This window comes from Streptococcus sp. FSL L8-0526 (assembly GCF_038007145.1).
Lineage (GTDB): Bacteria > Bacillota > Bacilli > Lactobacillales > Streptococcaceae > Streptococcus > Streptococcus thermophilus.
The window spans coordinates 173,014-230,684 of record NZ_JBBOWP010000001.1 but is presented as its reverse complement, the minus strand read 5'-3'; the positions used below and the strand labels follow the sequence as shown (position 1 = coordinate 230,684).

The following is a 57,671-nucleotide window of genomic DNA, read 5'->3' as shown; positions in this document are numbered from 1 at the left end:
TTTTTCATTTTCCAATAAGAAAAGGACCAAACGAGCAGATAGATAAGGCTGAATTCAATGACTAGCTCCAAGTAGAAAGTCAAACGTAGAGGGAACCATCCGCTGAGGGTAGCTAGTGGAATGAAACCAAGACAGGTCAAAGCATAGTGAGTGAGGGTTTCACGAAGTAAACTCCACTCAGCCTTACGGAAAATATAGCTAGCGACTTCAAAGAGGATACCGATAGCAAACCAAGTGATGAGGCAATAGGCTAAGATAATAGATCCATGAATCTGATGAGAGGTCATCCATTGTCCAACCGCTGAGCGGGGATTTAGAGGCATGTAGTTTGGCGCCCAGATAAGAGACATGACCATGGATACGGCAAGTCCGAGAAGGATGCCATTTGTGCCTGATTTAAAGAGTTGTTTTTTCATTGTAGTTTCTCCTTTATTGCTTTGAGGTAACGGCGTGATGAGTAGGTGGTTTCCTTGTTTTTAAGGTGAATTTCAACGAGGCCGTTAGGGGTAATGTTGAAGCGTTCAATTTCTTTGAGGTTGACAATCTCTGATTGTGAGATTTTGATAAAGTAAGATGGCAGTTTTTCTAAAACTTGATAGAGACGTAAGCCTAAGTGGTACTCTCCTAGAATAGTTTCAGCTAAAACTTGGCGATTTTCGATGTAAATTCTGGAAATAGCATTAGGCTCGATGAGATAAGTTTCGCCATCTTTTTTTCCTTTGAGTCGTTGGTTATCATCCAAAGATTCGACAAACTCGACCACTTGCTGAATCTTGGGCGTCCGACTAGGTGCCTGAATCTGCAACGTTTCTTCTTGGAATACCGAGTCAATCTGAACTTTTATTTTCATAACTATCCTTTCTTATTGGTAATTGAGGAGGCCTCCTCCCTTTCACACCTTTATTAAACACTATTTACTAGTCCACAGCAATAGCGTTTGTCTATGTGGTCCTGTATGGTGTCTAAGTGGTTGAAAATATTTTCGAAAACCCCTATACTTAATGAAAACGTACTGACGAGGTAATCACATGAAATCTATAATGAAATGGCTAGCAGGAATTTTTCTTGTCTGCAGTCTGATTTTGAGCTTTTATACACCTTTTGAAAAGGCACTAACACTGAACTTGCTTTTGCTTTATTTCTTTGTGAAGCAGTTTCTGGATTCGACAAGCTCTCCTAGAACCTATCAATGGATTTTTCAAGTTATTTATCTATTGATTTTTTCTGGACTCATTTGGTTCAACCTTCGTCATGGAGATATGATTGTTATTGCTACAGCCTTATCTTGGCTAACAGTTGTGTGTGAGTTGTGGCTTTATAGTCATCATAAGTAATAAGTCAGCGCCAGTGATCTATCAACCTTTTAGAAGGGAGAAAAACTAATTATGCCAAAAATTATCGAATTGCCTGAAGTTCTAGCCAATCAGATTGCTGCTGGTGAGGTCGTAGAGCGACCAGCTAGTGTAGTTAAAGAGCTGGTGGAAAATGCTATTGATGCAGGAAGCACCCAGATTACTATTGAAGTTGAAGAATCAGGCCTCTCAAAAATTCAAATCACAGACAATGGCGAAGGAATGGCTCAAGCTGATGTAGCTATGAGTTTGCGCCGTCATGCAACGAGTAAAATCAAAAATCAAGGAGATCTCTTTCGTATTCGAACACTTGGTTTTCGAGGTGAAGCCCTACCCTCTATAGCTTCTATTAGTCACCTTACCATTGTGACAGCAGCGGATGGAGAAGTCTATGGGACAAAACTTGTTGCTAAAGGTGGAGAAATTGAGAGTCAAGATCCTATTTCAACCCCAGTGGGAACAAAGATTACAGTTGAAAACTTGTTTTATAACACCCCAGCTCGTCTCAAGTATATGAAGAGTTTACAGGCTGAGTTGGCTCATATTGTCGATGTTGTCAACCGTTTGAGTTTAGCCCACCCCGAAGTAGCCTTCACCTTGCTTAATGACGGTCGTCAGTTGACACAGACATCAGGTACTGGAGACCTTCGTCAAGCTATTGCAGGGATTTATGGCTTAACAACAGCAAAAAAAATGGTGGAAATTTCAAATTCCGACCTTGATTTTGAAGTTTCTGGTTATGTCAGTCTCCCTGAATTAACGCGTGCTAACCGTAACTACATCACGATTCTCATTAACGGACGCTATATAAAAAACTTCCTCCTTAACCGTGCTATTTTTGATGGTTATGGTTCTAAACTTATGGTGGGACGCTTCCCAATTGCAGTTATTGATATTCAGATTGATCCTTATTTGGCAGATGTCAATGTTCACCCAACAAAGCAAGAAGTACGTATCTCTAAAGAAAAAGAACTCATGGCCCTTATCAAATCTGCCATTGCTCAAAGCCTTAGAGAGCAGGATTTGATTCCTGATGCCCTTGAAAATCTAGCAAAGTCAAGTACTAGAGGTGCAACTAGGTCAGTTCAGACGAGTCTCCCACTCAAACAAACCAATCTTTACTATGACAGTAGCCGTAATGATTTCTTTGTCACGCCAGAGACAGTTCAAGAGGATATCAAACCTCTTGTATCAAAGTCAGAGTCTTCAGTTTCATCGGTAGCAAACAAACAGCAACCTACTGTTAAACAGGCAAAACGTTCAGCAGATGATAGTGATAGCGAACACGGAAAACTTGACTATAAAAATAAATCGAAATTGAAGCGCATGCTTGAAAATCTGACCAATGAGGAAACATCAACCTTTCCTGAATTGGAGTTCTTTGGTCAAATGCATGGAACCTACCTCTTTGCCCAAGGACAAGGTGGCCTTTACATCATTGACCAGCATGCTGCCCAAGAACGTGTCAAGTATGAGTACTATCGCGAAAAGATAGGTGTGGTTGATAGTAGTTTACAACAACTTTTGGTTCCTTATCTTTTTGAATTTTCAGGTTCAGATTACATTAGTTTACAAGAAAAAATGCCCCTTCTTAACCAAGTTGGCGTCTATTTGGAGCCTTATGGGAATAATACCTTCATTCTTCGAGAGCACCCTATCTGGATGAAGGAAGAAGAGATCGAATCTGCAGTCTATGAGATGTGCGATATGCTTCTTTTGACGAACGAAGTATCCGTCAAGACCTATCGTGCTGAGTTAGCCATCATGATGAGTTGTAAACGTTCAATAAAGGCCAATCATGCTCTTGATGATTACTCTGCGCGTGACCTTCTAGTACAGCTTGCACAATGTAAAAATCCCTATAATTGTCCTCACGGTCGTCCAGTACTTGTCAACTTTACCAAGTCTGATATGGAAAAAATGTTCCGTCGCATTCAAGAAAACCATACCAGCCTACGTGATTTAGGAAAGTATTAAAACTTTTTTCGTCTTGCTTTACGAATAGAGATGTTAGATTTATAATAGTGGTGAAGATAAGGAATTTTCTAATGTTTTAGCATATCATTGTAGGATGATGGTCTGATTTTTAAGTTAGGAGATAGAGTGATGAGACACCTAACAAAAACTTATAAAAACTTATAAAAACTTTTTACTTGTTGGCTTAACATTTTTAGCGATTAGTTTGATTTTCTATATTTTGGATTGGTTAGGTCGACCAAGTTTGGAGAATACCTTAGTAAATGTTTCTAGCATTGCCTTCACCTTAGGTATTTCAACATATGTTCTCTTGGGATTGAAGATGATTACCGATACTTTAAAGATGAGTAGCCATTCTTAAAAAAGGGAGCAAACAGAATCCACTTTCGAGTGGATTTTTTGTTACAATAGTACAGCAGTGATTGAGATTAGTAAAAAACAAGGTAAGTATTTTGTAGGTTTAAAAACTATATAACCATCATGTAACATTTAAAAAGAAAGGAACTCGCAAGCTATGTATGATTACATCAAGGGCACCCTAGTAAAAATCACAGCCAAACACATTGTCATAGAAACAAATGGTCTAGGATATATTGTCACTGTGGCTAATCCCTACAGCTTTTCTGATCAAATGAATCAGACTATCCAAGTGTATCTTCATCAAGTTATTAGAGATGATGCCCACCTACTTTTTGGTTTTCATACTGAAGATGAGAAAGAAGTTTTTCTTAAGTTGATTTCTGTTTCTGGGATAGGTCCGACGACTGCTCTAGCCATAGTGGCTGTGGATGATAATCAAGGACTTGTTGCTGCTATTGATAATAGTGACATCAAATACCTGATGAAATTTCCAAAGATTGGTAAAAAGACTGCTCAACAAATGGTTCTTGATCTGTCAGGAAAATTTGCAGAGTTACCAGCAGAAACGACCAATACTACGGCAAATCAGACTGCAAGAAATCATCAGTTGGATGAAGCTATGGAAGCTTTGCTTGCTCTTGGGTACAAAGCCACAGAGCTTAAGAAAGTGAAAGCCTTCTTTGAGGATACCAATGAAACGGCAGAGCAATATATTAAGTCCGCTCTTAAAATGTTGATGAAGTGAGTAGCAATGGTCAATCGATGTCGTTGGGTACCGGCAGACAATAAACTTTATTGTGATTATCATGATAAGGAGTGGGGAAAGCCTATTGGTGACGATGAAAAACTTTTTGAGCTTCTTTGCTTAGAAAGTTATCAGTCAGGGCTATCCTGGCTAACGGTTTTAAAAAAACGCCAGGCTTTCAATCGTGTTTTTCATAACTATGATATTAGTCAAGTTGCCCAGTTTAGTCTAAGTGAACTGGGAGAAGCGCTTCAAAATCCGGATGTCATCCGTCACAAACTTAAGTTAGAAGCAACCGTAAATAATGCCAAACAAGTGCTTAAACTCCAAGATGAATTTAGCTCCCTGTCTCATTATTTTTGGCATTTTTTTGACGGAAAACCCTTGATAAACAATGTTCCCATATATAAAGATGTTCCATCATCAACTGACCTTTCTAGACAAATTGCAAAAGATCTAAAAAAGAGAGGGTTCAAATTTTTAGGACCGACTACCATGTACTCATTTTTACAAGCAGCTGGATTTGTGAATGATCATGAAAATAACTGCGACTTCAAATAATGAGTAGATTTGATTGACAAGACGAAAGAAACGTGTTAGTTTATAAACGAACATGTTTCTGAGATTATTTTACGAATAGCAATATAGGTGAACCAATGAAAGCTGAATTGATTGCAGTAGGAACTGAAATTCTTACAGGGCAAATCACCAATACCAATGCCCAATTTTTATCTGAAAAACTAGCTGAATTAGGAATTGACGTGTATTTTCACACAGCAGTAGGAGACAATGAAAACCGTCTACTTTCAGTCTTAGACCAGTCTAGTAAACGTAGCGATTTAGTCATACTCTGTGGAGGACTTGGCCCTACTGAGGATGACTTAACCAAACAAACATTAGCTAAGTTTTTAGGCAAAGAACTCATTTTTGATGAGGAGGCAAGTAAAAAACTGGATAGTTTTTTTGCTACTCGTCCTAAATATACACGAACGCCTAATAATGAACGCCAAGCGCAAATTGTTGAGGGGGCTGTCCCCTTGCAAAATCTCACAGGTCTGGCAGTTGGAGGAATTATTACTGTTAAAGGAGTGACCTATGTTGTCTTGCCTGGTCCGCCCAGTGAACTCAAACCTATGGTGAACCAAGAGCTTATTCCAGCTCTTACAGAGAATCATACTACGCTTTATTCTAGAGTCCTAAGGTTTTTTGGTGTTGGAGAAAGTCAATTGGTGACTATTATTAAAGATCTCATTATTAACCAAACGGACCCAACCATTGCGCCCTATGCTAGAGTGGGAGAAGTGACCCTTCGCTTATCAACAAAGGCATCGTCGCAAGAAGAAGCGGATCGAAAACTAGATGTTTTAGAAGAACAAATTCGTTCTACTAAAACTCTAGATGGAAAAAGCTTGTCTGATCTCATCTATGGTTATGGAGAATCAAATAGTTTAGCTTATGAAGTGTTCTATTTGCTTAAGAAATATGGCAAAACTATTACTGCAGCTGAAAGTTTAACAGCTGGCTTATTTCAAGCTAGTGTTGCTGATTTTCCTGGAGCTTCACAAGTATTCAAGGGTGGTTTTGTCACCTATAGCATGGAAGAAAAAGCTAAAATGTTGGATATTCCCTTATCTAAATTAGAAGAGCATGGTGTTGTTAGTCATTTTACAGCAGAAAAAATGGCTGAGGGTGCCCGAGTTAAGACAGATAGTGATTACGGAATTGCGCTTACTGGAGTAGCAGGACCAGATGCTTTGGAAGGGCATCAAGCAGATACAGTCTTTATTGGTATTGCCGATAGAAACCAAGTGCGGTCAATTAAGGTTGTTATAGGTGGAAGAAGTCGATCTGATGTTAGATATATCAGTACACTCTATGCCTTTAACCTAGTTCGCCAAGCTTTATTACAAGAGGACAACTCGATTTAAGTTTGTCATTTAACACAGAAAGAAGAGGAAATTAAGTGGCTAAGAAAACAAAGAAAACAGAAGAAATCACAAAGAAGTTTGGTGATGAGCGTCGCAAAGCACTCGACGATGCATTAAAAAACATTGAAAAAGATTTTGGTAAGGGTGCAGTTATGCGTCTTGGTGAGCGTGCAGAGCAAAAAGTTCAGGTTATGAGCTCAGGCTCGCTAGCTTTGGATATTGCTCTTGGTGCGGGTGGTTACCCTAAAGGTCGTATTATTGAAATTTACGGACCAGAATCATCAGGTAAAACAACTGTTGCCCTTCATGCAGTTGCTCAGACTCAAAAAGAAGGTGGTATCGCAGCTTTTATCGATGCCGAGCATGCTCTTGACCCTGCATATGCAGCAGCTCTAGGTGTTAATATCGATGAGCTTCTTTTGTCGCAACCTGATTCTGGTGAGCAAGGTCTCGAAATTGCAGGTAAGCTGATTGACTCTGGTGCAGTGGATTTAGTTGTTGTTGACTCAGTTGCGGCCTTGGTACCACGTGCAGAAATTGATGGAGATATTGGTGACAGTCATGTAGGACTTCAAGCGCGTATGATGAGTCAAGCCATGCGTAAACTTTCTGCATCTATTAATAAAACAAAAACGATTGCTATCTTTATTAACCAGTTGCGTGAAAAAGTTGGTATCATGTTTGGTAACCCAGAGACTACCCCAGGTGGACGTGCTTTAAAATTCTATGCATCAGTACGTCTTGATGTACGTGGTAATACACAAATTAAAGGAACCGGTGACAAAAAGGACCAAAATGTTGGTAAGGAAACTAAGATTAAGGTTGTTAAAAACAAAGTTGCTCCACCATTTAAAGAAGCTTTTGTTGAAATTATGTATGGCGAAGGAATTTCACAAACCGGTGAACTCGTAAAAATTGCAAGTGATTTAGGCATTATTCAGAAAGCCGGAGCTTGGTTCTCATATAATGGGGAGAAAATTGGTCAAGGATCTGAAAATGCTAAAAAGTATTTAGCAGATCACCCTGAGATTTTTGCAGAAATCGATCATAAAGTACGCGTACACTACGGTCTGATTGAGCTAAATGAGGACGATGTTGTTGAAGATACACAAGTTGAAGGCACGTCTGATGAACTCATTCTAGATCTTGATTCAACCATTGAAATTGAAGAATAAGTATCAAAGAGCCCAAAGGGTTCTTATCTTTTTGCTTTGAATTAAGAAGAAAATATGAGCAATACAAGTAAAAAAAGCGAATACACCCCAGATTCAAAATAGGTCGCTAGACCGATTTAATAAATCAAAGAAGGTGATAAGATAATAGTATCATGTGACAGAAAGAGAGAATTAACATGATTAAGATTTATACAATTTCAAGTTGTACAAGTTGTAAAAAAGCAAAAGCATGGTTGAACAACCATCAACTTCCTTATAAAGAACAAAATCTTGGCAAAGAACCACTTACAAAAGAAGAAATCCTTACTATCCTTTCAAAAACAGAGAATGGTGTTGAGAGCATCGTTTCAAAAAAAAATCGCTATGCCAAAGCTCTAAAATGTGATATTGATGAGCTTAGCGTCAGTGAAGTAATTAATTTGATTCAAGAAAATCCTAGAATTTTGAAGAGTCCAATCTTGATTGATGATAAGAGATTACAAGTGGGTTATAAAGAAGACGATATTCGTGCTTTTTTACCACGTTCAATCCGTAATGTCGAAAATTCACAAGCACGCATGCGTGCAGCACTATAAAATTCTAAAAGAAGGTTTTATTATCTTCTTTTTGTTTTTTAAAAAGAAGAATTTGTTGACTTTATTACACAAACTTGATAAACTAGTAAAGTCCAAAATAACTTGTTCAGCAATAAAAAAGGTTCCAAAACTTTTAAAAAAGCTATTGACAAGTTTAAGAAGGGATGATAATATAAAAAAGCTGTTTCGTGAGAGACGGCCAGCACGAAGAAGAGAAAAAAACTTCAAAAAAAGTGTTGACAAGATGTTCTATCTTTGCTAGAATATAGAAGTTGTCTCAAGAGAGGCAAAGACCTTTGAGAACTGAATAAGAAACCAAGTGCAGGGTTATGATAGAAGAATTATAACCTGTCAATTTACAAGAATAAATCGTCAGACGACGGTAATGAGTTAACGCTCGAACAATTATTAAAGTATTAATGAGAGTTTGATCCTGGCTCAGGACGAACGCTGGCGGCGTGCCTAATACATGCAAGTAGAACGCTGAAGAGAGGAGCTTGCTCTTCTTGGATGAGTTGCGAACGGGTGAGTAACGCGTAGGTAACCTGCCTTGTAGCGGGGGATAACTATTGGAAACGATAGCTAATACCGCATAACAATGGATGACACATGTCATTTATTTGAAAGGGGCAATTGCTCCACTACAAGATGGACCTGCGTTGTATTAGCTAGTAGGTGAGGTAATGGCTCACCTAGGCGACGATACATAGCCGACCTGAGAGGGTGATCGGCCACACTGGGACTGAGACACGGCCCAGACTCCTACGGGAGGCAGCAGTAGGGAATCTTCGGCAATGGGGGCAACCCTGACCGAGCAACGCCGCGTGAGTGAAGAAGGTTTTCGGATCGTAAAGCTCTGTTGTAAGTCAAGAACGGGTGTGAGAGTGGAAAGTTCACACTGTGACGGTAGCTTACCAGAAAGGGACGGCTAACTACGTGCCAGCAGCCGCGGTAATACGTAGGTCCCGAGCGTTGTCCGGATTTATTGGGCGTAAAGCGAGCGCAGGCGGTTTGATAAGTCTGAAGTTAAAGGCTGTGGCTCAACCATAGTTCGCTTTGGAAACTGTCAAACTTGAGTGCAGAAGGGGAGAGTGGAATTCCATGTGTAGCGGTGAAATGCGTAGATATATGGAGGAACACCGGTGGCGAAAGCGGCTCTCTGGTCTGTAACTGACGCTGAGGCTCGAAAGCGTGGGGAGCGAACAGGATTAGATACCCTGGTAGTCCACGCCGTAAACGATGAGTGCTAGGTGTTGGATCCTTTCCGGGATTCAGTGCCGTAGCTAACGCATTAAGCACTCCGCCTGGGGAGTACGACCGCAAGGTTGAAACTCAAAGGAATTGACGGGGGCCCGCACAAGCGGTGGAGCATGTGGTTTAATTCGAAGCAACGCGAAGAACCTTACCAGGTCTTGACATCCCGATGCTATTTCTAGAGATAGAAAGTTACTTCGGTACATCGGTGACAGGTGGTGCATGGTTGTCGTCAGCTCGTGTCGTGAGATGTTGGGTTAAGTCCCGCAACGAGCGCAACCCTTATTGTTAGTTGCCATCATTCAGTTGGGCACTCTAGCGAGACTGCCGGTAATAAACCGGAGGAAGGTGGGGATGACGTCAAATCATCATGCCCCTTATGACCTGGGCTACACACGTGCTACAATGGTTGGTACAACGAGTTGCGAGTCGGTGACGGCGAGCTAATCTCTTAAAGCCAATCTCAGTTCGGATTGTAGGCTGCAACTCGCCTACATGAAGTCGGAATCGCTAGTAATCGCGGATCAGCACGCCGCGGTGAATACGTTCCCGGGCCTTGTACACACCGCCCGTCACACCACGAGAGTTTGTAACACCCGAAGTCGGTGAGGTAACCTTTTGGAGCCAGCCGCCTAAGGTGGGACAGATGATTGGGGTGAAGTCGTAACAAGGTAGCCGTATCGGAAGGTGCGGCTGGATCACCTCCTTTCTAAGGAAAAACGGAATGTACTTGAGTTTCTTATTTAGTTTTGAGAGGTCTTGTGGGGCCTTAGCTCAGCTGGGAGAGCGCCTGCTTTGCACGCAGGAGGTCAGCGGTTCGATCCCGCTAGGCTCCATTGAATCGAAAGATTCAAGTATTGTCCATTGAAAATTGAATATCTATATCAAATTCCATATGTAAGTAATTACATATAGATAGTAACAAGAAAATAAACCGAAACGCTGTGAATATTTAATGAGTTAGGTCGAAAGGCCAAAAATAAGGTTAAGTTAATAAGGGCGCACGGTGGATGCCTTGGCACTAGAAGCCGATGAAGGACGTGACTAACGACGAAATGCTTTGGGGAGCTGTAAGTGAGCAATGATCCAGAGATGTCCGAATGGGGAAACCCGGCAGGTAATGCCTGTCACTCATTACTGTTAAGGTAATGTAGAGGAAGACGCAGTGAACTGAAACATCTAAGTAGCTGTAGGAAGAGAAAGCAAAAGCGATTGCCTTAGTAGCGGCGAGCGAAACGGCAAGAGGGCAAACCGAAGAGTTTACTCTTCGGGGTTGTAGGACTGCAACGTGGACTTAAAGATTATAGAAGAACTACCTGGGAAGGTAGGCCAAAGAGAGTAATAGCCTCGTATTCGAAATAGTCTTTATACCTAGCAGTATCCTGAGTACGGCGAGACACGAGAAATCTCGTTGGAATCTGGGAGGACCATCTCCCAACCCTAAATACTCTCTAGTGACCGATAGTGAACCAGTACCGTGAGGGAAAGGTGAAAAGCACCCCGGGAGGGGAGTGAAATAGAACCTGAAACCGTGTGCCTACAACAAGTTCGAGCCCGTTAATGGGTGAGAGCGTGCCTTTTGTAGAATGAACCGGCGAGTTACGATATGATGCGAGGTTAAGTTGAAGAGACGGAGCCGTAGGGAAACCGAGTCTTAATAGGGCGCATTAGTATCATGTCGTAGACCCGAAACCATGTGACCTACCCATGAGCAGGTTGAAGGTGAGGTAAAACTCACTGGAGGACCGAACCAGTGCACGTTGAAAAGTGCTTGGATGACTTGTGGGTAGCGGAGAAATTCCAAACGAACTTGGAGATAGCTGGTTCTCTCCGAAATAGCTTTAGGGCTAGCGTCGATGTTAAGTCTCTTGGAGGTAGAGCACTGTTTGGGTGAGGGGTCCATCCCGGATTACCAATCTCAGATAAACTCCGAATGCCAATGAGATATAATCGGCAGTCAGACTGCGAGTGCTAAGATCCGTAGTCGAAAGGGAAACAGCCCAGACCACCAGCTAAGGTCCCAAAATATATGTTAAGTGGAAAAGGATGTGGGGTTGCACAGACAACTAGGATGTTAGCTTAGAAGCAGCTATTCATTCAAAGAGTGCGTAATAGCTCACTAGTCGAGTGACCCTGCGCCGAAAATGTACCGGGGCTAAAACATATTACCGAAGCTGTGGATACCTTTATAGGTATGGTAGGAGAGCGTTCTATGTGCGAAGAAGGTGTACCGTGAGGAGTGCTGGAGCGCATAGAAGTGAGAATGCCGGTATGAGTAGCGAAAGACAGGTGAGAATCCTGTCCACCGTAAGACTAAGGTTTCCAGGGGAAGGCTCGTCCGCCCTGGGTTAGTCGGGACCTAAGGAGAGACCGAAAGGTGTATCCGATGGACAACAGGTTGATATTCCTGTACTAGAGTATATAGTGATGGAGGGACGCAGTAGGCTAACTAAACCAGACGATTGGAAGTGTCTGGCCAAGCAGTGAGGTGTGATATGAGTCAAATGCTTATATCTTTAACATTGAGCTGTGATGGGGAGCGAAGTTTAGTAGCGAAGTTAGTGATGTCACACTGCCGAGAAAAGCTTCTAGCGTTAATTATACTCTACCCGTACCGCAAACCGACACAGGTAGTCGAGGCGAGTAGCCTCAGGTGAGCGAGAGAACTCTCGTTAAGGAACTCGGCAAAATGGCCCCGTAACTTCGGGAGAAGGGGCGCTGACTGATGGTCAGCCGCAGTGAAAAGGCCCAAGCAACTGTTTATCAAAAACACAGCTCTCTGCTAAATCGTAAGATGATGTATAGGGGGTGACGCCTGCCCGGTGCTGGAAGGTTAAGAGGAGTGCTTAGCGTAAGCGAAGGCATGAATTGAAGCCCCAGTAAACGGCGGCCGTAACTATAACGGTCCTAAGGTAGCGAAATTCCTTGTCGGGTAAGTTCCGACCCGCACGAAAGGCGTAATGATTTGGGCACTGTCTCAACGAGAGACTCGGTGAAATTTTAGTACCTGTGAAGATGCAGGTTACCCGCGACAGGACGGAAAGACCCCATGGAGCTTTACTGCAGTTTGATATTGAGTATCTGTACCACATGTACAGGATAGGTAGGAGCCTATGACCTCGGGACGCCAGTTTCGAGTGAGGCGTTGTTGGGATACTACCCTTGTGTTATGGCTACTCTAACCCAGATAGGTTATCCCTATCGGGGACAGTGTCTGACGGGCAGTTTGACTGGGGCGGTCGCCTCCTAAAAGGTAACGGAGGCGCCCAAAGGTTCCCTCAGAATGGTTGGAAATCATTCGCAGAGTGTAAAGGTATAAGGGAGCTTGACTGCGAGAGCTACAACTCGAGCAGGGACGAAAGTCGGGCTTAGTGATCCGGTGGTTCCGTATGGAAGGGCCATCGCTCAACGGATAAAAGCTACCCTGGGGATAACAGGCTTATCTCCCCCAAGAGTTCACATCGACGGGGAGGTTTGGCACCTCGATGTCGGCTCGTCGCATCCTGGGGCTGTAGTCGGTCCCAAGGGTTGGGCTGTTCGCCCATTAAAGCGGCACGCGAGCTGGGTTCAGAACGTCGTGAGACAGTTCGGTCCCTATCCGTCGCGGGCGTAGGAAATTTGAGAGGATCTGCTCCTAGTACGAGAGGACCGGAGTGGACTTACCGCTGGTGTACCAGTTGTTCTGCCAAGAGCATCGCTGGGTAGCTATGTAGGGAAGGGATAAACGCTGAAAGCATCTAAGTGTGAAGCCCACCTCAAGATGAGATTTCCCATGATTTTATATCAGTAAGAGCCCTGAGAGATGATCAGGTTGATAGGTTAGAAGTGGAAGTGTGGTGACACATGTAGCGGACTAATACTAATAGCTCGAGGACTTATCCAACGAAAGTAACTGAGATATATTGACAACGATTTGGTTTCTTGATACAGTATAGATATTCAATTTTGAGTTGAGAATACTCAGAGTTAAGTGACGATAGCCTAGGAGATACACCTGTTCCCATGCCGAACACAGAAGTTAAGCCCTAGTACGCCTGATGTAGTTGGGGGTTTCCCCCTGTTAGATACGGTAGTCGCTTAGCAAAAAGGGAGTTTAGCTCAGCTGGGAGAGCATCTGCCTTACAAGCAGAGGGTCAGCGGTTCGATCCCGTTAACTCCCATTTAGCGGGTGTAGTTTAGTGGTAAAACTACAGCCTTCCAAGCTGTTGTCGCGAGTTCGATTCTCGTCACCCGCTTTATTTGGAAACAAATATCCAAGCATTTAGCTTGGGCGCGTAGCTCAGATGGTTAGAGCGCACGCCTGATAAGCGTGAGGTCGGTGGTTCGATTCCACTCGTGCCCATTATATGGTCCGTTGGTCAAGGGGTTAAGACACCGCCTTTTCACGGCGGTAACACGGGTTCGAATCCCGTACGGACTATATTTTATGGAGGATTACCCAAGTCCGGCTGAAGGGAACGGTCTTGAAAACCGTCAGGCGTGTAAAAGCGTGCGTGGGTTCGAATCCCACATCCTCCTTTTAATTAACGCGGGATGGAGCAGCTAGGTAGCTCGTCGGGCTCATAACCCGAAGGTCGTAGGTTCAAATCCTGCTCCCGCAATATGGCTCGGTAGCTCAGTTGGTAGAGCAATGGATTGAAGCTCCATGTGTCGGCGGTTCGATTCCGTCTCGCGCCATTTATTTATATTTTGGAAGGGTAGCGAAGAGGCTAAACGCGGCGGACTGTAAATCCGCTCCTTCGGGTTCGGGGGTTCGAATCCCTCCCCTTCCATAGTTACGGGCATAGTTTAAAGGTAGAACTAAGGTCTCCAAAACCTTCAGTGTGGGTTCAATTCCTACTGCCCGTGTTAATAAGGTGGCGAATGTGGTGAAGTGGTTAACACATCAGATTGTGGCTCTGACATTCGGGGGTTCGATTCCCCTCATTCGCCTATTTTTGGGGTATAGCCAAGCGGTAAGGCAAGGGACTTTGACTCCCTCATGCGTTGGTTCGAATCCAGCTACCCCAGTAAAACTTTGCCGGCGTGGCGGAATTGGCAGACGCGCTGGACTCAAAATCCAGTGTCCGCAAGGACGTGCCGGTTCGACCCCGGCCGCCGGTATAAGTTGCACTCCATAAGGAGTGTTTTTTTGTATATAGGAGTTATTTTTTATGTCTGATAAATTTAAGCTTCTTTTAAAACAAATTCATTTTCCACAGAATGAGGAAGCTTATAATGAAATTAAAAGTGGTTCTATTGAATCAGTAAAGCTATCTAAATCAAAACGTCAGTGGTTTTTTGTTTTTTCTTTCAGAAGTCTACTGTCATATGACACTTTCACTCTTTTTGATAATCTGCTTCATTCTTCTTTTGATTCTTTAGGAGCTAAAGTTTCATATATGATTAATGTAGAAGATATTTCTTGTGATCAATCTTTACTTGAAGCTTATTTTTCATATGCTTTAGATATTTTAAAATCATCACACGTTTCAATCTATTCCCTATTCTCCAATTTGGGGATTGAGATTTCTAATAATAGTATTTCTGTTAAGGCTCCTGCGCATATCCTTAGAGAGAATTTACATAAGAGATTTATAGACCTGATTGCTGATGCTCTTTCGAATGTTGGTTTATCTAATGTTTCTATTTCGGTTCTTGAGGATAAAGAAGCTTCATCCTCTCTTGAAGAGGCTTACGAGACAAATAAGATCTCCTTACAAGAAAAAGCAGAATCTCAAGCTAGACAAGCCCTTCAATCAATTGTTCAAAGTTCGCCGGTACCACCACCTCAGAAGCATCAGGCCCAAAATTTTGATGAGAAACAAAGTCAACGAGTTGCAAGCTTTGATAAGGCTGAGATTACTCCAATGATTGAAGTCAATTCTGAAGAAAATAGGATTGTTTTTGAAGGATATATTTTTGATGTGGAGAAACGTGAAACGAAAACAGGTAGGATTATAATAAATTTTAAGGTAACTGATTATACCTCTAGTTTTGCTATGCAACGTTGGGTGAAGGATAGCGAAGAACTTGTTAAGTTCGGTATGATTAAAAAAGGAAACTGGGTAAGAGTTCGAGGTCGTATTGAGAATAATCCTTTTACACATAGTTTGACTATGAATGTACAAGATATTAAGGAAATTTCTCATACTCCTCGTAAGGATTTGATGCCCGAGGGACAGAAGCGAGTTGAATTTCATGCTCATACTAACATGTCAACTATGGATGCTATACCAACAGTTGAAGAGCTCATCGATACAGCGGCTTTTTGGGGACATCCAGCAGTTGCGATAACAGATCATGCAAATGTTCAAAGTTTTCCTCATGGCTACCATAAAGCTAAGAAAGCTGGAATTAAGGCGATTTTTGGTCTTGAAGCCAATCTTGTTGAGGACAAAGTTCCTATTGTTTATAATTCCGAAAATTTGGAATTAAAAGAAGCAACTTATGTTGTATTCGACGTAGAAACAACAGGTTTGTCTGCTATTCATAATGATTTGATCCAGATTGCGGCATCAAAAATGCATAAAGGTAATATTGTTGAGCAATTTGATGAATTCATTGATCCAGGATATCCGCTTTCTGCGTTTACGACTGAATTGACTGGTATTACTGATAATCATGTTAAAGGTGCCAAACCTTTAGTGCAAGTTTTACAGGAGTTTCAAGAATTCTGTAAAGGAGCTGTGCTAGTCGCCCACAATGCGACCTTTGACGTTGGGTTTATGAATGCCAATTATGAAAGACATCAGTTACCGACAATCTCACAACCGGTTATTGATACTTTAGAATTTGCACGGAATCTTTATCCTGAGTATAAACGTCATGGTTTGGGTCCTTTGACAAAGCGTTTTGGTGTTGCCTTGGACCACCACCACATGGCCAACTATGATGCGGAAGCAACAGGTCGTTTGTTGTTTATTTTCATTAAAGATGTATTCGAAAAGCATGGATTGACTAATCTGGAACAGTTGAACACAGAATTGGTCTCTGATGATTCGTATAAGAAGTCTCGTGTCAAACATGCGACGCTATATGTTCAGAATCAAACGGGTTTGAAGAATATCTTTAAATTGGTAAGCCTATCAAATGTCTCATATTTTGAAGGAGTAGCCCGTATTCCTCGTAAGGTTTTAGATGAGTATCGTGAGGGAATCATAGTCGGTTCCGCATGTTCAGATGGTGAAGTTTTTGATACTCTCTTATCTCATGGTATTGATAAGGCAGTTGAAGTTGCTAAATACTATGATTTTATTGAAGTTATGCCACCAGCGATTTATGCGCCATTGATTGCAAAGGATTTAATCAAGGATGAGAGAGCTATAGAACAACTTATTTGGGATTTGATTGAAGTTGCTAATCGTCTTGATAAGCCTGTGCTTGCTACGGGAAATGTACATTATATCAATCCTGAAGATGCTATTTATCGTGAAATCATTGTTCGTGCTTTGGGACAAGGAGCTATGATCAATAGGCCAATTGGTAAGGGGGAAAACGCTCAACCTGCTCCTCTACCGGAAGCTCATTTTAGAACAACCAATGAGATGCTAGACGAATTTGCCTTTTTGGGGAAAGACTTAGCCTATGAGATTGTTGTAGCTAATACACAAGCTATGGCAAATCGAATCGAAGAGGTTGAAGTCGTCAAAAAAGACTTGTATACACCTTATATTGATCGTGCAGAAGAACGGGTTGCAGAGATGACTTATGCTAAAGCATTTGAGCTTTATGGTACTCCTTTACCTGATATTATTGACTTGCGGATTGAGAAAGAGTTGTCCTCAATTCTTGGTAATGGATTTGCCGTAATATATCTGGCATCGCAGATGCTGGTGAACCGTTCAAATGAACGTGGCTACCTGGTTGGCTCTCGGGGGTCTGTTGGCTCTAGTCTTGTTGCAACAATGATTGGAATTACTGAGGTAAATCCCATGCCACCTCATTATTTATGTCCTAAATGCCAACACTCAGAGTTTATCACGGATGGTTCTTATGGCTCTGGCTTTGATTTGCCTGATAAGGAGTGTCCAGAATGTGGAACTGAGTATAAAAAAGATGGTCAGGATATTCCTTTCGAGACCTTCCTCGGTTTTGATGGGGATAAGGTTCCTGATATTGATTTGAACTTCTCAGGAGATGATCAGCCGTCGGCTCACTTGGATGTACGTGATATTTTTGGAGAACAATATGCCTTCCGTGCTGGAACGGTAGGTACTGTTGCAGATCGGACAGCTTATGGCTTTGTCAAGGGTTACGAACGTGATTACAATAAGTTCTATCGTGATGCTGAGGTTGATCGTTTGGCTATGGGTGTTGCTGGGGTTAAGCGAAATACAGGTCAGCACCCAGGTGGTATCGTTGTTATTCCAAATTATATGGATGTCTATGATTTTACACCTGTTCAATATCCGGCTGATGATGTAACTGCTGCTTGGCAGACAACTCACTTTAACTTCCACGATATCGATGAGAACGTGTTGAAGCTAGATATTCTGGGACATGATGATCCGACTATGATTCGTAAGTTACAGGACCTATCAGGAATTAATCCAAAGGATATTCGAGCAGATGATCCGGATGTGATGAAACTTTTTTCAGGGACTGAGGTTTTAGGGGTAATGCCTGAACAAATTGGGACCTCAACGGGCGTGTTGGGAATCCCTGAGTTTGGGACTAACTTTGTTCGTGGTATGGTCGAAGAGACGCATCCGACGACCTTTGCGGAACTCTTACAGTTATCTGGTTTATCCCATGGTACAGATGTTTGGTTGGGTAATGCACAAAATTTGATTAAGGAAGGTATTGCCACCCTGAAAACAGTTATCGGTTGTCGTGACGATATCATGGTATACCTAATGCATGCAGGGTTAGATCCTAAGATGGCCTTTACCATTATGGAACGTGTGCGTAAGGGAATGTGGTTGAAAATTTCTGAAGAAGAGCGAAATGGTTATATTCAAGCCATGCGTGAAAATAATGTTCCGGACTGGTATATTGAATCTTGTGGTAAAATCAAGTACATGTTCCCTAAAGCCCATGCGGCTGCCTACGTTATGATGGCCCTTCGCGTAGCTTATTTCAAGGTGCACTATCCTATTTATTACTATTGTGCTTACTTCTCGATTCGAGCCAAAGCATTTGAGCTTAAGACGATGTCTGCAGGGCTCGATGCTGTTAAAGCTCGAATGGAAGATATTAAGGAGAAGCGCCAACGAAATGAAGCGACTAATCTTGAAAATGACTTGTTTACAACGCTTGAAATTGTCAATGAAATGTTAGAGCGTGGCTTTACTTTTGGCCAGTTAGATCTTTATAAGAGTCAGGCGACTGAATTTTTGATTGAAGGAGATACCTTGATTCCTCCGTTTATCGCACTTGAAGGTTTGGGTGAAAACGTTGCGAAGCAATTGGTTGCTGCGCGTGAAGAAGGGGAATTCCTCTCCAAAACAGAATTGCGTAAACGAGGAGGCCTATCATCAACCTTGGTTGAAAAATTAGATGAAATGGGCATTCTAGGAAATATGCCAGAAGATAATCAGTTAAGTCTTTTTGATGATTTCTTTTAATAGCTAAAGTGTATTGTCATCAACGTTGAGAGAATGGAGTCAGTCTCCGTTCTCTTTTTGTTTAGGTATCTGTATGTGATGATAAAAAGCCAAAGCTGATAGAAAACTTTTTTCTTCGTCTTATGGTATACTGATAGAAAATTACAGTTTCAAGGAGTTAATCATGGTTTTACCAAATTTTAAAGAAAATCTTGAGAAATATGCTAAATTATTGGTTGCTAATGGGATTAATGTGCAGCCTGGTCACACAGTGGCCTTGAGCATTGATGTAGAACAAGCAGAGCTGGCTCACCTCTTAGTAAAAGAAGCTTATGCTTTAGGAGCAGCTGAGGTAATTGTTCAATGGTCGGATGATACTATTAATCGCGAGCGTTTCTTGCATGCAGAGATGAATCGAATCGAAGAGGTTCCAGCTTATAAAAAAGCTGAGATGGAATATTTGTTAGAAAAGAAAGCAAGTCGTTTAGGAGTCCGTTCTTCTGATCCAGGTGCCCTTAATGGTGTAGCTCCTGAACGTCTATCTGCTCATGCTAAGGCTATTGGAGCGGCCTTTAAACCTATGCAGGTAGCAACTCAGTCTAATAAGGTTAGTTGGACAGTAGCTGCAGCAGCAGGTAAAGAATGGGCTAAGAAGGTCTTTCCTAATGCTTCGAGTGATGAGGAAGCCGTAGATTTACTTTGGAACCAAATTTTCAAGACCTGTCGTGTTTACGAAAAGGATCCTGTACGTGCCTGGAAGGAACATGCTGATCGTTTATATGCTAAAGCACGTATACTCAATGAAGCACAATTCTCAGCCCTTCATTATACAGCACCAGGTACAGATTTGACCCTTGGTTTGCCGAAAAACCACGTTTGGGAGTCTGCAGGTGCAATCAATGCCCAGGGGGAGAGCTTCCTTCCTAATATGCCAACAGAAGAGGTCTTTACGGCACCAGATTTCCGTCGTGCATATGGTTATGTCTCAAGTACAAAACCACTGAGCTATAATGGTAATATTATTGAGGGAATCAAAGTAACATTCAAAGATGGTGAAATTGTAGATATTACAGCAGACCAAGGTGAGGAAGTGATGAAGAATCTCGTTTTCAACAATAATGGTGCGCGTGCTCTAGGTGAATGTGCCTTGGTACCAGATCCAAGTCCTATTTCACAATCTGGGATTACCTTCTTCAATACCCTCTTTGATGAGAATGCATCCAACCACCTAGCTATTGGAGCAGCCTATGCAACCAGTGTTGAGGGAGGAGCAGACATGACAGAAGAGGAACTTAAAGCAGCTGGTCTTAACCGTTCTAATGTACATGTAGATTTTATGATTGGCTCAAATCAAATGAATATTGATGGCATCCACCATGATGGTAGCCGTGTACCAATCTTCCGAAATGGTGATTGGGTGATTTAAGTATTGTGGAGGATTTCTCATGATTGGAAGTATGATAGTTGGTTTTCTAATTGGCCTTATTGCCTCTGCTATTTCGAATAGAGGAGAACATATGGGTTGCATTGGTAAGACCTTTGTAGGATGGCTTGGTGCATTTGTTGGTCAGCTTCTTTTTGGAAATTGGGGACCAATGCTAGCAGATACAGCTATAGTTCCTTCGGTATTAGGTGCTGTTATCTTATTAGCCCTTTTTTGGAATCGTAATAGTTAGAAATGAAAGAGTTCTGAGATATTGGTTAGATATCTCAGAACTCTTTTTCTTGTTTTTTCATTTTTATACACCACTTTTAGAAAAACTGTGGTAAATTATTAAAAATAGCATCTATTTGGAAAGGACTAGAAATGAGTGATTTAGATAAAAACATGGCTGTAAAAAGTATGGTTGTTATGCGTAAGGCTTTTCGGACCATCGATGCCAAGGTTTCTGAGACCTTTAAAGAATTTAATTTGACACCAACTCAATTTGGAGTCATGGATATGCTTAATGCCAAGGGACGTATGAAGATTGGCGAATTAATTGATTGCATGCTTGCCACTTCGGGTAATATGACTGTCGTCATTAAAAACATGGAGAAAAAGGGTTGGTTGATACGAAAAGCCTGTCAAACAGATAAGCGTGCTTTTGAGATTGATTTGACGGATGAGGGACGCCGTATTATCCAAGCAGCAATCCCCCACATCAGCGAGCAATTGATGAGACTTTTTCCGTTTTGTCTCCTGACGAACAGTCCCAATTGGTAGATCTTCTGAAAAAATTTAAGAATGTCTGAGCAGAGATTTCTTTATATTTATACTAAAATCAATTATATTACTACGTAGTAGTAAAAATGATTATTAGAAATACAAAGGAAATTTATCATGAAAAACATTCTATTTATCGTTGGTTCTCTTCGTAAGGGATCATTTAACCACCAATTAGCAGAAGAAGCTGAGAAAATGCTAGCTGGTAAAGCTAATGTTTCTTATCTTGAATATAGTCAAGTACCTGTTTTTAATCAGGATTTAGAAAGTCCAATTCTTCCTGTTTTGACAGAAGTTCGAGAGCAGATCTTGGCTGCTGATGCTATCTGGATTTTCTCACCGGTTTATAATTTTTCAATTCCTGGGCCAGTGAAAAATTTGCTTGACTGGTTGAGTCGTGCCCTTGATCTATCAGATCCTTCAGGACCATCAGCTCTTCAAGATAAGATTGTAACTGTATCATCAGTTGCTAATGGTGGTCACAATCAACTTTTTGATGCCTACAAAGAATTGTTACAATTTATCCGTACCCAAGTAGTTGGTGATTTTACAGCGACACGTGTAAATAATACAGCCTGGGTAGATGGAAAATTCGTAGTAACAGAAGAAGTTCTTGAAAGCCTTCAGAATCAAGCTGAGGCTTTGATTGAAGCGATTAAATCAGAATAATTAATACCCCGAGCCTTCTGTACTGACCCCAAAAAGTTAGACAATTAATTTACACAAAGGATTTAGTTCTGTGTTGCACAGGACTAAGTCCTTTTAATTTTACCTTGATTAGTTTGTTATTGTAATAATCAATATAGTCTACAATAGCTTGTTCCAATTGCTCAAGTGAGTGAAACGTCTTCTCGTAACCATAAAACATCTCAGACTTAAGAATGCCAAAGAAAGACTCCATCATACCATTGTCTGGACTATCTCCCTTACGTGACATGGACGGTTGGATCCCTTTATCCTCTAAAAATTGATGATAATACTGATGTTGGTATTGCCATCCCTGGTCACTATGGAGAATTGTATTTTCATAATGCTCCTCTGTGAAGGACTGGTCTAACATAGATTTCACTTGTTCTAAGTTTGGTGAAGTTGAGAGATTATAAGCGATAATTTCGCTGTTGAAACCATCTAAAACAGGCGATAAATACAATTTATGTGTGCTATTTGGAATGGCAAACTCTGTCACATCTGTGTAGCACTTTTCCATTGGGTTGGCTGCTTCAAACTGCCGTTGGATAAGGGTTATCTGCTTTCTTGCCAACTTCTCCTTGGTATGAAGAATATTTGTGTTTACGACGAATTTGGGAACTTAAACCAAGGAGCTTCATCAGACGTTGGACCTTCTTCTGGTTCACTACAAAACCACAATTCCTCAAATCAAGAGTTATTCGGAGATAGCCATAATTTCCTTTATGCTCATAATAAATTTCTTGAATTTCGCCTTTAGTCTCTTTATCTTTGTCGTGCCCATCTAGTTGTTTCAACTGATAATAGTAAGTCAAGCGAGATAAATTGTATTTATCTTTGCCAAATCATAAGAAAAGTGCAAAGCTTGTTTTTCTGAACTTGATTTTGACCCTGATTAGTTATCGTAAAATTTATCAAGCGACTTATTTATTGAATGTTTGGAGAAAATCATAACTTATCAAGATATATTTGCGACGATTTGCTTGAATTTCTCGAAAAAAATTATTGCCCATATCGCGAAAGTGGGTTAGATGACCATTCTGATTTGGAGCATTATATTGCTTGCGTCGAAGAAGTTGGCAATCCGACCATTGTTGCTTTTTTAAAGGCAAATCTATCAAGTCTTTTTGACCAAAACTGAACAAATAAAAACCGCCCTTACAGAGATTAGATAAGAGTGGTTCTTTTTGTGTCATGAAAAGAGTTTTGTTTAAAGTTTATTATTAAGGGTTGCTTATTAAATAAGTGGCAAAAGCAAAAAAATAAGAATAGGTAATAAAATAATTAAGCGGTTCAACATAGTAGATTTCTTACTTAGATTATAACCCCATTTTAGCAGAGGGATTGATGAAATCGATTTATTTGCAAATCTGCAAATGAAAATACTTTAATTATTCTTTTTTAGGTTATTTATTCCTCGATATGAATACTCAAAGTATCAGTGTCAATGCTTGCTTGTGCGCCGATACTGATTGTAAAGAGTGGCTGAGTGTGGGCAAAATCAAGGTCATACATGACAGGAATGCTTTTAAGAAGTGGGTGCTTGTCTAGGATATAGGTTAATATTTCGGGTGTCATTTGGCATTCCTTTGGGAAGCGTCCGATAAGCACCGCTTTTGGATTGGGGTAAGCTTGTAAAATGGCTGCTAAATTGCGGTCAAAATCATGATAGTCATCTTCTTCTGCCTCTTCTAAGAAAAGGATATAATCGTTGACTTGAGGGGCGTAAGGTGTTCCGCTAAGGAGTCCAAAAGTAGATAAATTTCCACCAATAATGGTGCCAGAAGCTTTCCCTGCGTTGTAAATTTTCCATTCTGTTGGCATAAAATGGCGTGGTTGTGTTGGGTCATACCAAGGGTCGCTTGACCACTCTTGACTTGGAACAAGGTCATAAGCTAATTTTGTCATGGCATTTAACCAAGCCTTGATCTGATAATCTTGACCTTCTTTCATTTTAAAACTAGAATATGACGGTTCCATGTAAGTGAGGTTTCCAGTTTTAGCAAAAATAGCATTCAAAAAGGCTGTCGAATCCGAATACCCACAGATGATTTTAGGGTGTTTGGCAATTAAGTCGTAGTCAAGATAGGGCAACAGTTCGTTAGAATTAAAACCACCAATCGTAGCCAGAATAGCATCAACAGAGTCATCAGCAAAATCAACGTGCAAATCAGCAACACGTATCTTGATTGAAGAAGAATAGAGCATATCAGATTCTAAATAATGTTCTGAAAATGACACACGAAATCCTAAATTTTCTAACGTTTATTTGGCAGAAAGGTTGGCTTCAAATCCACCCAAGCGAGCAACTGAATCTGACGGACTGAGTACGCGAATGTGACTGTTAGGACTTAGTTTTTTCATAAAACACCTCCAAAGATTTTTAGTATTGTAGCATAAATCCCGTATTTTACAAGGAACTAGAATCGGTAAGATAAGTTCAGAATTTAAGAGTAAGTGGTAAGAGTTTTTAGAAATAGAAAATAATCCTGTATTTATGAGGAGAACGGAGAAATCTGTTCTCCTTTTTGTTCGCTTAAAATTTCATAAAGAAGGGAGTCTTTACCATGAAGGGATTGGAAATAGTGATGGATATTGAGACTTTAGAAGTCTATGAAGTCATTGATCATGATCAAGAAGTGAGTTCAGAATCAACTGAGGAAGAAAAAGAATTAGTCTTTGATAATCATAGTGGTATTGTTAAAGTTTATCAGTTGGATCTATTTGAAGAAATGAACTTACTTAATACATCTTGAATAGTTTAGTTAATGTATAACATAGCTAGGAGGACATGATGGTTAGGAATGAGTTTTATGATCAATTAATCAATAGTGAACCATTAGGTTTTATTGATCCTCTGAGTGATCTAGGAGAGTTCGATTCTATTCAGATGAAGTTCTGTGAACCTGTTAGGAATTTGAAAAACAAATATTCAGGTAAACCTTACAGTTTAAACTGGCAGAACAAAATAGAACAGATGAGAGCACTGTATATTCAGTATCAGAAAAGCTTGATATTGGAAGATCAGGAACAAGGTGTTCACAACAGAGTTAGGAATAAAGAATCTAAAGAGCATGTTAATGAGATTGTTACAACTTATCTAAAGCTTGGATTCAGGTTCAAAGAGATTGAAGCTAGGATTTCACTATTTAATACACGCTTACGAAGTAACTGGAAAAGAAGTGACTACGTTACAACAATAAGCCCTGAATTTTATTTGAAGAGAGACTTACAGGATGGTTACAGCGTTCCGAATACGACTCTTCCCAGAAGTATGAGGGTTAAGTAGTAAAAAATGTTTAAAATGAGGAGGTATTTGGATCAAATGATCAGAAATTTTATCTTAGATATAATATCACTTTTAGATAAAGAACATCTCACAAGGGATATGCTACTTATATTGCTTATCGATGGCTTACTCTGGCTTAGGTTGAAGAAGATAAAAAGTCAAAAAGAAGAATATCTAACAGGAAAACGTTTGGGACGTTTTGAAAATTCAATAGATAACTATTATAGTGATTTGGGAATTACAATTTTTGGCATAGCTCTATCAACCATTCTAATTGGAATTTTGTTATACCTTCAGTTATCCATGTAGTTTTAAGAATTAATAATGCAGCCATCATAACAAAGGCCACTATAATACTCCATCTATCATCTTTTTGCCACACTTTTGTTATTCCACGACATATAAATACAACAATGTTTTGAATGAAAGCATATAAAGCAATGCAATAAACAAGGAATATAAGACCGTTTTCCAAAGGCGGAATAATAATTCTTTTTAAGTAGAGGCAACTAAATAGATAAATATATTGAACAAACTCGTTAATATTCCATGTGATTTGATAGGTTGTTGAATCAATAGGGACAAAATTTTTCATTAATTCAATAATAAAAAATACAACTGCTGAAAGGATATACAAGTAAATAAATAACTTAAACGAAAATTTAGGCAGACTGATATTTTCTAAGCCAAAAGTTAAAGGTAATTATTAATTTTATACAGATTAAGAAAACTGGATTTTATGAGTTCAAACATAATAAATGCCTTTCTGATTTATGATTTTTCTTCATTATAACATAGTGAAAATAGGAGAACTTATGGATATTGAAATGATTTATAGTCTGGTTTTGAAAGATGGTTTGAGACAGACTAAATTTAAAAATAGTCATTTAAGACCCGTTTCTTCAGCTGAAGAAGAAGGGAATAAAGGTGCTATCTTTGGATTTCGCACGAAAGCAAACATGACGAAAGCTCAAGGTGTTGTTTTAACCTCACTTGAAGCTGTTCTAGAAAATCAGAATAACTTTACACATTGGACGCCAAATGCTTATCGCTATGGAACTTATAGCGATGACAAACGTCAATTCACGAAAGGTCATGCTGAAGATAATCTCAGACAGATTAATACGTTTTATATTGATTTTGATATTCATTCTTCAGCCGAACTAATGACAAGCAGTGATATTTTAACAGCTGCGATTGACCTGGGTTTTATGCCAACACTTATTTTAAAATCGGATAAAGGCTATCAAGCTTACTTTATCTTATCAGAGCCAGCCTATGTCACGGCTCATTCTAATTTTAAAGTGATTAAAGTCGCAAAAGCTATTTCTCAAAACTTGAGACAGTATTTCGCACAGACCTTACCAGTTGATCTAACGTGTAACCATTTTGGGATTGCACGCATGCCACGAACAGACAACGTTGAGTTCTTTCATCAAGAGTATACTTACACGTTCCAGGAATGGCTTGATTGGTCAATGAAGCAATCTGAGCTTCCATTTCCAAGCAAGAAACCAAATTTAACGGTGATTGCTGGAACTGAAGGAGTTAAACAGATTGATGAGCCCTGGTATCAAATGCTTCTGAATGAATCAAATATCAAAGGTGCTAAAGCTCTTATGGGAAGAAACAACGTTCTCTTTACGTTAGCCCTTGCGAACTTCTCAAGTGGTGTCTCTCAGAGCGATTGTGAGCTCGTTTTAGCCGATTTTAATGGACGATTGGACGAACCACTTCTCTCAGATGAAGTTTTAAAGCTCATCACTAGTGCTTATTCAGGAAAATATGAAGCCGCAAGTCGTGATTACATCACGCTACTTTGTCGAGCCTGGGTTGATCAAAAACTGAAGGTTTCCGATTTATTCATTAAGCAACATTGGTACAAATTTAAAAAGAAACGTTCTGAACGCAAAAAAAGTCACCTTTACGAATGGAAAGCGGACGTCATGGCCTATTTAGAAGGTTTCTATGAAATACAAGATCCGTTTATTCAAACAACAAAGAAAGCAATCAGAGAAGAGCTCCATATTCCAGAACGCTCGCTTGATCGTGTATTAAAAGCCTTAAAAGCCGAACAAAAGATTTTCTTTAAAATCAAATCTGGTCGAGGTGGCGGTATTCGTATTGCTTCCGTTAAAGCGATTATCTTATCGCTTATTCAGGTGAAAAAAGAACGTCAGGAAGCGTATTTTGCGAATATCGCACAATTCTTTGAAGATAGTGTCAACTATACCAAAACAGTGATTGAAGGAGTCAAACATGAACTTAAACACGTTAAACAACTATCATTATTTGAGCAGGACATTGGCTAATCACCGTAAAAAATAAAACCCGCCAACTGCCTTTACATTTATATCTATGATAATGAGAGGCAGAGCTAGAAATGGTTAAAAGAGTAATCAATAGTCTTAGTATTAAAATACTAACTTATAGAAAAGAACCAAAGGGAGAAGAGGTAAAATGAAAATCTTATTAGTTATTATCAGTATTGTAATTGTTTTGTTTGCTGTTCTAACAGTAGGTATTTTAAAAGTAAATCATAAGGTTAGATATGCAAATGGGTATGACAATGAGATCGAAAATGATTATCAAACCATGATTCAGTTGTTTAGTCATGCTGAAGAAAGAAAGTGAGGAGAAAAGGATGAAGAAAGAAAGTGAGGAGAAAAGGATGAAGAAAGAAAGTAAGGAGAAAAGGATGAAGAAAGAAAGTGAGGAGAAAAGGATGAAGTATATTATCTTTAGTTTTGAAGAAGGAGATTATCTCTATGATGACAATGGGAAACTCCTAATCTTTGAGAGTAGAGGATTAGCTTGTCAGTACATGCAGGTGCATTATCATATTCCTTTACCAGTTCAGAAGACTAAGAAAGTTATTCACTATCCCAATTATTACCAGGCACCGTTTAAAGTTCATAGAGTTTGTTAAGAAATGGATAACGAGGAGGAAGAAAATGGATAATATCAAGGTGTTACGTGGCTATTATCTTACTGGTTTAGGTCAGGAACCATTAGCTTATTATTTTAAGATTACAGATGATTTTCCTGAGTTTGAGGTAGTGAAAGCTGGAGACATTGCTTTGACCTTTTATCAAAATGGAGATGCTATTACAAGCATACCTGCGTTGATTAGAGTAGATGCTGTTATTGAGGGAGAAAAACAGGTTTTAGAATTTCTTAAAAGTGAAAAGAAGGACCATTTTCCTATGCTGCCACTTGTTTCTCTGTATGAACAGTTCGATCCGTTACAATTTAGTACCATGATGACTGTTTTTGATAACTTAAAATCAGAGATCAAGCGTTTGGCCAAAGTGAACTATGTTCAAGGAGACTTATTCGATTTTATGCAAGGAGGTGAAGGATAGTGGCTAATAGATTTGAATGGGCTAAAATGATTTTTGGCACGATAGCAGCAGTCAGTTTGCTATTTTTCACAGTTATTGGTGTACAGACAGTTTGGACTAGGTACGTTGTCAAAGACTATGATAGACACCTTACGGAACAAGTTTATGTGGATGCTGTGATCAATCAGAATGCTAATTTAGTCTTTTATAGACATGGCTGCCCTTATTGTCAAGCAGGCAAAAAAGCCGTTATCACAACGGCTGAAAAAAGTGCTTATCCAACGTTTTATATTAACGTGGAGTCTGAAGAAGGACAAGTTCTTGTGAAGAAATACCAGGTTAAAAAAGCAGCGTCCCTTGTCACGATAAGAGACGGCCAATATCAGCTCTATCTCTATACTGTTAAGGATAAGCAGGGGAAGATTACAGCTGACGAGAAGACCATTGAGGAGGCACTAGATGACTCAAAAAACGAAGCTCAGTAAGTGGACAGAAACGGCTTTTCAATTTGATGATGAATTGTGGCGTGCGAAAACAACCGAAGGAATGGTTATCTTAGGCAAACTTTCTGATGATATTTTTACCTTGTTGCGTTTCAATGATGAAGGGGGAAAGCTGACACATATTTCAGAAAGTGAAGCCTTGTGGCTAACGCTGGAGCTGGCTCCAGAAAAGATGGATTGTATTTAGGAGGACAAAATGGAACAAAAATATTATTTGGTTTTGGCGGAAGTCAGTATTTTTCAAACTGTTTGGCTTATTCCTAGGGAAGATGGAAGTATTGGGTGGACAGATGAAATAAAACAAGCTAAACCCTTTTTATCCTATGAGGAAGCCAAAAATAAGACTGAAGCACATATGCAATCAGTCTTTGAATTTATAGCTTCATATAAAATAATAGAGTTTTCTATAGAGGAGTTAGATGATTTTCTTATTGCAACTAGCTAAAGACAAGATAATCTAAAATATCAATTGGGCTAACGTTTGGGTTTATAAATTTTCTGTTTGGATGTTTTATAAAACTTCCAAAAAAGAACACTTTTAAAGGCTCACCATCTTTAGCTGCACGTTTTAATATCTTTATTTTATAACCTACTCCATGATGTTGAGACTTGGTTTCATTGATGATTATTGTTGGACGGTTATTGACGTTATCAATTGAGCAGACATGATGAAATCTAATTAAAAAATAACTATTATCAGGGTTATCTTTATCCAAATGATAATCTACTGTGGCGGTATCATAGTAGATGTGAACATCCTCCAAGTTAATTCCTCTTTTGGTAGCTTCTGCTAGATTGACGAAGTACCTTTCCAGTTGAATTTCTTGTTTATTTTTAGAGTAAAATGTGAATTTTTCGCCTGATTGGTATTCTAAAAAATAGCGTATAAGGGCAGTAAGTTGTTTGATATGACTCCGAAAAGTTTTGGTATCAGCGGTAGAAGATGAATGAGAGTGTCGATGTGCAACCTCAGTATCACTTGTTTCAGATGAAGGGGTATTTTCATTCTTTTGTCTAGGCTTAGTGACAATAGCTAGTGACCCTTTAACAAGATCTAGATCGATAATGAGTTTGTTTTTCTCACGAGAAAACGAACCGTGGTTTTCTGTTGTTACCTCTTGTTCTCTTTGATGGTAATGTTCAATCATGCGTTGACAATAATTAGAATCATGTTTTTGATTACGTGCTCCAGGAGTAAAATAAGGTGTTTTGTTAAAGTCTGGATTGTTGAAGTTTGCTAAGGTCAATTTGAAGGAACATTTTTCACCACATTGAAACTGTTTGGCATCAGTCAAACGATGAGATGACCCAACTGGAGTACGAGAAAAATCGTAGGCCTCCTTAGCAGATAAATCAGTTTTTAACTCAAGGCTATAAGCAGATGGAAAACTCATATATTTATACCTCTCAATGATAATTTCTTATCTTTATTTTAACATTTATTATCTAAAATCAGAAAGGACGTGTCACTTATGATAGATACGATTAAGTGCTGGATTGAAAAAATAAAATCTAGTGTAATTGCTAAACCATTTATAACAATCAAAAGATGGTTTCAAGACAATGTGATTAAGCGTAAATTGGTTATTTTTTCCATGCTGTTTACAGCATGGGTTAGTTTATTGTTGGGAGCTATCTACTCCCCACAAAGACAAACTTATACAGATGAGCAACTCAAAACAAAGCGAACATTTGAGAATGGTACAGGAGAAATTAGACTATCTAGTCAAAGTTATTCTCCTGAAACAGGCATTATTGTTCTTCAATTTGAAACTAAGGATTCCACCTCTCCAGTTGATCGAGGTATTGATACCAAACGTCTTAAATGGAATCTATACGCACAGAATAAGACAGCTGATACCATTATGGAAATCGTGCCAATTGTAGATAATAAAATCTCTGTTATTATCCGAAATGTTCCAGAAAATTTTGGGGCTTATGCGATTGATATTACTAATAAGACAGTTGCTACAAGCGATATTGATATTGATGTTTCTACTCCTTCAGATGAGCAGGAAAAAACTGTTAATCAAGAAGATGATGACGATGATAATGTTGTTCAATTTTATGTGACAACTCAAAATAGTAAACTGAAAAAAGAGATAATTAAAAGTGTTTCTCGTGAAGAATTTGCTTTATCAGAAATCATAGAAGAAAAGGATTTTCAGGAAGGACAGATTGAGAAATTAAATAACTCAATAGAGCAACTGAAAGCCTCTATCGAGGATGATGAATCTCGGAAAAATGGTTTACTCAAAGAGGCAGAATATCTCTCTGGTGATGACTTAGAATCTAATCAAAAAGATGTTGCGACTATCGAAAGTAATATAGAAACTAAGAATAGATCTATTGAGACTGCAACTCAAAATATTGAAAAAGTTCAGGCTAAGATTGTTAGTCTTGAGAAAAAAGAAACAGCAGTTAAAGATGGAACCTTTGAATTTTCAAACCCAATTGAAACTGTCGAAATGAAATAATAAAAAAAGAAAAGAGGAAAAATCTTATGAAAAACTTCGTTCAAAAATGGAAATCATTAAACAAAATTGGTCTTAAATTATCTCTTATTTGTGGCTTAAATTGGCTCGTTGGTTTTATCTCTAAAAGCCAGTTTTATCTATTCTCAGCTGCTTTTGCAGGTGTGTTGACTTACTACATACCTCAGGAAGTACGAAAAATTACATTGGATATTTTAGTGCTTTTTTTCTTAGCAAGTGGTGTGGGAAGTTTATTTTATTCCTTTCTTTTACAAGCGTTTAGAAGAATGAAGTCTGCATTTTATTCTTTAGTATTATTGCTATTTTTTGAGTTAGGAATACAGTATGTTAGTCAGCATACGTTATCAGAATCTATGGTTGATCGCTTGCTTACTTTTTGGTCAATCAGTCTTGTTATTATGCTTCTTGCTAAGTTTATTCTACCAATATTGTTTAATCACTATCTCTTCAAAAATGTTATTAACAAAGACTATTTAGGAATCCGAAAAACAACAGACTGGTTGCGATTTATGGATGATGTTGATGCAGATGAAAAAGATGCTAATAAACGGATGAAAAGAATTAACAAAAATGCTGTTAAACCAGCTTATCAAGAAGTAGTAGAATTGAGCTTTTTGAATAGAGAAGTGTTAACAGGTATTAGCTATAAAGCAGTTCCATTTGAAAAAGAAACTGAACGTACTTTTATAGATGATGATACCATCTATTATCCAATTTTTACAGTTCATCCTTTTGGAAGTTTGGAAGGAAAATCAGACTTTTATCATAAGCTAATTAAACTCAAACTCAGCCGAAAAGCAGCTTTTACTGTAACAGGTGAATTAAGCGTACTGAAGAAAGTTTAACATATGGAGCTCCCTAATTTTGATATTAGGGAGTTTTTGTATTTCCTGTGATTTGTCCGCTTAACGCAAGAAATTTTGTTATCCCTTATACTAAAATTATCAAAATGAAGGAGGCTATTAAATGGCAAAAAAAGATCTTACTAAAATTGATTTGGAACTAGAGGAAGCAAAGAAAAAAGTTGCTTCTTTAGAAAATGAACGGAAGCTTGTGGAAGAAAATCTTCAAAAACAAATTGGTAAATTTTACGTTCAGATTCAATTGAAAAAGGACAAGAATCAGTCCTATGAATCAATTCTTGATGATTTAAAAACAGAGCTTGCAATTATTAAAGAAGATGAAAAAGCAAGACGTGAGGCTGCTAAAAAAGAGCGAGAAGAAGGAGAATAAAATAGTTTAACTTACTACCTTTCCAGCTGAATAGTTACCACATTTTGACAGTTGAATACTGTGTGTGTTTGTGGCTGTTACGGTGTGTCTAAGTGTGTATATTGGAAGATACATTGTGTTTAGGTGTGTAACCTATGTGTGTGTAAGTAGGCGTAGCCGAGAAAATTGGGGACACAGGAAACGTTGATACTATCAACATATCACGGCACGTGATATCAGTTTCCCTTATGCTCTTTTCTAACACAACACACCCTAGAAGGCATTAGCCGCAGTAGTGTGCGTTTGTGTGTGGAAAAACCGCAAAAGTAGAACCAGTTTGGTTCGTGACGTTGCGAGGTCGAGGTTTTCTTTTTTGCTTCTTTTAGCTTTTGCCTCGTCAAAAGAAAAAAGAAGGGCGCTTTATTTTTGAAAGGAGAGTAGCATAACTGTATGGTATCGAAAAAAACAGAATTAAAAATTCGAGGGCTATCTATTCAAGAGATAGATTACTTAAAAGCTCTTGCAAGAGAAACTAAAGCAAAATCATTTAATGAATTTTTACTAGCCATGTGTCGTGAAAAAATTGAAAAAGGTCAATTCAATTTAGTTGAATCGAACTATCTTTCGTATTTAGAAAATATGAAATTGACATCAGATCATGTTTTAGTATTGACTCAAAAACAGACAAATCTATTATCTGACTTTGAAACGAAAATGGCTCGCTATGCAGATCATATTTCGAGATGGCTTGAGTATGAAGGAGAGGTAGAAAGTAGTGACTAAAAATTTTATTATCCGTAACGTTCCTGAAAAAGTATTTACTCAGTTACATATGATTTCGGAAGAATATGAGTATCCGTCTTTTAATGAATTCATGCTTGCTCAACTGCAACGGATTGTCGAAAATAGAGGACTGGATTTATATGATAATAAGTTTGCGGAAACTCTGGCAGATATTAAAAAACAACAGTCACAGATATTGGAACTGTTACTAAAAAATGAAATCAAGTTATTAGCTTACAGTGCTAATCAAGAAATTGTTGAAGAGTTGACAACAGACTGGTTGCGATTTATGGATGATGTTGATGCGCTTGCTGCTGAAAGAGAGGCAGGAAGGCGCTCATGAAAAAGAACAAATTTTTATTAGTCAGTATTTTATTTATTATCATATTGTTAGTGCAGCCACAAAATTTTCAATCTCTAAAAAGTGCATTTACTCAAAATGATCTGGCTAGTCAGTTGAATATTTCGGATTCACCTGAAGAAAAAAATGGTGATTTAGGCAATGCTCACCAGACACAAAATGAAGAATTGAAAGGTAAGGTGTTTGATGGGAAACATCAGGTTATTGTGGTGAATGATAAAGCACAATTTACTGATGAAGAGTTGAGTCTAGAAAATGGTTCATGGGAAAAATACAGTAACCTAGATTTCTTGAATCGTGTTGGGGTTGCTGAAGCAATGTTGGGCCAAGAGTTGATGCCAACAAATGAACGTGAAGATATTTCATCCGTAAAACCGACTGGATGGAAGAATAAAAAAATCCTGTTTAATGGAAAACAAGATTATTTGTATAATCGGTCACACTTGATTGGATTTCAACTAAGTGGTGAGAATGCTAATGTAAAAAATCTATTTACAGGAACACGTGCCCTTAATGCAAACTTTGATGATGAAAAATCGTCAATGGTTTACTATGAAAATTTAGTCGCAAATTATATAAGAGAGACAGACCATCACGTTCGTTATCGAGTAACGCCTATTTTTAAAAATGTAGAATTAGTTGCTCGTGGTATTCGTATGGAAGCACAGAGTGTAGAAGATGAAACAGTGTCGTTTGATGTTTATATCTTTAATGTTCAATCAGGATATGACATTAACTATCTGACAGGAACTACAAAAAAATCAGGGTAAGGAGAAGCAATGACTAGAAGAATCAACGTCTATTTTAACGAAGAGACATTACAGAAGTTTACTGAAATCAAAAGTTATTTAGAAGAAGAAATGGGAGGAAGTCTGAATCGTCAAAGTCCTAACAACTCAGCGACAGTAGTTAAAGTGATTCATGCCTTTCATAAACTCTTTTTGGAAACAGGAGAAAGACAACCATTTTCCGAAAGACTGTCTCGGCTGGAAAAAAATTTGGGCACTTCGGATGAACAAAAACTCTTAAAATCAATTAGGCACCAGATGGATCAATTGCTCTATTTGGAATTAACTAATTTCCATGCTATCACAAAAGGAAATGATTTTGATATTCAAGATTTAGAGTCTATTCATTCCCACTTTGATCCACAACAAAATGAACTAATTGCACGTATTGAAGATCTTATCAAAGAAGATGTTAGTCGAGGACAAACGATTAAACATTCTCACTAATCAATAAATGAAAGGAGACAGTGGTGAGTGAACAAAAAAGTCCTGGCATCACATTTATGATCCAATATACAGAAGCAAATGCTCAATATGTGGATTATACTAATCGTGATGAAGCTGTCAAAATTGATGATGAGTTATCTTTAGAAACGAGCCGACAAATGATAGAAGGACTGACTGAAGATGAGATGATTCGTATTCAAGAAGCTGTCCCTGAAACACAGTTGAATTTTAGAGAATACATTGATTATATGAATCGCTCCTATGCTACAGAAGAACAGTCTGAAGAATTGACTGCGGTCTTTACTCAAGAAGCAGACTACCTTCAAAAGCAGCGGTTAACAGAGTTAAAAAATCAACTGGAAACAGCCTATCAGAATGGATCTCTACTTTGGCAGGGTGTTATTTCATTTGATAATGCTTTTCTAGCGGAACAAGGTCTGTATGATGTGGCTACTGGTCAAGTGGATCAAAAGGCAATTAAGGCAGTTATGCGTGACATGATGCCAACACTTATCCAAAAAGAGGGGCTTTCTGATTCTGCTTTTTGGTGGGGGAATATCCATCTGAATACAGATAATATTCATATTCATTTTGGACTGTCTGAGGTTGAATCTAATCGTGACAAAATTTTCTATCGGCCTCGTGGACGTATGGAGTACAAAGGAAATTTTTCCCAGAAAACAATCAACCGTTTTAAGAGTGGTATCTATCATGGACTTCTGAAAGAAGAAACACGATCAAACCTTATCAGAAAAGAGCAGGTTCTTGCTAACTTAAAAACTGACTTAATGACTTCAGTTTACCAGGAAGACAAAATCACCTCTTCAGCTGAAAAAAATTTTTTGGAACAGGCCTATAATCACTTGCCGCTAAACAAGAGGTGGCGTTATGGATCTAATGCCAGAGATTTTGCGGTTAGTAAGTTTTTTCTTGATCGTTATTTAGATTCCTATTTGCAAAATGAGGGGAGTGTTGCCTATCAAGAATTTCTTCAAGAGACTAGGGAATTGCTAAAGACCTACGCTGGGGTCTATTCGGCTGAAAAAAATCAAGTCTATGAAAAAATCCGAAAGGTTGATGGACAAACAATTCGGACATTGGCTGAATCCAAAGGATATGATTTAGAACATCATTTAGCACGTCGTGTGATGGATTTAAGGGAGCGTTTAGCTAATAATATCTTACGATCGTTCAGAGAGGCAGCACCACAAATTCAGGACGTTCAGCTGGAAAAAAATTTGAAGGACTTTTCTGTTTTGAATCAGAAAAAAATTTTGGAACAACTACCTAAAGCAAGTGTAGTAAAAAGTCAGAAAGCTTGGCAGAAGTTAGGTTATTTTGTGAAACCTAGAGAACAACCACTTGAAATTATAAAGCCAGTCTATGAAGCTTACGATACGGATGGTAAGGGAATTGGTCAGCCAGAGTTTGTCCTAGATTATGTTTATGACATTAGCCAGCTAACAGAAAATATTCAGATGAAAACCTTGACACTAAAAGACTTATCCTTATTGTCATCAAATGAATTAAAAGAGTTGGTGGATGCTGCTAAGTTAAAGCCTAACCCTACAGAGAAAGAACGTCGTGAATTAGGTACTTATCGTTATGCGCTGAAACTCAGTATGTTAGAAGCTAGTCAGAAGGAGCTGCAAGTTCGCCAAAAACTACTTGAACAGATCCAGCCACTAGCTTCTGATCAACCATTTGTGGATTTCAAGAAACAATCAATAACTCAGGAGTTGCAAGCTATACAGTTACAACTCACTCCTAACTATAAGTTATCTGAAGATGAGCAGTTGCTTAAGCAGCGGTTAAAAGGTCAATTTGAGGATAGTGTTGCATTACCTATCAATAAAGCTACTGCGGGCACGATACAGCTCCCTATTAGGCAGCTGAGATCTGAGATAGGGTTTGTCAATCAACTTCAAGATGATGGGATTTTAACGCTTCTGAAAGGGGTGACAACCTCAAAAGAGGCTTATGTTGAGGAACTTCAAACTCACATCTCTATTTTTCAGTTGAAATATCAAATCAACACGAGAAATCAACAGATGGATCAATTATCTGATGAATCAGCTATCAAAGAGATGAAAATCGCTAATGCACAAGGTTTTACAGAGTTAAAGCGTTTGTATGCTAAATTACAGCCAAATGAAGAGAATCAAAGTCAGATTACTCAAGCTGTTTCTGAGCAATTACAAGAGCGCAAAGTCATCAAAAAAGCCCAAATGCAACAGTCACAGGGAAGTGGTAGAATCAATACCGACTTTATGAAACAACTAACAGCTTCTCTTAAACGGTCACAACAAGCAAGTAAAAAAGCACTGATGGAACGTGCACGAAGCGATGAACGTGAGGAGCAAGAGGAACGCAGACAAGCTCAACGCTAATAAGTCATTGATAAGCTATCAATGGCTTTTTTGCTGAAAAATCCTGTGAGTTGTCCGCTTAATGTAAGAAAATCCATTATCTCTTACACTAAAAGTAACTGTAGAAAAGGAGGTGAAGACAATGTTACATTTCCCAGGTGTCTCAGAAGAGGAATTTGATTTTGAAGCTGAGTGGTTGGTTAGGGCCATTGATGATACTCAAAAGAAAATTCTTTTTTCCGGACAAGGAAAAAATGGTGATTTAGAATTAGAACTTGATTTTCAAGATAATGCAGAGCAGTTTGAAAATTTTTCGGTTGGAGAGCTAGTTCAATTACCAAAAGAAATTTTTGTTGTTCCTGAAATAGCACCATATCAGCCGACATATGAGTGTTTTTAGTGAATGAAAGGAGTTTTTATGGCAGAAGAACATACACAACAACCATCTCCACGTGGGAAAAGCCGTCGTGAGAGAGTAGAACATGCCAGGTCTCGTGATATTTTAGACGTTGCTAATGAACTTAGCATGGAATTGGTTCAATCAGGCCGAGATTATCGCTGGAAAGAGCACGACTCTATGGTGATTTCACCTGAAAAAAACATGTGGAATTGGTTTTCACGTCATCAAGGTGGTGATGTTATTGCTCTAGTTCAAACTATGAAAGAAGTCAACTTTAATCAAGCAATTGACTTTCTCAATGATGGTACCTTTAAAGAATTTACTCATGTAGAACGAGTACAAGAGCCGTTTACCTACTATTTGCAGCCTTATGAGCAGCCATTTGAAGCTGCCAGAAACTATCTAAAAGAACAACGTGGCCTTTCTGATGAAACGATTGATTTTTTCTTAGAAAAGGGAGTCCTTGCCCAAGCTAATGCTAAGGTTAATGGCAGTATTGAGCCAGTAGTTGTTTTTAAGTCATTTGATTTCTCAGGTGAAATTGTAGGGGCTACGCTGCAAGGTATTGAAGAAAATTGGGAGAAATGGCCAGAACGTGGATATGCTAAGAATATTGTCAGAAATTCAGATGGTATTACTGGTATGCACGTTGACATTGGGCAACCTAATCGCCTTATCTTTGCAGAAAGTGCTATTGATTTGATGTCTTACTATGAGTTGAATAGAGAAAAACTACAAGATGTCAGATTAGTATCGATGGACGGCTTGAAAGAATCTGTGGTAGGAAGGCATTTAGCACAGCTTCAGGCAGATATTTCAGGTCGTCCGCTGCGTTGGACTCATGATCAATTAGCAGAAGGATTACAGACAGCTATTGATAATAATTTCTTTACAGATGGAAAACATGCAAACTGGATCACTCTTGCAGTAGATAACGATGAAGGAGGACGAAACTTTATCAGTTCACTGCGTGAAAAGGGGGCTGTTGTCATAGAAGCCTTGCCTCCTGAACGTATTCCAGGCGAAAAGGCAGACTGGAATGATACTCTCAAGAGATTAAAAGCGTGGGTTGAGGAAGTTAAAAATAGCGAAACTATCTCTGAACGGCCTATGGTTGATTACCGAGAACAGGTTAATGACCTCATTTTAGATATCACCAAAGACGATACGGGATTTTATTTATGGCACGATGAAGAACTGAAGAGTCTTGAAGTTGACGATGCTGTTCTAGAAGAATTCCATCATAATCTTGGAGAGGAACAGTATCAAATTGCTGGTGCCAAGCTCTACGTTGAAGAGTCGATCAACGATGGGGCAACAGGCTATCTCTCTCTTGAAGGGCATGCGTTAGATGAGAACGGCATTCGTGACTATCTATCTAATCAAGAGTTTTCAGAAGTAGAACAAGTTGAGTTTTTGGAAAAATTACAGGCAGAACTCCCTAGTGTTTGGGATAAGGTTCTTACTCACTATGATAAGGAACTAGAGACAATTATTGGGAAGTACAATCTTGCAGGCAATCAAAAAGACCCTAGAATGAACCAAAGTATTGGGCTTGATATTGTGTTTGAGACTTCAAATAACCCAACGATTGCAGAAAAATATTCATCAGGTGACATTGTACCGTATGTTTCTTTCGTTAAAGATTTGTATGTGGCTAATAATGAGGATTATAAACGAAAATCAGAAGATGGTCTTTATCCCAGGATGCACTTTGATCATTCCGAGGGGACTTGGTTTGCGATTAGAGACGAACAAGGGAATACCTTGGTCAAAGAATGTATTTACGATGTAGGATATGAATTTGCACCACTATCTGAACGTTTGAATAGAGTCATTCCAGAAGAATATTTAGAGTATGCTAAACAAATTGATTCTGATATTTCGTTTAGTACAGTTTCTGTAGAAAGTAATCAAGATTCTGGAATAGAAGTAAAGCTCTACAATAATCAAGAACAGATTGATACGTTAGATTTTAATGACCTCTTTAATCATACAGATTTAGAAATGATGGCAAACGAGCTAGGTCATACAGATTTTAACGAGATACCTGGTACCTATTCCGTCTCTATTGCAGGCATACAGCTTAGCCAGGAACAGGTAGATGGTCTTATTGATCGTATGATCAATGAAGAGGTAGATAGTTCTCAATTAAAACAATTATTGAGTAGTGATAAGTTTGATTTAATCAGCTATATTGCTCATCAGGATGCTGATTCCTTATCTTCAGTTGATTTAGAACAAAAAGAAAAGTCCCTTGAAAATCATCAAGAGACTAACACTGGTGGCGAACTATTTAATCGCAATTCCAGTTTTTTAGGAGAAAATTCTCCAGGGACAGCACCGCAGCCCGTTGAGCTGAAAACTCAACCTATTTTTCCTACCAATGTTCGTTTATATTTTACCACTGATGATGGAAATATGTCAAATAAAGCATTTAGGAAAAACTTACGTACTTTGAATTTGTACGCTAATACGATGAGAGATTCAGCGCAATGGTATTTATCAGAAGTAGCTGATACCACAATGAGATATGTTTATAAAACTCCACAGGAAGAAGGCTTACAGGTTCTTAGTGTCCATTTTGATAAGAAAAATTGGATGCACTTAACAGGAGTAACACCAGTGTATGACAACTGGGTAGATTCACTTTCTGAACAATTTATTGATGATATTGCACAGGGGAAGGGTCATTTTAAAAATTTAAAATTTGCGTTAGGTACTCCTGATAAATTAAAAGTCCTTAATTTGCTTCCTGAAATTATTGAGTCAGACACTTTTGTATTCAATGATTTATCATCTGTTAAAAAGTTAAATAACCTTGATTTATCACAGGCCCTTAATCCTGAAGATAGTGATTTACTTTTATTGTTTAAGGATGAAGGACTTCATCGGGTGCCTGCTTCTTTGATGAGATTAAAAGGGGATCTGGAAGAAAAATTATCTAATATAGATAGCGGAACAGTGCTAGGTGTTTATAGAGAAAGAGATGGACAAATTGATCAACTGTCAATCAATGAAGAGTTTGTCAAAGATGGTGGTCAAGAAATGTTATCAATTTTAGAAAATAAGCAATATGAAGAGGCTCTTGAACCAAGTCAAGAAATTGTTCAAAGCGATACCATCTCAGCTGAACTTTTCACACAGGTGCTAGATGCTGCATACAATGTAGGAGATCCTAGACAACTGGGAACAGAACTACCTGAAGAGTCAAAAGCTGCATGGGAGCATTACTATGAACTTTCTGATGGTCATGATGGAAACTTTACTGCTGTGATTGCAGCAGCTGACCAGCAAGAGCTAGTTGATAAATCGTCACATTTCTATCAAGAGTGGCATCAAGGCCGTATCTATAATGAAACTTACCATGTACGTCTTCAATGGTCTGAAATATGGCCAGATGGCCCTCAGATTCCATTTAAGGAAACAGAGCTTGTAGAGTATCAAACATTTGCTGAAGAGCTTTACAAGCAGAATAGAGCCTTATACGACAGTCATCAAGAAAGTTTGGCAACAGGAAATCAAGCAGATTATGTACCGTTTACTAAAGTTAAATTTGACGTGTATGCTCCTGGAGGCATACTAATCAAAGATAATATCCGCTATGATATTGGTGATGAAATGGAACCTATCTCACGCTTGTTGGGGCTAGGCTATCGTCGTTTAGAAGGACAGCCTGAGTTAGCAGCCATCGACGAAAAGATTCTTTCTCAGCTGGAAAAGCAAGAAGTGAATCAGGAAATTGCAACTGAAGCTAATGAGCAGAATTTAAAGATGCCAGACATTCTTTTAGATGAAACAAATAATCCTAGAGAACATTTCCAATCTCCTAATCAAGAAATGAAAGTTAGTTTAGCTCAAAGGCTTGAAGAGATTATGGCTGAAGAATCAGTTAAAAATCCAGTCAGAGAAAATGAGCAGGAGCATCCTGTGACATCTGATGAACCATTTGATTATACCAGCGCATCCGCTTTTGAAATCAGTGAACATGCTTTCCAAAAAATTCGTGAATACACACAGTCACCTGAAGATTTAATGGAGTATATGGATTTCATGAGTAAATTCCCACAGCTATCTCCTAGAAACGTTGCCTTAATTCATGAGCAGTGGAACGGTGCTAATGCTGTTGCAACCTATGATCAGTGGCAAGCTATGGGAGAAACTTTAGGTATTAAACCAGACGATGTTATCCAGACAAAAGCGACGTACACCAACAAGAGGACTGGTGAAACGAAAGAAATTGTACACCAAGGACTGTCAGTTAAAACAGGCGAGAAGTCTAAAATTACGCTTTTTAGGCCAGTTATGGCTAAGATGATTCCAGTTCTAGATGAACATGGCCAACAGCTAAAAAATGATAAAGGCAATCCAAAGTACAAAAAATTGTCTGATGCTACGCCACAAGAAAAAGTTCTTGTGAAAGAGGGCAAACTTCCTGTACGTCAATTCCAAGAAAGGGATCCGAAAACAGGGTATCCTCGTTTTACCACTTACAAGGTTTTTGAACTATCACAAACTACACTTAAACCAGAAAGTTATCCTAAAGCAATGCCAAACCGTCACTATAACTTCAACGTGGATAAAGTTAAGACTAAAGAGGTACTTGAGGGCTTGTGTGACTATGCTGATAGTATTGGTGTTAAGATGATGAAAGATGAAGCTCATGTTTTAGGAAATGCCAAAGGTGCCTTTTTCCCAGATGAACAGATTATTTTAATCAATCCAGATAACACACCTGGAGAAAAAATTGCAACTACCATACATGAGTTAGCCCATGCAACGCTGCATAATCCTAAAATGACCGAGCAGTATAAAGAAAATGTTCCTTTAGATCAAAAAGAACTAGAAGCTGAGATGACAAGTCATCTGCTTTCAAAACATTTTGGGCTAGATACTTCTGAAAAAGCTATTGACTATATGGCAGGTTGGACAAATAATCTCAAAGCTTTAGATGATAAACAACTAGCTGATTCGTTGAAACGAGTTCATAAAACTGTTTCTAAAATGTTGAAGAAAGTTGAATCTCATACCAAACCACATCAAGTAGGAAAAAATAGAGGACAAGCGCCAAATTTTCCTAAAGCTCCAACCAAAGGGCCTAGTCGGTAATCTAATCAGGGAAAAGATTCCCTATGTATCAGATACCCTTAGCAATTGCTGAGGGTATTTTTGTGCTGTGTTTAACAATTTTGAAATTTCCTGCTGTATTTAAAAATTTCTTTACGAATAATTAAGTAAGGAGGTGGAAAGTATGTTACATTATGATGAATTGAAGCAGGCTGTAGATAATGGTTATGTTAAAGGGGATGAGGTTAGTGTGGTCAGAAAAGAAGGGAAGATTTTTGATTATGTTTTACCAAATGAACCTGTGAGACCGTGGGAAGTTGTAACAGTAGAATCCTTATCTGAAGTTCTGTCTGAGCTTTCTGAGTCTGAATAATTCTGGTATCTCACATTTGTAAGGTACTCTCATCTGAGAGTACCTTTTATTGTACATAAAATGGCACAAAAAGTTATATAACTTTTTTGAGTTGGCATACCTATCCGATACTTTGTCCGCTTAACGCAAGAATTGCCATTATCCCTTATGATGAAATTACTACAGGAAAGGAGAGAAAATATGGTAACAGTTATTCTAGCTGAAAAAGAAAATCAAGCTGCTGCGTATGCGGAAAGCCTTGGTTCGGCTAGTAAAAAAGGTAAAGTACACATTGTTAAACAAACCCCTTATTTTTCAGATGAAGTTCACATTATTGCTGCTGAAGGGCATTTATTTGAATACGGATTACCAGAAGATAATTGGGATTTAACAAAATTGCCCCTGATTGACGTTTCTTTTAAGCAAACCTTGAAACAAGATAAAACTTCTAAAGATATCTTCAAACAGATTTACCAGGAAGTGACATCAGCTGATCAAGTCATTATAGGTACGGATTCAGACCGTGAAGGAGAGCGGATTGCTTACTCAATTCTGTCTCATATTCCTGATGGAAAGAAAAAAGTCATCAAACGCTTATGGGTCAATTCATTGACAACAAGAGCACTACAAAAAGCCTTTCAAAATCTAAGGGAACCGCTAGAGACTTATAACTACTATCTAGAGGCCGAGGCACGTGCACAATCAGATTGGTTGGTCGGGATGAACCTATCGCCTTTAGTCACCTTAGAATTACAAAATAAAGGGAGACTTCCTAAAGGAAAAGGCAATAGCTTATCCGTTGGCCGTGTTCAAACACCAGGAGTACGTTTAATCTGTGAGAATGAATTGGCTATTCAAAACTTCAGACCAGAAACATATTGGAAGCTTCGTTTAGAGGACAAAGATTTAGGAATTACTTTTTCAAATAAAGAGAAATATTCTGATAGTGATATTGTCTTATCAACTTCAAGACAACTTCAATCTGTCTCTACCATTTCTTCAGTTGAAACAGAAGAAAATCAGGAGGCAGCACCCTCATTATTTAATTTATCGGATATTCAGGGGATAGCGGCTAAACAGTGGGGATTTGATTCTTCTAAAACAGAAAGTTTGATTGAAGGTCTCTATCTAAAAAAATATCTGTCCTATCCTAGAACCGATACTCGCTTTATCACGGAAGATGAGTTTGACTACTTGAAAAACTATTTGAAGAGCTATCAAGAGGTTGTTAATTGCTCTTTTGAGGCAGTAAATTTAAATCCTAGGGAAGATTATGTTAATCCAGAAAAATTGGATAAAACAAGCCACTACGCTCTTATACCAACTGAAAACATTCCTAATCTAGTGACTTTGAAGCCAGATGAGCGGTTAATCTATGAAGCAGTTGTTCGCAGAACTCTTCTGATGTTTGCGGCAGATTGTCGTTATTTAACGACAACAGTTGAAGTGGAAAATCAAGAATTAGATTTCAAAACGACTGGACGACAAATGATTGACTTGGGGTGGGTCGCTTATAGTCAGCAAAAATTAAAAGCAGATGTTGAGCTACCTGATTACCGCGTAGGAGATCAGATTGAAACTAAAACAATCATTGTAGAAGGAGTGACTAAGCCTCCTAAGAGAATTACTGAGAGTCAACTGATTAGTGAGATTTTGCCGAAGTATGGATTAGGCACGCAAGCAACCAGAGCTGCTATGCTAAAAACAATTCAGGATAGAGGTTATGTGACCAAAGATAAAAAGACAGGTCAGCTATTCCCAACAAATAAAGCCTATCTCTTGATTCATTACCTTTATGATAATGAATTCGCTAGTCCTGAAACGACAGGAGGATGGGAGTTGTTTCTCTCTCAAATTGGTGAGGGTAAGATTAACCCACGTGAGTTTGTCGATGCCATAAAAGAAAAGTTGGTGAACCAGGTTGCTGCTGCAAAGGAAAGGAGTGATTGAAGTGGACGATGAATTGAAGACCCCCTATCTTGATAAATACACTGATAATTTGTCAGCTAAGGTTGCTAAAAAATCAGATGATTACCAAGTTTATGGCCGTGATAAGGAAGTAAAAGCGGTCATTATCTCTCTTCTCAGACGAACTAAAAATAATCCTATCTTGGTAGGAGAAGCTGGAGTTGGGAAAACAGCTATTGTGGAAGGCCTAACGCTTGCTATTATGCGTGGTCAAGTTCCTGAACCTTTAAAAAGGTTAACAGTTCGCTCTCTGGAACTCTCTAGCTTGATGAGTGAAGAAGATGGTGGCTTTATTGCCAAGTTTAAGAAGATTATTGAAGAGATGGTTGCGACACGTGGCCGTAATCTTCTCTTTGTAGATGAATTTCATACTATCGTTGGTGCCGGTAGCCAAGATGGTCAAGCCCTCGATGCAGGAAATGTGATTAAACCAGTTTTAGCACGTGGGGATATTCAGCTTATTGGTGCGACTACCTTAGATGAGTTTCATGACTATGTAGAGACTGATAGAGCCTTGGAACGTCGGATGCAACCAGTCATGGTAGAAGAGCCCACCATTCCACAAGCCATATCCATTATTGATCAGGCCAAAATAATTTATGAGAAATTTCATGGAATTCAAATTTCTTCTGAAGCTGTGAAACAAGCTGTACGTTTATCTGTTCGTTATCTAACAGATCGCTTTCTGCCAGACAAAGCTTTTGATTTGATTGATGAAGCAGCAACCATTGCTTCAGCTGAAGGAAAAGACAGTATTACAGAAGAGGATATTGCCCAGGTCTTGAAGGATAAAACTGGTATTCCTGTCACTACAATATTAAAAGGTGATCAGGAACGCTTAGATGGTCTGAAGGAAAAATTAATGAATCGTGTCAAGGGGCAAGAGGATGCTATTGATGCTATTGTGGATGCTGTCACTATTGCTCAAGCTGGATTGCAAGATGAGAATAAACCGATTTCGTCATTCATGTTCCTGGGCCCAACAGGTGTTGGTAAAACAGAGTTATCAAAGGCTTTAGCTGAAGCGCTCTTTGATGATGAAAATGCTATGATTCGTTTTGATATGTCTGAGTTCAAAGAGAAAGAAGATGCAGCTAAACTGATTGGTAATCGTGCAACGAAAACAAAAGGGCAGCTGACACAGGCTGTAAAACAAAAGCCTTATTGCGTTGTATTACTAGATGAGGTTGAAAAGGCTGATGGTGAAGTTCTGGATCTTTTTCTTCAGGTGCTAGATGATGGTCGTTTAACAGATAGTTCAGGACGTTTGATTAGCTTCAAAAATACTATTGTCATAATGACCACTAATATTGGAGCCAAAAAGATTATCAATAAATGGGAGTTGAAGGGGAGTTTCCAGCATTTAACAGAACGTGATAGGCAACAATTTGAGAAGTCAATGATTAGTGAACTTGAAACTGAGTTTAGACCAGAGTTCCTTAATCGTATTGAAAATAAGCTTATCTTCAATCTTTTGGAACGAGAAATTATTGAAAATATCGCAGAAAAAAACTTGTCTGAAATTGAAGATAGAATGAGGCGTCAAAATATGACACTCTCATATGAGCCTAGTTTAATTCAGTATTTATCTGATGTTGGAACCGATGTAAAAAATGGCGCACGTCCCTTAGAGCGTTTGATTAAAAGAAAAGTTTTAGCCCCAATTTCAGCTAAAAGTCTTTCTTTAGATAAAAGTAGGCAAACCTACAATATTCATCTATGGGTTGAGGGAGAGGCACCAGATAGCCAACATCGAAAAGATTTGAGACAAATTCAGCTAGATGTTGAAGGAGAAATTGGAGAAGAAGTTGATGCTCTTTTCAGCTGAAAAAAACTTTTTTCCGATACTTTGTCCGCTTAACGCAGGAATTTTCATTATCCCTTACACTAATAATGTCAATAAAATAAAGGAGGTCTTCTATGAAGAACAAGTTGACAAATTTTATCAGTGAAGTGAGGACTAAAAGCAAAGGGTATTTGCTTAGTTTATCGCTCTTTTTATCAGGAGTCCTGACGAATACCGTCTATGCGGATGATCCTTTTGCCAAAACAGATGCACTAGCTCAACAAGGTATTTCTAAAGTTCAAGGAATTGGTATTGTAACTTTGGGATTAGCCGTTGTTGTCACTGGTTTAATCTACGGTTTCGGTGGTCGTGAAGTTAAAGCTGCAATCAAAAAACACTGGGTAGCAATCGCAGTGGCAATTATTGCTGTTTCTGCTGGTCCAAGTATTGTTGAATGGGGCTTTAACTTTGTGAAAGGTTAAGGTGGTTGCTATGGCATTTATCCCTTTTAAGAAAAGCAATAAATGCTTAGTAATAGATGATCTATTTCTTGAGGTAACTTGGGAAGAAGGGAAATCTCCAGAAGATGATAGTGAGTTGCTTGGCATTATTGAAGGGCTGGATCAACAGTACCTGGACTTTGATCATACAATTGAAGAATCATTGCCTTATGTGACCTTTTATCAAGCAGAATTGCTATTTCAAGCGCTAAAAGATGCTTATGGGCACATGGAATTGAAAAAAGTGGCTATCTGTCATTTGAAGGGTAAAGAGGCTATCTCAGAAGGAGAAGTCTTTGCCAGTCCATTTATCATTGATCAACGGTATCAGAATTTACTCTTACCGCTGATTCAATCTATTATGACAGGTTCAGATTTCCAAAACTATACTTATCAAGAAAAGCGTGAGTATTTTGTTAATCAAATTTACCCAGCTTATAAAGCAAGTTTAGGAATTCAGGAATCAGCCTTACCCCTTTTCCCAGAAGAAGGAGAGCAAGTGTTGGCTCCCTTTACTCAACATCAACAAGTACCTAATATTAATGTTGGTGCTACTCCAAAAGCAGTAGTAAATGTTGCTGATCAGAAATCTCTGAAAAAGGTTTACTTGCTGATGGGGCTTTTAGCAACTTTAGCTATTGGAGGAATCGTTTCATCTGTTATTGCATATACGCAACTAACTAAGCAAAATGAGCAAGTTACTTATCTTTATCAAGAACTGAAGAATACTCAGAATGTCATTAATGAAGAACATCAGATTGATGTGTTCAGTCATTATTTCTTACCAAATTATTATTCTGGTAAGAAAGAAAATCTTGAGGAATTTCTTTCTGATGGAGATGCCAAATATACTGTTCCCAAAGAAGGAACTTTACAGTCAGTTATTCTTGAACAACTGACCTATGAACCAGAAACTAAAGAATATCAGCCGACTTACGTTCTATCAGTTAAAGAAGGTGATAAAGCTAGAAGTATTCGTTTAAGTTTTACTGCTAAAAAATCTGATTCTGCAAAATATGGTTTTGTTGTGACAACTGAACCTAAAGAAGCAGACTATATCAAATAAAGAAAAGGAATAAAAAAACATGAAAAAGAAACAATTATTATCAGCACTTGCCTTATCAACACTTGCGTTAGCTCAAGCTGGATTTGTATCAGCTGATGAAGTAACACCAGTTGATCCATCAGCGCCTTCAACGGAAGTTGTAACTCCAGTAGAACCTTCTACTCCAGCAGTTACAACAGATACAACTGTGCCAGTAGATGTTACAACAACAGAACAAACAACACCAGTTGATCCCACAACTCCATCAACTGAAGTGACTCCACCTTCAGATGAACAAGGTAAAGATAATGCAGGCGATAACGTAGATGTTCCAGAACCAGCGCCTCAAGGAAAGGATAGCGCAGGTGATAACTTGGAAGTTACTGATCCAAGTCAAGGAGAACAACCAGCTCCTTCAGGTGAACAAGGTAAGGACAATGCAGGAGAGAACCTAGATGTGCCATCAGAACAACCAAAGACAACAGAGCAAGCCAACCAACAAGGAGTTTCTCAAGTAGGAACTGTTTCAACTTCCACTGGTCAGGTCGTGCAAAATGTTACGCCTGATGCCCCAGTACAAACTAACACAGGTGCCTCAATTGTTAGCACACAAAATGGTCAAGTTGTTCTTAGTGATGGCTCTACTGTTGCCCCTGAAGCGATTGGAGCAGTGACTAATACTGATAAAACAATCACCGTAACTAAAGCAGATGGTACGAAAGCGACACTTCCTGAAACAGGTGAAGCAGCAAGCTTCTTAGCGGTCGTTGGTACTGGTTTGCTGGGCTTGGTAGGATTTCTTTTCAAAAAGAAATTAGTTTAATAAATTAAAACGGAAATAAGAGAAAATAAAATGACAACAAACAATACTAAAGGACATGGTTACTTCCGTAAGAAAAAATGGGCAAAAGGTCTTGTATCAGGAATTGCTCTAGCAGGAGCAGTAGCCTTCTCATCAGGTGCAGTTTTAGCTGATGAAGTGACTTCGCCAGTGACTGAATCTGAAGCAACAACAGTTGTTACACAACCAGAAAGCACTAATGATAATAATGCTTATGCAGCACAAGCAAACACGTCAACTGGAACTCAACCAGTAGCTATTGATAATAGCACTGTTGAAGCAGCTGTACAAACTGCTACAGAAACAGGAGTAGCGGTCACAAAAGAAGCAACCGTTGATCAAGGTACAGATACAAATAACACTGATTTGGACGCTTCTAAGGCTGATATTAAGTCAGATCAAGAAAAGCAAGTTAAAGAGATTAAAGTAGCTACACAAACACAAGCTGACAATAATGCGGCATATAGTGAAGCACAAGGTGCTATCGATGCAAATAATGATTTTGTAGAAGATGCAAAAGGTAAGCATGAAAAAGACACTACGGTAACTGTTACAACAGATGGTTCAACAGCCACAGATGGTTCAGCTGCCAAAAATAAACAGGCTACTGAAGTGGCTAAGAAAACCTTAAAAGGTAACCAAGAAAGTGTTAAAACTTACGAATTAAACAAAGCCACTTATGATGCGACAGTTGCAGAAGCTAAAACATTAAATCAAGCAGTAGAATCAGCTGCTAATGCTCTTAAAGATAAAGGTGTTACAGTAACTACAACTGAAAAAGTTGTTACTTCGGTTGCAGAAGTAGAAACACTACGTAAACAAAATGAAGCAGCGATTGCTTCAGCTGAAAAACAAATTACCCTAAACACTGCCATCTTAGCAGCACATGACAAAACTAAAAAAGCCAGTGATGCTACAAATGCGGATGCTGATAGCAAAGTTACAGATCTTAAAGAAAAAGGTGTTACAGTAAATGTAACTACAACAGTAGTTTCTTCAGCTGAAGAGGCTGAAACACTACGTAAACAAAATGAAGCAGCAGCAACTTCAGCAGGTAATCAGGTAGCTTCAAACAACGCCGTCTTAGCAGCGCATGACAAAACTAAAAAAGCCAGTGATGCTACAAATGCGGATGCCGATACTAAGGCTAAAGAACTTCAAGGTAAAGGCGTTAGTGTAACAACTGCTGAAAAAGAAGTCTCTTCAGCAGAAGAAGCTGAATCTATCCGTAAGCAAAATGCAGATGCCGTTGCTTTAGCAGAAAAGCAAGTCACTTCAGATAATGCTATTTTAGAAGCGTATAATAAAACTAAAAAAGCTAGTGATACCACAAATGCGGATGCCGAAGCTAAAGTTAATGAGCTTAAAGGTGCTGGGGTTGTCGTAACGACTTCATCAAAAGAAGTTTCTTCAGCAGAAGAAGCAGAAAAAATTACTTCTCAAAATAAATCTGCTTATGATCAAGCAAAACAGAAACAAGCAGATTGGCAGAAAAAATATGATGAACTACAATCTAAAACAGGCACAGAAGGCTATACAAAACAAGTTGTTCTTCAAGCACTAGATTTATCAGCATCAAACCCACAGGCAACACATGGCTCTTCTGCTGCTGGTTCTCAAATTGTAGGTACTCGTGATATTGGCTCTACAACAGGAAGTTCTGGATATGGACGTATTCTTGACTCAACTGGAGTTTTCAAGTATGCGAATGTTGACAAAGGTTGGACAACAGAAATTGATTACACTAATCTTAAAGGTTTAACTGTTACGACAACTGATGGTCAAAAGCATGATATTTCACGTATCCACCGTACTTTCCAACTGGTAAATACTGGAGCTACAGGCTTAAATGATGTTTATATTCCAAACGATCCAACGGAAGGTTTCATTGTAGCACGTAACAATGGTACAGGCAGTTATTCAGATTATATGAATTTCCTTGTTACAGATTCTTATTACTACACTGTAAATGGAAAAGAAGTTGTGTACTCAGCCTCACAAGACACACCTATTACTTTAACTTATTCATCACTTAATAATAACCCAATTGGTCGTGAGGGGGCACGTGCAACAGGTGATGGAAGTTCAATGGTTGAAATTAACGGTTCAACGGTTAGCGTTCATGGTGACCAATTTGCATATTCTGACAACTATAACCGTCAAGAAGAAACAGGACTTAACTGGGACACAACAGATTCCGCTTACCAATACAAAGGAGCTGCGATTGGTGTCTTCACTCAAGGTTCAAGCTTTACGACTGAATTTGTGCAATGGGATGGGCCAGCTGATCCAGCAGGTCAAACTTACTGGTTTGCGATTAATACTCGTGTGGTAGCACCAGTTGTTGAAACACCAACAAGTGCTCGATTGACCAAAACTACGGTCAAACCAACTGAAGTTAAACCAATTAGTGCTTCACTAATTAAAACAACAGTTAAACCTTCTGAGGTTAAACCAGTTAACGTTTCCATTGTTAAGACAACGGTTGACCCTGTTTCCCCTGATCCAGTTTCAGCTGAATTGGTTAAAGCTAAAAATCCTGAGAAACCGACTCTTGAATTAACCAAACTAGCTGATACTAAAAATCAACAAGTATCCGTTGCTTATCATGATTACAAATTGTCCTATAAACCGACGGTGACTAAGACTGTTACGGACACTGATAAGAAAAATACAGATGGTGCAACAGTTGCTAAAAATACTCCGCAAGTTTATACTCTAGACCACGATAATATCTATGCTAATATCAAAGTTGGAGATACTATCACTATTGTGGATCCTTTGGAAGCAGGTGCTACACCAGTTGTTGCTGAAAATGAAGCTGATGCTCAGGCAAAAGGTTGGACAGTCAACTACGATGAAATTCAAGAAACTTACACTTACACAGCTGTTTACCAAGGTAAAAAACTTGAGGCACCAACGATTAAATGGGTTCCTATCTACGATAAAGCATTCTATGATAACACTTATAAAGTGTTCAAGAATGATTATGAGGCCTTTTCAAATACAGTAACGACTTATACCCCACCAACTCCAGATCCAGTTAAATCAATTACTGATAACTCTGGTGCAGACATTAATGGTGCGAAAACATTTGACCGTAACGTTAACTTCCATTTGACTACAGACTACAGCCCATACACGAAAGTAACAGCCTCAACTCTTGCGATTGCTAAGGGCTTTGCGATTATGGATGATGTTCAAGATGGTGCCTTTACTGTAAATGAAGATGGTATTACTGCAACAGCTACAGATGGTACAGATGTTAAAGACTTATTTACCATGTATCATGTTCTTTCAGATGAAGCTCGTACAGAAGCTATCCAAGCTATCTTGGACAATGCTAATCTTTCTCCAGTTGGAGAGTTCTATCTCTGGGTAGCTAAAGATCCAGCTAGCTTCTACGCAAACTATGTTAAACAAGCTAAGAACGTCACAATTGATCTTCCAGCACGTTTACTTGTTCCAGAAGGAGAAGTAGTTGAAAATGACTTCTACCAAATTGATTTTGGAAACAGCTATCAGTCTAATCTTGTTACTGTTGAAGTACCAGATGTGACCCCAGAAAAACACGCTTTGGATCAAAAAGATGATAACATTATCTTAGATGATCAAACGGTTCAAATTGGTGAGTACATTCGTTATCTTCTTGATGGTGTAACTGTTCCAGTGAAACATGATACGTTGTGGCAATATGATGGTAAAGATAAGCTTGACATTGCACATGACCGCTATACTGGTAATTGGAAAGGTATTATCAAAGGAACTGAATATACAGCTAAAGAAGACCTCGTACTAACCTATGATGTAACGCTTGAAGATGGGACACTTGTTAAAGCTGGTGATACTATCAAATCTGGTTCTAAGTATGCCTTTACCTTTGAATTTGACCAAGATACTAATAACGATTTTATCAAGAAGATTGTAACAGTAACTTGGGACGATAAAAAAGGTGAATGGGCATACAGCATTGATGAGGAATTTCTCCGTTCACTTGGTGTAGAGGGAACCTTCGATGCAGACTTCTACCTAGAAGTAGAACGTATTGCAGCAGGTGACGTTGAAAATACTTTTGTAAATATTGTGAATGGCAAAGAGATGACTGCAAAAGTCACAACTCACACTCCAGAGCCACCAAAACCAACTCCACCAGCTCCAAATACACCAGCTCCAAATACACCAGCTCCAAATACACCAGTTAAACAAGCTAGTCTTCCTTCAACTGGTGAAGCAAGTAGCATTCTTACAGTATTAGGTGGATTCCTGCTTTCTGGATTAAGTTTGGCAGGCGTTCGTAAACGTAAAGAAAACTAATTCAGGTAACTGAAAAGCTCGTATATAACAAAAATTGGCCACAAGAAGAATACGTTATACACTTGTGGCCTTTTATTATCAAGGAGGTTAATAACATGCAAGCATTTATTGCACAAGGGCGAGTGTCAGATATTCCATCTGATGCAGTTGGTAGAACAGCTAATGGGCATGTCAGCTTTAAGTTTGATTTTGCCTGTGATTCTAGCTTAAAGGGGAATGATGGAAAACCGTTGACGAGTTTCTTCCACGTGCAAGTTTATGGTAAACAGGCTGAAGTTATGGCACAAAGCTTATCAAAGGGTTCTCCAATTTTAGTTAACGGAGAAATTGTTCAGCGTCCTTATACGACTGAACAAGGACAACGTCGCAGCTATCAATACATTGCTCCAAATCAGCAGAATGGCATTACTTTCTTAGAAGGTAAAGAAGCGGCTCAAAGACGTAAGCAAGGAAACTTTAATACTTCTCAGGTAGCACCTCAACCAACGTCGGCTTATCCAGAACCAATGGATGCAGATGAACCCTTTTAAATAATGGTAAAGCATTCAAGGACTCACCTTGAGTGCTTTATTTTTTGTAAGTGTGTTTTTGTGGCTAGATACATGATATAATAGATTTGTTATGAGAAGAAGATTGAAACCTATTGTTGTTTATGTATTCTTCCTGTTTATAATAGGTGGACTGATATTTGCGAACCATCAGAATAAAGTAACATCAGAAAGACGAACAGAAAAGAATGTGATAACAACTAAAAACAAAAAAGAAAATCAAAAAACTAAGGTAGTTCAGAATTTATTAGCAGCTATGACTTTAGAAGAAAAAATAGGTCAGCTATTTTGGGCAAGAGTACCTTATGGCAACCAAATAGAGGATATTCAGACCTATCACTTAGGGGGGTACATTTTATTTGGTAAGGATTTTGAGGGGCAATCATTAGAAGGTATTAAGGCGCTAACGGATAGTTACCAGTCAGCTGCTGAAATTCCACTGTTAATTGGATCTGATGAAGAAGGGGGAACAGTAACACGTATCAGTTCTATCCTAAACGCTCCTTTCCAGTCGGCAATGTCTCTGTATCAAAGTGGAGGGCTTGAGGCTGTTGTTGCTGATACTAAAACGAAAGCAGAGACACTAAAATCAGTTGGAATCAATGCTGGCTTATTCCCAGTTGCGGATGTAGCAACGGATTCATCAGCTTTCATTTATAACCGGACAATTGGAGAAGATGCCAAAACAACTGCTAAGTATGTCAAATCGGTTGTTCAAGAACTTGACAAGAAGCAGGTTGGATCCACCCTAAAGCACTTCCCAGGTTACGAAAATAATGGGGATAGCCATACAGCCATCATTCGAGATGACCGCTCTTTGGAAGCATTACGCCAATCGGATTTCCTACCGTTTGAAGCAGGGATTTCTGCTGGCGCAGATAGTGTTTTAGTTTCACATAATATCTTATCTAAGCTTGATAATGTACCATCTTCAATCTCACCTAAAATCAATAAGATCCTGCGAAAAGAATTAGGCTTCAATGGTGTTATCATGACAGATGATTTGGATATGGCAGGATTAGCTAATTTTGTTAATCAGGATGAAGCAGCTTATCAGGTGATTTCAGCTGGAAATGATTTGATTCTAGGTTCTTCTTATCATACGCAAATTCCATACCTACTAGAGAAAGTTTCTTCAGGTGAATTGTCTGAAGAACGTATAGATGAATCCGTTAAACGAATTTTATCCTGGAAGTATGAACTAGGAGTATTAAATAATGAATAGGAGAAAAGTATGCCAATAATTTCGAAAAAAATAGACGTGAGGTATTCGCGAAACTTGGAGAACTTTTATCAGAGGATACAACTCAAGAGATTTTAACTGATAGGATCCCTGTATTAACTGAAGCCAAAATAACCAGTCCAACTACTGAAACTCAAGTGAACCAGATAAATAATAATCAACAAAACGATTCTGATACTTTAGATGAATTAAAGTAAATCTAATAGGTAACTCAAAAATATAGGAAGCATCTCGTTGTGGATGCTTTTTATTATGTACAAAAAGTTATATAACTTTTGTACAACTCTCTAATTTGTCCGCTTAACGCAGAAAAAGCAATTATCCCTTAGACTAATAGTGTATTCAAAATCACATCAGAAAGGATAATTGCTTATGGCAAGAAAACAAACAGATGATCAATCAGATGAATTGATGGCTGAGTCTCTTCAGGTGGAAAACTATCTGAAACAGGGGAGAAGTTGTCATCGCTATACCGTTCAATTAGGAATTGAGCAGGGGATAAATTCCTATCTGGAAAGATACCAGCTTGCATCACCTCAATTACAATTTAAAATATTCCTCTTTTCAAGTTTCTACGGTGAGAAAATCAAGCGTTTCTTAGAAGAAATCAGAGGTGAACGGTATGTATAGTTGGATAGAGGCCATTTATTACACGCTTATTCAATTAGCCAAAGTCAATAGGTTCAATGCTCTCCTCCTAGTTAGTTTTGTAGGCTATCTGGGGTATCAGGGAATAAAAGTTGTGAGAGAACCACTTAGAAATCTTTTCTGGTTGATAAGAGGCTTGATAGATGATAGAGAACTTTTCAGGGAACGTTTCATAAATAAGGGTGCAGAATTAGCTCATATCTTGAAGAATCGTCATGAAATTGACTGGAAGTCAGCTGGTAAAGTTAAGAGTAAACAGTTCTGGAATCTTATGAAGCGACTTATGACAGTTGTTCCTTCATTTTTATTCTTGCTGATTGGTAACCTTCTCTTCCGTCTTATCTATAAATTGCCCTTTGTGAAGCAAGACAGAAAGCGATTTGACAAGGAAATGAAGCCTCTGCTCTACTTCAAAAACTACCGTAGTTTTGTATTCATGGGTTTGGGCTTCAGTTTTATTGCTTTAATTTTGACGAACTATTTGGTAACTGTTTTAAGGGCAGCTATCCGCTTCCTTTATTTCTCACTCATAACATTGAGGGATAGCAGTCAAGTTGTCGTCTTTAATGTTGATAGCTTACTGATTCAGAATTTATTTAATGCTAGAGTATTTCTGGTAGCACCGATTCTAGCAGTACCAATTTTTATCATTGGTTTAATCATTGCCTGGCGTTCAGCTTGGGTCAATTTTGAACAATATCGTGACTATAACCATAATGAGGAAGGTGATGACCGCTTTGCGACAGTCAAGGAAATTCACCAACAGTATAAGAAAGTTCCCAATAAAACAGAAACTTATCCAGGTGAAGGTGGTGTACCAGTCCTACATGAGACGAGAACGAATCTTACAGGTTTAACATTAGGTTCTCAAATGCTTTGGCAAAACCGCACTTTTAGCCGATATCTGACGAATGCTGAGAGAGTCTTAGGGATTTATGCGAAAGCTTCAGGTGATTATTACATCGATGACAGCACCACTAATATGCTTGGTATTGGTATGACACGTTCTGGTAAAGGTGAAGGGCATATTACAACGACTATTGATATCAATAGTCGTGCAGAAATTCAACCGTCGATGGTTCTTGCCGATCCAAAAGGGGAACACTATCAGTCATCATATAAAACCATGCGCCGACGTGGCTATGATGTTAATGTCCTATCTTTCCAGAATATGGATTGGTCTATGTCTTATAACCCTCTAGCTCTTGCAATAGCAGCGGCCAAGAAGGGTTATTATGAAATGACACAGACAAGGGTTAATGCGGTTGCTGAAGCAATTTATCGTAAAACGAAACCAGGTGTTGGCAACGGAAATGCCAAATATTGGGAAGATACCTCTATTTCGCTCTTTAATGCGATTGCTATGGCTCTCATTGACCGAGCTAATGAAACATTCAAGAATGGAGAAACGGATGCCTGGGACACGGTTACAGTTCGAAATATTGCCAAATTCTTAACCGATTTGGGTTCTGAAGAAGTCTTTGTTAATGACTTTGGAGAAATCGTTGAGAATCCAGATCGAGAGCAACAAGTTAAGAAGAAATCTAAAATCACGGTTTACTTTGATAACTTGCGTAAAATC

47 protein-coding genes, 13 tRNA genes, 3 rRNA genes and 3 pseudogenes (2 of these 66 only partly in view) are annotated in these 57,671 nt (G+C 38.7%); 60 read left to right on the top strand and 6 right to left on the bottom strand.

The annotated features are described in order from the left end of the window. Positions 1–416, bottom strand: the 5' portion of a protein-coding gene (locus NSQ85_RS01235; protein WP_340780961.1) for a DUF3021 domain-containing protein. Its footprint begins 40 nt before the window's first position; only the first 416 of its 456 coding nucleotides appear in the window; its start codon is at positions 414–416; its stop codon lies off the left edge, out of view. Next, complete coding sequence (locus NSQ85_RS01230; protein ID WP_340780960.1) at positions 413–850, bottom strand: LytTR family DNA-binding domain-containing protein; 438 nt, start codon at positions 848–850, stop codon at positions 413–415. Before NSQ85_RS01230 ends, NSQ85_RS01235 begins: the two co-directional genes overlap by 4 nt. Positions 851–1,028: 178 nt before the next feature. On the opposite strand from NSQ85_RS01230, the gene NSQ85_RS01225 reads away from it, so the two are divergent. The 29 genes and pseudogenes from NSQ85_RS01225 (at position 1,029) to NSQ85_RS01085 (ending at position 21,768) form a co-directional block, all read left to right on the top strand. After that, positions 1,029–1,334: a hypothetical protein gene (locus NSQ85_RS01225; protein WP_084830425.1), complete on the top strand. Its 306-nt coding sequence runs from the start codon at positions 1,029–1,031 to the stop codon at positions 1,332–1,334. A 51-nt stretch (positions 1,335–1,385) separates the two neighbouring features. Then, positions 1,386–3,329: a DNA mismatch repair endonuclease MutL gene (gene mutL / locus NSQ85_RS01220; RefSeq protein WP_340780958.1), complete on the top strand. Its 1,944-nt coding sequence runs from the start codon at positions 1,386–1,388 to the stop codon at positions 3,327–3,329. Between the two features lie 151 nt (positions 3,330–3,480). Then, positions 3,481–3,690 (top strand): hypothetical protein, encoded by a 210-nt coding sequence (locus NSQ85_RS01215; RefSeq protein ID WP_340781519.1) that lies wholly within the window; start codon positions 3,481–3,483, stop codon positions 3,688–3,690. Positions 3,691–3,843: 153 nt separating this feature from the next. Then, positions 3,844–4,434 (top strand): Holliday junction branch migration protein RuvA, encoded by a 591-nt coding sequence (gene ruvA / locus NSQ85_RS01210; RefSeq protein WP_179974147.1) that lies wholly within the window; start codon positions 3,844–3,846, stop codon positions 4,432–4,434. 6 nt (positions 4,435–4,440) lie between these two features. Then, entirely contained in the window at positions 4,441–4,995 is a 555-nt protein-coding gene (locus NSQ85_RS01205) for a DNA-3-methyladenine glycosylase I (RefSeq protein WP_179974148.1), read from the top strand. A gap of 95 nt (positions 4,996–5,090) precedes the next feature. Further along, positions 5,091–6,362, top strand: a complete 1,272-nt coding sequence (locus NSQ85_RS01200; protein WP_340780956.1) for a competence/damage-inducible protein A — start codon at positions 5,091–5,093, stop codon at positions 6,360–6,362. Between the two features lie 35 nt (positions 6,363–6,397). Continuing rightward, on the top strand, positions 6,398–7,537 hold the full coding sequence (gene recA / locus NSQ85_RS01195) for a recombinase RecA (protein ID WP_179972485.1): 1,140 nt from the start codon (positions 6,398–6,400) through the stop codon (positions 7,535–7,537). A gap of 176 nt (positions 7,538–7,713) precedes the next feature. After that, entirely contained in the window at positions 7,714–8,112 is a 399-nt protein-coding gene (spx, locus tag NSQ85_RS01190; RefSeq protein ID WP_179972486.1) for a transcriptional regulator Spx, read from the top strand. A 415-nt stretch (positions 8,113–8,527) separates the two neighbouring features. Then, a 16S ribosomal RNA gene (locus NSQ85_RS01185) occupies positions 8,528–10,075 on the top strand. A gap of 54 nt (positions 10,076–10,129) precedes the next feature. Then, positions 10,130–10,202: transfer RNA gene (locus NSQ85_RS01180), tRNA-Ala, on the top strand. A 147-nt stretch (positions 10,203–10,349) separates the two neighbouring features. Further along, positions 10,350–13,249, top strand: a 23S ribosomal RNA gene (locus NSQ85_RS01175). A gap of 83 nt (positions 13,250–13,332) precedes the next feature. Next, positions 13,333–13,448, top strand: a 5S ribosomal RNA gene (rrf, locus tag NSQ85_RS01170). The 16S, 23S and 5S rRNA genes sit together here with 13 tRNA genes alongside, the layout of an rRNA operon. A 5-nt stretch (positions 13,449–13,453) precedes the next feature. Continuing rightward, positions 13,454–13,526 (top strand) — tRNA-Val (locus NSQ85_RS01165). Between the two features lie 4 nt (positions 13,527–13,530). Next, positions 13,531–13,601 (top strand) — tRNA-Gly (locus tag NSQ85_RS01160). 33 nt (positions 13,602–13,634) lie between these two features. Next, positions 13,635–13,708, top strand: a tRNA-Ile gene (locus tag NSQ85_RS01155). A 6-nt stretch (positions 13,709–13,714) separates the two neighbouring features. After that, positions 13,715–13,786, top strand: a tRNA-Glu gene (locus tag NSQ85_RS01150). Positions 13,787–13,794: 8 nt separating this feature from the next. Further along, positions 13,795–13,884, top strand: a tRNA-Ser gene (locus NSQ85_RS01145). A gap of 9 nt (positions 13,885–13,893) precedes the next feature. Then, a tRNA-Met gene (locus NSQ85_RS01140) sits at positions 13,894–13,967 on the top strand. A 3-nt stretch (positions 13,968–13,970) separates the two neighbouring features. After that, positions 13,971–14,043, top strand: a tRNA-Phe gene (locus NSQ85_RS01135). 14 nt (positions 14,044–14,057) lie between these two features. Continuing rightward, positions 14,058–14,138, top strand: a tRNA-Tyr gene (locus NSQ85_RS01130). A gap of 5 nt (positions 14,139–14,143) precedes the next feature. Then, positions 14,144–14,214, top strand: a tRNA-Trp gene (locus tag NSQ85_RS01125). A gap of 11 nt (positions 14,215–14,225) precedes the next feature. Then, positions 14,226–14,298, top strand: a tRNA-His gene (locus NSQ85_RS01120). Between the two features lie 6 nt (positions 14,299–14,304). Beyond that, positions 14,305–14,376: transfer RNA gene (locus tag NSQ85_RS01115), tRNA-Gln, on the top strand. A 9-nt stretch (positions 14,377–14,385) separates the two neighbouring features. Next, positions 14,386–14,469, top strand: a tRNA-Leu gene (locus NSQ85_RS01110). A gap of 50 nt (positions 14,470–14,519) precedes the next feature. Continuing rightward, entirely contained in the window at positions 14,520–18,914 is a 4,395-nt protein-coding gene (locus NSQ85_RS01105) for a PolC-type DNA polymerase III (protein ID WP_340780953.1), read from the top strand. Positions 18,915–19,077: 163 nt separating this feature from the next. Then, complete coding sequence (locus NSQ85_RS01100; RefSeq protein ID WP_340780951.1) at positions 19,078–20,319, top strand: aminopeptidase; 1,242 nt, start codon at positions 19,078–19,080, stop codon at positions 20,317–20,319. A gap of 19 nt (positions 20,320–20,338) precedes the next feature. Beyond that, positions 20,339–20,569 (top strand): GlsB/YeaQ/YmgE family stress response membrane protein, encoded by a 231-nt coding sequence (locus NSQ85_RS01095; RefSeq protein ID WP_002886331.1) that lies wholly within the window; start codon positions 20,339–20,341, stop codon positions 20,567–20,569. A 131-nt stretch (positions 20,570–20,700) separates the two neighbouring features. Further along, positions 20,701–21,128 (top strand): annotated as a pseudogene (locus NSQ85_RS01090) (MarR family winged helix-turn-helix transcriptional regulator). A gap of 88 nt (positions 21,129–21,216) precedes the next feature. Next, positions 21,217–21,768 (top strand): NAD(P)H-dependent oxidoreductase, encoded by a 552-nt coding sequence (locus NSQ85_RS01085; protein ID WP_179974152.1) that lies wholly within the window; start codon positions 21,217–21,219, stop codon positions 21,766–21,768. 49 nt (positions 21,769–21,817) lie between these two features. On the opposite strand, the pseudogene NSQ85_RS01080 reads toward NSQ85_RS01085, so the two are convergent. From NSQ85_RS01080 to NSQ85_RS01070, 3 genes and pseudogenes are all read right to left on the bottom strand, one after another. After that, positions 21,818–22,610, bottom strand: a pseudogene (locus tag NSQ85_RS01080) (IS3 family transposase); the annotation flags it as partial. A gap of 99 nt (positions 22,611–22,709) precedes the next feature. After that, positions 22,710–22,982: a hypothetical protein gene (locus NSQ85_RS01075; protein ID WP_011225293.1), complete on the bottom strand. Its 273-nt coding sequence runs from the start codon at positions 22,980–22,982 to the stop codon at positions 22,710–22,712. A gap of 214 nt (positions 22,983–23,196) precedes the next feature. Beyond that, a pseudogene (locus NSQ85_RS01070) lies at positions 23,197–24,150 on the bottom strand (S66 family peptidase). A gap of 203 nt (positions 24,151–24,353) precedes the next feature. Here NSQ85_RS01070 and NSQ85_RS01065 point away from each other — a divergent pair. The 10 genes from NSQ85_RS01065 to NSQ85_RS01020 all read left to right on the top strand — a co-directional run bounded on the left by NSQ85_RS01065 (position 24,354) and on the right by NSQ85_RS01020 (position 29,367). After that, positions 24,354–24,542, top strand: coding sequence for a hypothetical protein (locus NSQ85_RS01065; protein ID WP_003045882.1), 189 nt, complete (start codon positions 24,354–24,356; stop codon positions 24,540–24,542). A 38-nt stretch (positions 24,543–24,580) separates the two neighbouring features. After that, positions 24,581–25,075: a modification methylase Sau96I gene (locus tag NSQ85_RS01060; RefSeq protein WP_340781516.1), complete on the top strand. Its 495-nt coding sequence runs from the start codon at positions 24,581–24,583 to the stop codon at positions 25,073–25,075. A gap of 27 nt (positions 25,076–25,102) precedes the next feature. After that, positions 25,103–25,384: a hypothetical protein gene (locus NSQ85_RS01055; RefSeq protein ID WP_445330291.1), complete on the top strand. Its 282-nt coding sequence runs from the start codon at positions 25,103–25,105 to the stop codon at positions 25,382–25,384. A gap of 506 nt (positions 25,385–25,890) precedes the next feature. Beyond that, positions 25,891–27,387: a primase C-terminal domain-containing protein gene (locus tag NSQ85_RS01050; RefSeq protein ID WP_340780950.1), complete on the top strand. Its 1,497-nt coding sequence runs from the start codon at positions 25,891–25,893 to the stop codon at positions 27,385–27,387. Positions 27,388–27,535: 148 nt separating this feature from the next. Continuing rightward, positions 27,536–27,709 (top strand): hypothetical protein, encoded by a 174-nt coding sequence (locus NSQ85_RS01045; RefSeq protein ID WP_340780948.1) that lies wholly within the window; start codon positions 27,536–27,538, stop codon positions 27,707–27,709. Positions 27,710–27,800: 91 nt separating this feature from the next. After that, positions 27,801–28,004 carry a hypothetical protein gene (locus NSQ85_RS01040; RefSeq protein WP_340781511.1) on the top strand — a complete coding sequence of 68 codons (204 nt, stop codon included), beginning with the start codon at positions 27,801–27,803 and terminating at the stop codon, positions 28,002–28,004. 25 nt (positions 28,005–28,029) lie between these two features. Further along, positions 28,030–28,440: a hypothetical protein gene (locus NSQ85_RS01035; protein WP_003045896.1), complete on the top strand. Its 411-nt coding sequence runs from the start codon at positions 28,030–28,032 to the stop codon at positions 28,438–28,440. Next, positions 28,440–28,904, top strand: a complete 465-nt coding sequence (locus NSQ85_RS01030; RefSeq protein ID WP_340780947.1) for a thioredoxin — start codon at positions 28,440–28,442, stop codon at positions 28,902–28,904. Before NSQ85_RS01035 ends, NSQ85_RS01030 begins: the two co-directional genes overlap by 1 nt. After that, positions 28,879–29,109 (top strand): hypothetical protein, encoded by a 231-nt coding sequence (locus NSQ85_RS01025; protein WP_003045901.1) that lies wholly within the window; start codon positions 28,879–28,881, stop codon positions 29,107–29,109. The genes NSQ85_RS01030 and NSQ85_RS01025 overlap by 26 nt, the downstream gene beginning before the upstream one ends. Positions 29,110–29,118: 9 nt before the next feature. Further along, positions 29,119–29,367, top strand: coding sequence for a hypothetical protein (locus NSQ85_RS01020; protein WP_003045903.1), 249 nt, complete (start codon positions 29,119–29,121; stop codon positions 29,365–29,367). Here NSQ85_RS01020 and NSQ85_RS01015 read toward each other — a convergent pair. Then, positions 29,360–30,316, bottom strand: a complete 957-nt coding sequence (locus NSQ85_RS01015) for a hypothetical protein (protein ID WP_003045905.1) — start codon at positions 30,314–30,316, stop codon at positions 29,360–29,362. The two genes, NSQ85_RS01020 and NSQ85_RS01015, sit on opposite strands and share 8 nt — an antisense overlap. A gap of 78 nt (positions 30,317–30,394) precedes the next feature. On the opposite strand from NSQ85_RS01015, the gene NSQ85_RS01010 reads away from it, so the two are divergent. The 21 genes from NSQ85_RS01010 to NSQ85_RS00910 form a co-directional block, all read left to right on the top strand. After that, positions 30,395–31,399 carry a hypothetical protein gene (locus NSQ85_RS01010; protein ID WP_222357231.1) on the top strand — a complete coding sequence of 335 codons (1,005 nt, stop codon included), beginning with the start codon at positions 30,395–30,397 and terminating at the stop codon, positions 31,397–31,399. 26 nt (positions 31,400–31,425) lie between these two features. Beyond that, on the top strand, positions 31,426–32,262 hold the full coding sequence (locus tag NSQ85_RS01005; RefSeq protein ID WP_003045909.1) for a hypothetical protein: 837 nt from the start codon (positions 31,426–31,428) through the stop codon (positions 32,260–32,262). A gap of 121 nt (positions 32,263–32,383) precedes the next feature. Beyond that, positions 32,384–32,650, top strand: a complete 267-nt coding sequence (locus NSQ85_RS01000; RefSeq protein WP_003045911.1) for a hypothetical protein — start codon at positions 32,384–32,386, stop codon at positions 32,648–32,650. 429 nt (positions 32,651–33,079) lie between these two features. Continuing rightward, on the top strand, positions 33,080–33,412 hold the full coding sequence (locus tag NSQ85_RS00995) for a hypothetical protein (RefSeq protein WP_003045913.1): 333 nt from the start codon (positions 33,080–33,082) through the stop codon (positions 33,410–33,412). Beyond that, positions 33,405–33,755 carry a hypothetical protein gene (locus NSQ85_RS00990; RefSeq protein WP_340780945.1) on the top strand — a complete coding sequence of 117 codons (351 nt, stop codon included), beginning with the start codon at positions 33,405–33,407 and terminating at the stop codon, positions 33,753–33,755. The genes NSQ85_RS00995 and NSQ85_RS00990 overlap by 8 nt, the downstream gene beginning before the upstream one ends. Next, on the top strand, positions 33,752–34,543 hold the full coding sequence (locus tag NSQ85_RS00985) for a DNA/RNA non-specific endonuclease (protein ID WP_340780944.1): 792 nt from the start codon (positions 33,752–33,754) through the stop codon (positions 34,541–34,543). The genes NSQ85_RS00990 and NSQ85_RS00985 overlap by 4 nt, the downstream gene beginning before the upstream one ends. Positions 34,544–34,552: 9 nt before the next feature. After that, positions 34,553–35,008 (top strand): hypothetical protein, encoded by a 456-nt coding sequence (locus NSQ85_RS00980; protein ID WP_050204137.1) that lies wholly within the window; start codon positions 34,553–34,555, stop codon positions 35,006–35,008. Between the two features lie 56 nt (positions 35,009–35,064). Beyond that, complete coding sequence (gene mobP2, locus NSQ85_RS00975; RefSeq protein ID WP_409350144.1) at positions 35,065–37,398, top strand: MobP2 family relaxase; 2,334 nt, start codon at positions 35,065–35,067, stop codon at positions 37,396–37,398. 121 nt (positions 37,399–37,519) lie between these two features. Next, positions 37,520–37,777: a hypothetical protein gene (locus tag NSQ85_RS00970; protein ID WP_003045923.1), complete on the top strand. Its 258-nt coding sequence runs from the start codon at positions 37,520–37,522 to the stop codon at positions 37,775–37,777. An 18-nt stretch (positions 37,778–37,795) separates the two neighbouring features. Further along, the gene (locus tag NSQ85_RS00965) at positions 37,796–42,886 is read left to right on the top strand and encodes a PBECR4 domain-containing protein (protein WP_340780943.1); all 5,091 of its coding nucleotides are present in this window, start codon (positions 37,796–37,798) and stop codon (positions 42,884–42,886) included. A 142-nt stretch (positions 42,887–43,028) separates the two neighbouring features. Further along, on the top strand, positions 43,029–43,217 hold the full coding sequence (locus NSQ85_RS00960) for a competence regulator inhibitor paratox (RefSeq protein WP_003045927.1): 189 nt from the start codon (positions 43,029–43,031) through the stop codon (positions 43,215–43,217). Between the two features lie 180 nt (positions 43,218–43,397). Then, on the top strand, positions 43,398–45,146 hold the full coding sequence (locus tag NSQ85_RS00955; RefSeq protein ID WP_340780942.1) for a type IA DNA topoisomerase: 1,749 nt from the start codon (positions 43,398–43,400) through the stop codon (positions 45,144–45,146). Between the two features lies 1 nt (position 45,147). Then, positions 45,148–46,992, top strand: a complete 1,845-nt coding sequence (locus NSQ85_RS00950) for an ATP-dependent Clp protease ATP-binding subunit (protein WP_340780941.1) — start codon at positions 45,148–45,150, stop codon at positions 46,990–46,992. Positions 46,993–47,084: 92 nt separating this feature from the next. Further along, complete coding sequence (locus NSQ85_RS00945; RefSeq protein WP_000791789.1) at positions 47,085–47,432, top strand: TrbC/VirB2 family protein; 348 nt, start codon at positions 47,085–47,087, stop codon at positions 47,430–47,432. Positions 47,433–47,442: 10 nt separating this feature from the next. Next, positions 47,443–48,516: a hypothetical protein gene (locus tag NSQ85_RS00940; RefSeq protein WP_340780940.1), complete on the top strand. Its 1,074-nt coding sequence runs from the start codon at positions 47,443–47,445 to the stop codon at positions 48,514–48,516. A gap of 19 nt (positions 48,517–48,535) precedes the next feature. Continuing rightward, positions 48,536–49,318 (top strand): LPXTG cell wall anchor domain-containing protein, encoded by a 783-nt coding sequence (locus NSQ85_RS00935; protein ID WP_003045938.1) that lies wholly within the window; start codon positions 48,536–48,538, stop codon positions 49,316–49,318. A gap of 30 nt (positions 49,319–49,348) precedes the next feature. Further along, positions 49,349–53,650 carry an SspB-related isopeptide-forming adhesin gene (locus NSQ85_RS00930; protein ID WP_340780939.1) on the top strand — a complete coding sequence of 1,434 codons (4,302 nt, stop codon included), beginning with the start codon at positions 49,349–49,351 and terminating at the stop codon, positions 53,648–53,650. Positions 53,651–53,745: 95 nt separating this feature from the next. Then, entirely contained in the window at positions 53,746–54,180 is a 435-nt protein-coding gene (locus tag NSQ85_RS00925) for a single-stranded DNA-binding protein (RefSeq protein WP_003045942.1), read from the top strand. Between the two features lie 103 nt (positions 54,181–54,283). Next, on the top strand, positions 54,284–55,423 hold the full coding sequence (locus NSQ85_RS00920; RefSeq protein ID WP_340780938.1) for a glycoside hydrolase family 3 protein: 1,140 nt from the start codon (positions 54,284–54,286) through the stop codon (positions 55,421–55,423). Between the two features lie 390 nt (positions 55,424–55,813). After that, positions 55,814–56,071 (top strand): hypothetical protein, encoded by a 258-nt coding sequence (locus tag NSQ85_RS00915; RefSeq protein WP_000101623.1) that lies wholly within the window; start codon positions 55,814–55,816, stop codon positions 56,069–56,071. Beyond that, positions 56,064–57,671 carry the 5' portion of a VirD4-like conjugal transfer protein, CD1115 family gene (locus tag NSQ85_RS00910; protein ID WP_340780937.1) on the top strand. Its footprint extends 1,542 nt past the window's final position, so 1,608 of the gene's 3,150 nt are visible here — the first part of the coding sequence; its start codon is at positions 56,064–56,066; the stop codon falls past the right edge of the window. Before NSQ85_RS00915 ends, NSQ85_RS00910 begins: the two co-directional genes overlap by 8 nt.

Bases quoted from the DNA above. Each gene is read 5' to 3' on its own strand.
- NSQ85_RS01230 (WP_340780960.1), bottom strand. From the start codon at position 850: ATGAAAATAAAAGTTCAGATTGACTCGGTATTCCAAGAAGAAACGTTG.
- NSQ85_RS01225 (WP_084830425.1), top strand. From the start codon at position 1,029: ATGAAATCTATAATGAAATGGCTAGCAGGAATTTTTCTTGTCTGCAGT.
- mutL (WP_340780958.1), top strand. From the start codon at position 1,386: ATGCCAAAAATTATCGAATTGCCTGAAGTTCTAGCCAATCAGATTGCT.
- ruvA (WP_179974147.1), top strand. From the start codon at position 3,844: ATGTATGATTACATCAAGGGCACCCTAGTAAAAATCACAGCCAAACAC.
- NSQ85_RS01205 (WP_179974148.1), top strand. From the start codon at position 4,441: ATGGTCAATCGATGTCGTTGGGTACCGGCAGACAATAAACTTTATTGT.
- NSQ85_RS01200 (WP_340780956.1), top strand. From the start codon at position 5,091: ATGAAAGCTGAATTGATTGCAGTAGGAACTGAAATTCTTACAGGGCAA.
- spx (WP_179972486.1), top strand. From the start codon at position 7,714: ATGATTAAGATTTATACAATTTCAAGTTGTACAAGTTGTAAAAAAGCA.
- NSQ85_RS01105 (WP_340780953.1), top strand. From the start codon at position 14,520: ATGTCTGATAAATTTAAGCTTCTTTTAAAACAAATTCATTTTCCACAG.
- NSQ85_RS01100 (WP_340780951.1), top strand. From the start codon at position 19,078: ATGGTTTTACCAAATTTTAAAGAAAATCTTGAGAAATATGCTAAATTA.
- NSQ85_RS01095 (WP_002886331.1), top strand. From the start codon at position 20,339: ATGATTGGAAGTATGATAGTTGGTTTTCTAATTGGCCTTATTGCCTCT.
- NSQ85_RS01085 (WP_179974152.1), top strand. From the start codon at position 21,217: ATGAAAAACATTCTATTTATCGTTGGTTCTCTTCGTAAGGGATCATTT.
- NSQ85_RS01075 (WP_011225293.1), bottom strand. From the start codon at position 22,982: ATGACACAAAAAGAACCACTCTTATCTAATCTCTGTAAGGGCGGTTTT.
- NSQ85_RS01065 (WP_003045882.1), top strand. From the start codon at position 24,354: ATGAAGGGATTGGAAATAGTGATGGATATTGAGACTTTAGAAGTCTAT.
- NSQ85_RS01060 (WP_340781516.1), top strand. From the start codon at position 24,581: ATGGTTAGGAATGAGTTTTATGATCAATTAATCAATAGTGAACCATTA.
- NSQ85_RS01050 (WP_340780950.1), top strand. From the start codon at position 25,891: ATGGATATTGAAATGATTTATAGTCTGGTTTTGAAAGATGGTTTGAGA.
- NSQ85_RS01045 (WP_340780948.1), top strand. From the start codon at position 27,536: ATGAAAATCTTATTAGTTATTATCAGTATTGTAATTGTTTTGTTTGCT.
- NSQ85_RS01040 (WP_340781511.1), top strand. From the start codon at position 27,801: ATGAAGTATATTATCTTTAGTTTTGAAGAAGGAGATTATCTCTATGAT.
- NSQ85_RS01035 (WP_003045896.1), top strand. From the start codon at position 28,030: ATGGATAATATCAAGGTGTTACGTGGCTATTATCTTACTGGTTTAGGT.
- NSQ85_RS01025 (WP_003045901.1), top strand. From the start codon at position 28,879: ATGACTCAAAAAACGAAGCTCAGTAAGTGGACAGAAACGGCTTTTCAA.
- NSQ85_RS01020 (WP_003045903.1), top strand. From the start codon at position 29,119: ATGGAACAAAAATATTATTTGGTTTTGGCGGAAGTCAGTATTTTTCAA.
- NSQ85_RS01015 (WP_003045905.1), bottom strand. From the start codon at position 30,316: ATGAGTTTTCCATCTGCTTATAGCCTTGAGTTAAAAACTGATTTATCT.
- NSQ85_RS01010 (WP_222357231.1), top strand. From the start codon at position 30,395: ATGATAGATACGATTAAGTGCTGGATTGAAAAAATAAAATCTAGTGTA.
- NSQ85_RS01005 (WP_003045909.1), top strand. From the start codon at position 31,426: ATGAAAAACTTCGTTCAAAAATGGAAATCATTAAACAAAATTGGTCTT.
- NSQ85_RS01000 (WP_003045911.1), top strand. From the start codon at position 32,384: ATGGCAAAAAAAGATCTTACTAAAATTGATTTGGAACTAGAGGAAGCA.
- NSQ85_RS00995 (WP_003045913.1), top strand. From the start codon at position 33,080: ATGGTATCGAAAAAAACAGAATTAAAAATTCGAGGGCTATCTATTCAA.
- NSQ85_RS00985 (WP_340780944.1), top strand. From the start codon at position 33,752: ATGAAAAAGAACAAATTTTTATTAGTCAGTATTTTATTTATTATCATA.
- NSQ85_RS00980 (WP_050204137.1), top strand. From the start codon at position 34,553: ATGACTAGAAGAATCAACGTCTATTTTAACGAAGAGACATTACAGAAG.
- mobP2 (WP_409350144.1), top strand. From the start codon at position 35,065: ATGATCCAATATACAGAAGCAAATGCTCAATATGTGGATTATACTAAT.
- NSQ85_RS00970 (WP_003045923.1), top strand. From the start codon at position 37,520: ATGTTACATTTCCCAGGTGTCTCAGAAGAGGAATTTGATTTTGAAGCT.
- NSQ85_RS00965 (WP_340780943.1), top strand. From the start codon at position 37,796: ATGGCAGAAGAACATACACAACAACCATCTCCACGTGGGAAAAGCCGT.
- NSQ85_RS00960 (WP_003045927.1), top strand. From the start codon at position 43,029: ATGTTACATTATGATGAATTGAAGCAGGCTGTAGATAATGGTTATGTT.
- NSQ85_RS00955 (WP_340780942.1), top strand. From the start codon at position 43,398: ATGGTAACAGTTATTCTAGCTGAAAAAGAAAATCAAGCTGCTGCGTAT.
- NSQ85_RS00945 (WP_000791789.1), top strand. From the start codon at position 47,085: ATGAAGAACAAGTTGACAAATTTTATCAGTGAAGTGAGGACTAAAAGC.
- NSQ85_RS00940 (WP_340780940.1), top strand. From the start codon at position 47,443: ATGGCATTTATCCCTTTTAAGAAAAGCAATAAATGCTTAGTAATAGAT.
- NSQ85_RS00935 (WP_003045938.1), top strand. From the start codon at position 48,536: ATGAAAAAGAAACAATTATTATCAGCACTTGCCTTATCAACACTTGCG.
- NSQ85_RS00930 (WP_340780939.1), top strand. From the start codon at position 49,349: ATGACAACAAACAATACTAAAGGACATGGTTACTTCCGTAAGAAAAAA.
- NSQ85_RS00925 (WP_003045942.1), top strand. From the start codon at position 53,746: ATGCAAGCATTTATTGCACAAGGGCGAGTGTCAGATATTCCATCTGAT.
- NSQ85_RS00915 (WP_000101623.1), top strand. From the start codon at position 55,814: ATGGCAAGAAAACAAACAGATGATCAATCAGATGAATTGATGGCTGAG.